56 protein-coding genes and 2 pseudogenes (2 of these 58 cut by a window edge) are annotated in these 57,671 nt (G+C 44.3%); 21 read left to right on the forward strand and 37 right to left on the reverse strand.

What is annotated here, in order from left to right; all coding sequences use genetic code 11:
* The 5 genes from ACXHJ2_RS20150 to ACXHJ2_RS20170 all read right to left on the reverse strand — a co-directional run.
* On the reverse strand, positions 1-656 hold the 5' portion of the coding sequence (locus ACXHJ2_RS20150; protein WP_165084644.1) for an MFS transporter. Its footprint begins 628 nt before the window's first position; 656 of the gene's 1,284 nt are visible here — the first part of the coding sequence; the start codon lies at positions 654-656; the stop codon falls past the left edge of the window.
* A gap of 76 nt (positions 657-732) precedes the next feature.
* The gene (locus ACXHJ2_RS20155) at positions 733-1,398 is read right to left on the reverse strand and encodes an ArsR/SmtB family transcription factor (protein ID WP_013369284.1); all 666 of its coding nucleotides are present in this window, start codon (positions 1,396-1,398) and stop codon (positions 733-735) included.
* A 150-nt stretch (positions 1,399-1,548) separates the two neighbouring features.
* The gene (locus tag ACXHJ2_RS20160) at positions 1,549-3,891 is read right to left on the reverse strand and encodes a glycoside hydrolase family 2 TIM barrel-domain containing protein (RefSeq protein WP_165084646.1); all 2,343 of its coding nucleotides are present in this window, start codon (positions 3,889-3,891) and stop codon (positions 1,549-1,551) included.
* Between the two features lie 78 nt (positions 3,892-3,969).
* Positions 3,970-4,764 (reverse strand): Nif3-like dinuclear metal center hexameric protein, encoded by a 795-nt coding sequence (locus tag ACXHJ2_RS20165; protein ID WP_165084648.1) that lies wholly within the window; start codon positions 4,762-4,764, stop codon positions 3,970-3,972.
* Positions 4,765-4,891: 127 nt separating this feature from the next.
* Positions 4,892-5,455 carry a 5' nucleotidase, NT5C type gene (locus tag ACXHJ2_RS20170; protein WP_025675578.1) on the reverse strand — a complete coding sequence of 188 codons (564 nt, stop codon included), beginning with the start codon at positions 5,453-5,455 and terminating at the stop codon, positions 4,892-4,894.
* A gap of 494 nt (positions 5,456-5,949) precedes the next feature.
* On the opposite strand from ACXHJ2_RS20170, the gene ACXHJ2_RS20175 reads away from it, so the two are divergent.
* Positions 5,950-6,933, forward strand: a complete 984-nt coding sequence (locus ACXHJ2_RS20175) for a glycoside hydrolase family 5 protein (protein WP_165084650.1) — start codon at positions 5,950-5,952, stop codon at positions 6,931-6,933.
* Between the two features lie 111 nt (positions 6,934-7,044).
* On the opposite strand, the gene ACXHJ2_RS20180 is transcribed toward ACXHJ2_RS20175, so the two are convergent.
* Both ACXHJ2_RS20180 and ACXHJ2_RS20185 read right to left on the reverse strand, forming a co-directional pair.
* The gene (locus ACXHJ2_RS20180; RefSeq protein ID WP_165084652.1) at positions 7,045-9,402 is read right to left on the reverse strand and encodes a beta-galactosidase; all 2,358 of its coding nucleotides are present in this window, start codon (positions 9,400-9,402) and stop codon (positions 7,045-7,047) included.
* A gap of 78 nt (positions 9,403-9,480) precedes the next feature.
* Positions 9,481-10,767, reverse strand: coding sequence for a cellulase-like family protein (locus ACXHJ2_RS20185; protein WP_165084654.1), 1,287 nt, complete (start codon positions 10,765-10,767; stop codon positions 9,481-9,483).
* Between the two features lie 250 nt (positions 10,768-11,017).
* On the opposite strand from ACXHJ2_RS20185, the gene ACXHJ2_RS20190 reads away from it, so the two are divergent.
* The 3 genes from ACXHJ2_RS20190 (at position 11,018) to ACXHJ2_RS20200 (ending at position 14,245) form a co-directional block, all read left to right on the forward strand.
* Positions 11,018-11,899 carry an AraC family transcriptional regulator gene (locus ACXHJ2_RS20190; protein WP_165084656.1) on the forward strand — a complete coding sequence of 294 codons (882 nt, stop codon included), beginning with the start codon at positions 11,018-11,020 and terminating at the stop codon, positions 11,897-11,899.
* An 84-nt stretch (positions 11,900-11,983) separates the two neighbouring features.
* The gene (locus ACXHJ2_RS20195; RefSeq protein WP_165084658.1) at positions 11,984-12,958 is read left to right on the forward strand and encodes a bile acid:sodium symporter family protein; all 975 of its coding nucleotides are present in this window, start codon (positions 11,984-11,986) and stop codon (positions 12,956-12,958) included.
* 124 nt (positions 12,959-13,082) lie between these two features.
* Positions 13,083-14,245, forward strand: a protein-coding gene (locus tag ACXHJ2_RS20200) for an IS3 family transposase (RefSeq protein ID WP_457874161.1) whose coding sequence is annotated in 2 segments (ribosomal slippage) — positions 13,083-13,347 and positions 13,347-14,245 — 1,164 coding nt in all. Because the reading frame shifts where the segments join, the coding sequence is not laid out codon by codon here.
* Between the two features lie 72 nt (positions 14,246-14,317).
* Here ACXHJ2_RS20200 and ACXHJ2_RS20205 read toward each other — a convergent pair.
* From ACXHJ2_RS20205 to ACXHJ2_RS20255, 11 genes are all read right to left on the reverse strand, one after another.
* Positions 14,318-14,746: a MarR family winged helix-turn-helix transcriptional regulator gene (locus ACXHJ2_RS20205; RefSeq protein WP_165084278.1), complete on the reverse strand. Its 429-nt coding sequence runs from the start codon at positions 14,744-14,746 to the stop codon at positions 14,318-14,320.
* 131 nt (positions 14,747-14,877) lie between these two features.
* Positions 14,878-15,612 carry an SDR family NAD(P)-dependent oxidoreductase gene (locus ACXHJ2_RS20210; RefSeq protein ID WP_165084270.1) on the reverse strand — a complete coding sequence of 245 codons (735 nt, stop codon included), beginning with the start codon at positions 15,610-15,612 and terminating at the stop codon, positions 14,878-14,880.
* A gap of 497 nt (positions 15,613-16,109) precedes the next feature.
* Complete coding sequence (locus ACXHJ2_RS20215) at positions 16,110-17,447, reverse strand: DUF418 domain-containing protein (protein WP_165084268.1); 1,338 nt, start codon at positions 17,445-17,447, stop codon at positions 16,110-16,112.
* Between the two features lie 209 nt (positions 17,448-17,656).
* Positions 17,657-20,467 carry a M14 family metallopeptidase gene (locus ACXHJ2_RS20220; protein WP_165084266.1) on the reverse strand — a complete coding sequence of 937 codons (2,811 nt, stop codon included), beginning with the start codon at positions 20,465-20,467 and terminating at the stop codon, positions 17,657-17,659.
* A gap of 110 nt (positions 20,468-20,577) precedes the next feature.
* Entirely contained in the window at positions 20,578-21,588 is a 1,011-nt protein-coding gene (locus ACXHJ2_RS20225) for an LCP family protein (RefSeq protein ID WP_165084264.1), read from the reverse strand.
* Between the two features lie 46 nt (positions 21,589-21,634).
* Entirely contained in the window at positions 21,635-22,333 is a 699-nt protein-coding gene (locus ACXHJ2_RS20230) for an SGNH/GDSL hydrolase family protein (RefSeq protein ID WP_165084262.1), read from the reverse strand.
* Between the two features lie 27 nt (positions 22,334-22,360).
* The gene (locus tag ACXHJ2_RS20235; RefSeq protein ID WP_165084260.1) at positions 22,361-24,169 is read right to left on the reverse strand and encodes an acyltransferase family protein; all 1,809 of its coding nucleotides are present in this window, start codon (positions 24,167-24,169) and stop codon (positions 22,361-22,363) included.
* Between the two features lie 183 nt (positions 24,170-24,352).
* Positions 24,353-25,498 carry a hypothetical protein gene (locus tag ACXHJ2_RS20240; RefSeq protein ID WP_165084258.1) on the reverse strand — a complete coding sequence of 382 codons (1,146 nt, stop codon included), beginning with the start codon at positions 25,496-25,498 and terminating at the stop codon, positions 24,353-24,355.
* 3 nt (positions 25,499-25,501) lie between these two features.
* Positions 25,502-26,962 carry a sensor histidine kinase gene (locus ACXHJ2_RS20245; RefSeq protein ID WP_165084257.1) on the reverse strand — a complete coding sequence of 487 codons (1,461 nt, stop codon included), beginning with the start codon at positions 26,960-26,962 and terminating at the stop codon, positions 25,502-25,504.
* Positions 26,963-26,964: 2 nt separating this feature from the next.
* Positions 26,965-27,663: a response regulator transcription factor gene (locus tag ACXHJ2_RS20250; protein WP_058830553.1), complete on the reverse strand. Its 699-nt coding sequence runs from the start codon at positions 27,661-27,663 to the stop codon at positions 26,965-26,967.
* Between the two features lie 220 nt (positions 27,664-27,883).
* Positions 27,884-28,303: a VOC family protein gene (locus ACXHJ2_RS20255; protein WP_058830554.1), complete on the reverse strand. Its 420-nt coding sequence runs from the start codon at positions 28,301-28,303 to the stop codon at positions 27,884-27,886.
* Between the two features lie 297 nt (positions 28,304-28,600).
* On the opposite strand from ACXHJ2_RS20255, the gene ACXHJ2_RS20260 reads away from it, so the two are divergent.
* Positions 28,601-29,203, forward strand: coding sequence for a lysozyme (locus ACXHJ2_RS20260; protein ID WP_058830555.1), 603 nt, complete (start codon positions 28,601-28,603; stop codon positions 29,201-29,203).
* Positions 29,204-29,370: 167 nt separating this feature from the next.
* Here ACXHJ2_RS20260 and ACXHJ2_RS20265 read toward each other — a convergent pair whose 3' ends face one another.
* Complete coding sequence (locus tag ACXHJ2_RS20265) at positions 29,371-29,970, reverse strand: hypothetical protein (RefSeq protein ID WP_058830556.1); 600 nt, start codon at positions 29,968-29,970, stop codon at positions 29,371-29,373.
* A gap of 523 nt (positions 29,971-30,493) precedes the next feature.
* Between ACXHJ2_RS20265 and ACXHJ2_RS20270 the strand changes: the two genes are divergently transcribed.
* Together ACXHJ2_RS20270 and ACXHJ2_RS20275 are read left to right on the forward strand one after the other, a co-directional pair.
* Complete coding sequence (locus tag ACXHJ2_RS20270; protein WP_165084255.1) at positions 30,494-30,661, forward strand: site-specific integrase; 168 nt, start codon at positions 30,494-30,496, stop codon at positions 30,659-30,661.
* A 166-nt stretch (positions 30,662-30,827) separates the two neighbouring features.
* The gene (locus ACXHJ2_RS20275) at positions 30,828-30,956 is read left to right on the forward strand and encodes a hypothetical protein (protein ID WP_274597503.1); all 129 of its coding nucleotides are present in this window, start codon (positions 30,828-30,830) and stop codon (positions 30,954-30,956) included.
* A gap of 92 nt (positions 30,957-31,048) precedes the next feature.
* On the opposite strand, the gene ACXHJ2_RS20280 is transcribed toward ACXHJ2_RS20275, so the two are convergent.
* From ACXHJ2_RS20280 to ACXHJ2_RS20295, 4 genes and pseudogenes are all read right to left on the reverse strand, one after another.
* On the reverse strand, positions 31,049-31,468 hold the full coding sequence (locus ACXHJ2_RS20280) for a MaoC family dehydratase (protein WP_165084253.1): 420 nt from the start codon (positions 31,466-31,468) through the stop codon (positions 31,049-31,051).
* 74 nt (positions 31,469-31,542) lie between these two features.
* On the reverse strand, positions 31,543-31,890 hold the full coding sequence (locus tag ACXHJ2_RS20285; RefSeq protein ID WP_129548661.1) for an MmcQ/YjbR family DNA-binding protein: 348 nt from the start codon (positions 31,888-31,890) through the stop codon (positions 31,543-31,545).
* Between the two features lie 47 nt (positions 31,891-31,937).
* Positions 31,938-33,266 (reverse strand): annotated as a pseudogene (locus ACXHJ2_RS20290) (replication-associated recombination protein A).
* A 123-nt stretch (positions 33,267-33,389) separates the two neighbouring features.
* Positions 33,390-34,283, reverse strand: a complete 894-nt coding sequence (locus ACXHJ2_RS20295; RefSeq protein ID WP_165084251.1) for an AraC family transcriptional regulator — start codon at positions 34,281-34,283, stop codon at positions 33,390-33,392.
* 138 nt (positions 34,284-34,421) lie between these two features.
* Between ACXHJ2_RS20295 and ACXHJ2_RS20300 the strand changes: the two genes are divergently transcribed.
* From ACXHJ2_RS20300 to ACXHJ2_RS20310, 3 genes and pseudogenes are all read left to right on the forward strand, one after another.
* Positions 34,422-34,862: a YybH family protein gene (locus tag ACXHJ2_RS20300; protein WP_165084249.1), complete on the forward strand. Its 441-nt coding sequence runs from the start codon at positions 34,422-34,424 to the stop codon at positions 34,860-34,862.
* 120 nt (positions 34,863-34,982) lie between these two features.
* Positions 34,983-35,834, forward strand: coding sequence for an SPL family radical SAM protein (locus tag ACXHJ2_RS20305; RefSeq protein ID WP_165084247.1), 852 nt, complete (start codon positions 34,983-34,985; stop codon positions 35,832-35,834).
* 111 nt (positions 35,835-35,945) lie between these two features.
* A pseudogene (locus tag ACXHJ2_RS20310) lies at positions 35,946-36,095 on the forward strand (Tn3 family transposase); the annotation flags it as partial.
* A gap of 223 nt (positions 36,096-36,318) precedes the next feature.
* Here the strand turns inward: ACXHJ2_RS20310 and ACXHJ2_RS20315 are convergent.
* From ACXHJ2_RS20315 to ACXHJ2_RS20335, 5 genes are read right to left on the reverse strand one after another with little or no spacing between them, the layout of a single operon-like run.
* Positions 36,319-37,638, reverse strand: coding sequence for an ABC transporter permease (locus ACXHJ2_RS20315; protein WP_165084245.1), 1,320 nt, complete (start codon positions 37,636-37,638; stop codon positions 36,319-36,321).
* Positions 37,631-38,533: an ABC transporter ATP-binding protein gene (locus ACXHJ2_RS20320; RefSeq protein WP_165084243.1), complete on the reverse strand. Its 903-nt coding sequence runs from the start codon at positions 38,531-38,533 to the stop codon at positions 37,631-37,633. Before ACXHJ2_RS20320 ends, ACXHJ2_RS20315 begins: the two co-directional genes overlap by 8 nt.
* The gene (locus tag ACXHJ2_RS20325) at positions 38,530-39,495 is read right to left on the reverse strand and encodes an ABC transporter ATP-binding protein (RefSeq protein WP_165084241.1); all 966 of its coding nucleotides are present in this window, start codon (positions 39,493-39,495) and stop codon (positions 38,530-38,532) included. The genes ACXHJ2_RS20320 and ACXHJ2_RS20325 overlap by 4 nt, the downstream gene beginning before the upstream one ends.
* Before the next feature lie 5 nt (positions 39,496-39,500).
* Complete coding sequence (locus tag ACXHJ2_RS20330; RefSeq protein WP_058710945.1) at positions 39,501-39,902, reverse strand: GntR family transcriptional regulator; 402 nt, start codon at positions 39,900-39,902, stop codon at positions 39,501-39,503.
* Positions 39,903-39,943: 41 nt separating this feature from the next.
* Entirely contained in the window at positions 39,944-40,663 is a 720-nt protein-coding gene (locus ACXHJ2_RS20335; protein WP_025675800.1) for a hypothetical protein, read from the reverse strand.
* A gap of 237 nt (positions 40,664-40,900) precedes the next feature.
* Between ACXHJ2_RS20335 and ACXHJ2_RS20340 the strand changes: the two genes are divergently transcribed.
* Positions 40,901-41,128, forward strand: a complete 228-nt coding sequence (locus ACXHJ2_RS20340; RefSeq protein WP_025675801.1) for a DUF1858 domain-containing protein — start codon at positions 40,901-40,903, stop codon at positions 41,126-41,128.
* Between the two features lie 14 nt (positions 41,129-41,142).
* On the forward strand, positions 41,143-42,402 hold the full coding sequence (locus tag ACXHJ2_RS20345) for a DUF438 domain-containing protein (RefSeq protein WP_058710947.1): 1,260 nt from the start codon (positions 41,143-41,145) through the stop codon (positions 42,400-42,402).
* Here the strand turns inward: ACXHJ2_RS20345 and ACXHJ2_RS20350 are convergent.
* From ACXHJ2_RS20350 to ACXHJ2_RS20360, 3 genes are all read right to left on the reverse strand, one after another.
* Positions 42,391-42,903 carry a GNAT family N-acetyltransferase gene (locus ACXHJ2_RS20350; RefSeq protein ID WP_165084276.1) on the reverse strand — a complete coding sequence of 171 codons (513 nt, stop codon included), beginning with the start codon at positions 42,901-42,903 and terminating at the stop codon, positions 42,391-42,393. The two genes, ACXHJ2_RS20345 and ACXHJ2_RS20350, sit on opposite strands and share 12 nt — an antisense overlap.
* A 183-nt stretch (positions 42,904-43,086) precedes the next feature.
* Complete coding sequence (map, locus tag ACXHJ2_RS20355; protein WP_013369239.1) at positions 43,087-43,869, reverse strand: type I methionyl aminopeptidase; 783 nt, start codon at positions 43,867-43,869, stop codon at positions 43,087-43,089.
* A 102-nt stretch (positions 43,870-43,971) separates the two neighbouring features.
* A complete protein-coding gene (locus ACXHJ2_RS20360) occupies positions 43,972-44,160 on the reverse strand; it encodes a hypothetical protein (protein ID WP_007428354.1) in 189 nt (62 codons plus the stop codon).
* A 364-nt stretch (positions 44,161-44,524) separates the two neighbouring features.
* Here ACXHJ2_RS20360 and ACXHJ2_RS20365 point away from each other — a divergent pair, with 364 nt between their 5' ends.
* The 5 genes from ACXHJ2_RS20365 (at position 44,525) to ACXHJ2_RS20385 (ending at position 48,695) form a co-directional block, all read left to right on the forward strand.
* Positions 44,525-45,562 (forward strand): serine hydrolase domain-containing protein, encoded by a 1,038-nt coding sequence (locus tag ACXHJ2_RS20365; RefSeq protein ID WP_058710949.1) that lies wholly within the window; start codon positions 44,525-44,527, stop codon positions 45,560-45,562.
* Between the two features lie 43 nt (positions 45,563-45,605).
* On the forward strand, positions 45,606-46,757 hold the full coding sequence (locus ACXHJ2_RS20370) for an MGDG synthase family glycosyltransferase (protein ID WP_165084239.1): 1,152 nt from the start codon (positions 45,606-45,608) through the stop codon (positions 46,755-46,757).
* Between the two features lie 30 nt (positions 46,758-46,787).
* The gene (locus ACXHJ2_RS20375; protein WP_019686045.1) at positions 46,788-47,069 is read left to right on the forward strand and encodes a hypothetical protein; all 282 of its coding nucleotides are present in this window, start codon (positions 46,788-46,790) and stop codon (positions 47,067-47,069) included.
* 459 nt (positions 47,070-47,528) lie between these two features.
* On the forward strand, positions 47,529-48,212 hold the full coding sequence (locus tag ACXHJ2_RS20380; protein ID WP_043886083.1) for an MOSC domain-containing protein: 684 nt from the start codon (positions 47,529-47,531) through the stop codon (positions 48,210-48,212).
* A gap of 144 nt (positions 48,213-48,356) precedes the next feature.
* The gene (locus ACXHJ2_RS20385; RefSeq protein WP_040102217.1) at positions 48,357-48,695 is read left to right on the forward strand and encodes a DUF4870 domain-containing protein; all 339 of its coding nucleotides are present in this window, start codon (positions 48,357-48,359) and stop codon (positions 48,693-48,695) included.
* Between the two features lie 84 nt (positions 48,696-48,779).
* Here ACXHJ2_RS20385 and ACXHJ2_RS20390 read toward each other — a convergent pair whose 3' ends face one another.
* Both ACXHJ2_RS20390 and ACXHJ2_RS20395 read right to left on the reverse strand, forming a co-directional pair.
* On the reverse strand, positions 48,780-49,709 hold the full coding sequence (locus ACXHJ2_RS20390) for a sigma-70 family RNA polymerase sigma factor (RefSeq protein ID WP_013369233.1): 930 nt from the start codon (positions 49,707-49,709) through the stop codon (positions 48,780-48,782).
* An 18-nt stretch (positions 49,710-49,727) separates the two neighbouring features.
* Positions 49,728-50,171, reverse strand: coding sequence for a carboxymuconolactone decarboxylase family protein (locus ACXHJ2_RS20395; RefSeq protein ID WP_014599438.1), 444 nt, complete (start codon positions 50,169-50,171; stop codon positions 49,728-49,730).
* A 151-nt stretch (positions 50,172-50,322) separates the two neighbouring features.
* On the opposite strand from ACXHJ2_RS20395, the gene mscL reads away from it, so the two are divergent.
* Positions 50,323-50,817: a large conductance mechanosensitive channel protein MscL gene (gene mscL / locus ACXHJ2_RS20400; RefSeq protein WP_013369231.1), complete on the forward strand. Its 495-nt coding sequence runs from the start codon at positions 50,323-50,325 to the stop codon at positions 50,815-50,817.
* Between the two features lie 84 nt (positions 50,818-50,901).
* Here the strand turns inward: mscL and ACXHJ2_RS20405 are convergent, their stop codons facing one another.
* Positions 50,902-51,603 carry a histidine phosphatase family protein gene (locus ACXHJ2_RS20405; RefSeq protein ID WP_013369230.1) on the reverse strand — a complete coding sequence of 234 codons (702 nt, stop codon included), beginning with the start codon at positions 51,601-51,603 and terminating at the stop codon, positions 50,902-50,904.
* A 72-nt stretch (positions 51,604-51,675) separates the two neighbouring features.
* Positions 51,676-51,969 (reverse strand): hypothetical protein, encoded by a 294-nt coding sequence (locus tag ACXHJ2_RS20410; protein ID WP_013308601.1) that lies wholly within the window; start codon positions 51,967-51,969, stop codon positions 51,676-51,678.
* Between the two features lie 172 nt (positions 51,970-52,141).
* Here ACXHJ2_RS20410 and ACXHJ2_RS20415 point away from each other — a divergent pair, with 172 nt between their 5' ends.
* Positions 52,142-52,774 carry an NUDIX hydrolase gene (locus tag ACXHJ2_RS20415; protein ID WP_025677106.1) on the forward strand — a complete coding sequence of 211 codons (633 nt, stop codon included), beginning with the start codon at positions 52,142-52,144 and terminating at the stop codon, positions 52,772-52,774.
* A gap of 8 nt (positions 52,775-52,782) precedes the next feature.
* On the opposite strand, the gene ACXHJ2_RS20420 is transcribed toward ACXHJ2_RS20415, so the two are convergent.
* Both ACXHJ2_RS20420 and ACXHJ2_RS20425 read right to left on the reverse strand, forming a co-directional pair.
* Positions 52,783-53,571, reverse strand: a complete 789-nt coding sequence (locus ACXHJ2_RS20420) for a TrmB family transcriptional regulator (protein WP_165084274.1) — start codon at positions 53,569-53,571, stop codon at positions 52,783-52,785.
* A gap of 65 nt (positions 53,572-53,636) precedes the next feature.
* Complete coding sequence (locus ACXHJ2_RS20425) at positions 53,637-54,482, reverse strand: zinc ribbon domain-containing protein (RefSeq protein ID WP_165084237.1); 846 nt, start codon at positions 54,480-54,482, stop codon at positions 53,637-53,639.
* Between the two features lie 312 nt (positions 54,483-54,794).
* Between ACXHJ2_RS20425 and ACXHJ2_RS20430 the strand changes: the two genes are divergently transcribed.
* Positions 54,795-57,230, forward strand: coding sequence for a UvrD-helicase domain-containing protein (locus tag ACXHJ2_RS20430; RefSeq protein ID WP_165084235.1), 2,436 nt, complete (start codon positions 54,795-54,797; stop codon positions 57,228-57,230).
* 288 nt (positions 57,231-57,518) lie between these two features.
* Positions 57,519-57,671 carry the start of an SDR family oxidoreductase gene (locus tag ACXHJ2_RS20435; RefSeq protein WP_165084233.1) on the forward strand. Its footprint extends 609 nt past the window's final position, so 153 of the gene's 762 nt are visible here — the first part of the coding sequence; it begins with the start codon at positions 57,519-57,521; its stop codon lies off the right edge, out of view.

The following is a 57,671-nucleotide window of genomic DNA, read 5'->3' on the forward strand; positions in this document are numbered from 1 at the left end:
AATAAAGGATCTGGATGAAGAAGTAGCAATAATATTATGCCTGCTAGTATATAGGCTACAGCCGCTAAAAGAAAAGGTCCAGCTAAACTGGGAACTCCAATGGATAATGCAAACTCTCCCGTAACGTTAACTAAGTTGGGACCGGCTACCGCTCCGATCGTTGTAAAGACCATAGCCATACTCGCAGCTGTTGCTCTCTGCTTTGAATTCGCGAGATCTGTACCGGCATAACGAGCCTGCAGGTTTGTAGCCGTTCCCGATCCATAAATAAGAAGGGAGACCAAAAGCAGGGTAATACTATTCATAAGAGCTGCAACAACGACACCGATCGCCCCAACTCCCCCTGCAATAAAACCGAGTCCCAACCCCATCCGTCGGCCAAATCTTTGGGAAAACCGACCAACGAGGAGCGCTGCAACAGCTGATCCAAGTGTAAATAGTGCTGTAGGAATCCCCGTGAACTTATCCGTACCCAGCATATCTTGCGCCAATAACGCACCCACGGTTACTCCGGCAGCCAGTCCGGCGCCTCCAAAAATTTGAGAGAAAATAACGGTGATAAGCGTACGACGATACAGTTTTCTTTGCTTATCTGAAGATTCCACATAGGAATTGATAAGCGCTTGCTTCTTCTGCGAAGCATTCGTCAAATTCATTAAGGCTAACATCCTCCCCTGATTCCCTTCAAAACAGTTATCTGTTTTTCATCAAAAAGTGACAAGCATTCAATCTTCATGAGCCTGTCACTTCGTTAAGAATAAAGTCGTTCCAATCGTGAACACTCTTATCCAAGTGTCTAGCTTCGAAACCATGAGCTTGCAACAATTCAATAGCTCTAACCGCCATTAAGCAATACGGGCCTCTGCAATAAGCCACAATCTTCGAGTCGGCTGGCAACAAGGATAACTGCTCCGCTAATTCTTCAATTGGAACGGAAACAGCTCCCGGTATATGGGCAGTTTCATATTCATCTCGCGGCCGTACATCAAGAAGTGTGACTTCCCCTTTTTCCATCCGCATTGCCAATTCTTCCATTGTGACTCCTTCAACATCTGAGAATTGACCCAAAAATTGCTCCTTAATGTGCTGAACTTCAATTAACTGCTTTTCAGACAGGTCATACAGTGAATTTAAAAAGTGCAAAACAGATGAATCAGAAAGTTCATAATACACAAAGTTCCCCTGCTTTTTGGATTGAACCAACTTAGCCTGATATAGAGTTTGTAAATGCTGAGAAACATTGGCAACGGACATCGAAGTCATTTTAGATAGAACTTCAACTGATTTGGGTCCTTGTATGAGAATATCAAGAATTTCCAACCTTTTCGGGCTGGACAAGCATTTTCCGATCCGTGCGTATTCGGTGAAAAGACCATCTTTGAAATCTCGTTCGTTCACTATCAAACACCCCATTAATTAAACTATTCAATTAACTTCTTTAATTAAGAAATTATAAATCTTCCTTTTTTTCATGTCAATTCTGAAATATATTCAGTTTTCACGCAAAAAAAGCCAGCTGCATGAGCTGGCAAAAATTCATTTTCCCCTTTAAACCACTTTCAGACTGACTTCTCCCTGTAATTCCCCATCCGCTGAGGCTTGAAGCAACAGCTCACCAGCCACATCCCCTGATTGTACAATCACAAGACACCTTCCTCTGTGTGTTCGTCTCCCTTTCCCCTTGTAGGGTTCATCACTGGTGAGATCTCCATTGTCTATTCCAAGGATACGACCATCACCATGCAGTTCAAAGCTCAAATCAACATCCTGGTTGGGTACAACAATCCCATGTTGATCTATAACGGTTACTTCCACATGAGATATTTCATGCCCATCAGCAGGGAGAATCGCCCGATCAGCCTCCAATTTTAGTGCATAAGGAAGCCCAGCGGTGGTCAGTTCATGCTCACAAACCTGCTGATTCCCATTACGGCCTATAGCCCGAATTTTTCCTGGTGTATAGGGAAGTTCCCATAGGATTAAATGATTAGGGTAATCGGTCAACTTTCTCTCACCGTATGATTCCTCGTTCACGATCAATTCTACGCTCTCACAATTGGTAAATGTAACCAACCGTATCAGTTTTCCTGCGTATTCAGGAAATGTCCAGTGATCTTCCATAGTCGGCGATTTCCAGTGCATTGTCCATGTGGGATTATATTCCGATTTCATATGATCGTTAAATACGGCTATGTGCACAACTGGCTGATCAGACCATAGACTTTGTTGGAGATAAGATACAGGTTTGCGGAACCCACATGTGTCGATCAGTCCGGAGGACCATCCTTTAGAGGGGTAGCTTGTTTCTCCCAAATAGTCTATTCCACTCCAAACAAATTGACCGATCACATAATCATGATTAGCGACATCAAACCAGGGATTCAGGGGTAAATAACCTTTAACCCGGTTATCTTTACCCCGATAGTATGGGAATGTCTCTGTTCCGAGGATAAGCGTATCCGGCATGGCTGCTCTATAGTGCTCATACCACTGTTCCTGATAGTTCAGCCCTAGCACATCCACTCGTTGTGCCAGCAGCTTGGTATGCTCCACCTTGGATTCAATCGGACCATCACGCAAGTTGATTGGTGTATTATGCGGCTCAAGCGCACAGGTAACAGGCCGGGTTGGGTCTTTTTTATGGCAAAAGGCAACGAGTTGCTCCAGCATGTTTAGCATGGACGGTTGACCTTGGTTCTCCACTTCATTACCAACACTCCACATCAAAACACTAGGATGATTCCTGTCTCTAACAAGCATGGCCTCCAGATCCTTTTCCCACCATTCATCATATAAATGCTCATAGGAGAGAGATTTCCATTTATCAAAAGCCTCATCAACCACCAAAAAACCCATCTGATCACATAAGTCTAATAGTTCGGGCGCCATAGGATTATGAGCAAAACGGATTGAGTTACAGCCCATTTCCTTCAGCTTCTCCAGCCTTCTCTTCATTGCTGTATCATGATAAGTAGCCCCCAGGCAGCCTAAATCATGGTGAATGCACACTCCCTTCAGCTTCAAGCTGCTTCCATTCAACAATAATCCTTTTTGAGAATCGAGGATCACTTTTCTTATACCAAAAGGGGTACGATAACGATCCACCTCAGTATTGTCGCAATAGATCGTCGTTTGGGCTTCATAGAGCACTGGATGGTCCGGTGACCATAATTCCGGCTCTAAAACTCGTGTTTTCTGCTCAATTTCCTCTGATTCTAAGCCTGCAAGGGTTACTCGGTTTTCAATTTTCTCTTTTAGTTGTCCCTGTGAATCCAATATTTCAGTCATAATCGTACACTCTACGGCATGCGCATAATGATTACTTACCTGGATTCTGGCACTCACCTTGGCTTCATCTGGTGAAATTTCAGGTGTGGTAATATAAGTGCCCCATTCGGTTATGTGAAGATAATCCGTATAAATCAGCCAGACATTACGATAAATACCTGCCCCTGAATACCATCTGTCAGGTGGAAGAAGCGTATTGTCCACTTTGACGGCAATTACGTTCTCCTCATCCCACCGAATATATGGAGTCAAATCATACTGAAAGCTAACATATCCATAGGGCCGCTTGCCCACAAAATGCCCATTGAGCCAAACCTCACTATTACTGTGAATGCCATCGAATTGTATGTATACGCGCTGTTTTGGAGAGGAGGGCTTCACATTAAAATGCTTTCTGTACCACCCGACGGACCACCTGGGCAAATAAGCTTGATTGCCGCCATACGGCATATGTGGATCAAACGATTTTTCAATACTCCAATCATGAGGGAGATGAAGGTCCCGCCAATGCTCATCCTTATAATCTGTCTTCTCAGCACCTGTGTAGTTGCCCTCTACGAATTTCCAATCTGTTCTGAACGGCATAATCACTCTGCTTCCCATTATCTTGCCTCCATTTCATAAAGTAGATGAACGGATATAAACAACAATGTGGGATGATCATCATAGGTATGGTCTCGCTTACAATATTTCAAACACGGGGCGATCCTCAACAAAGTAGACGGGGAGCGTTGGAAATTGGAGGGAAAGTGTATCAGCAAGATACTTCATACCAGGCGCTTCACTCTCAGCATGTCCCAGCATGATAAGTGCTTTATTTTGCCCTTGATAGACAGCGTCTTTCACATATTCCGGTGTTTCCCATTCGGGCCCTTCACCAGCAATGATCAGGTCTACATTTTCATGTAGAAGTAATGGTATGGCTAGTTCACCACCTCCCCTATATCCGACTAAGATTCCCACTCGTTCACACGACATGGATACCTCGCCAGCTACTCGTACATAACGAATATGAAGTTTGGCTTTCATATATTCAGCGATCTCCTTAACTTCCATAGCCGGAATAGCCAAAATGGCGGAAGAGGGCTGCTGTTTCACAACGTAAGGATGCCAATCAAGCGCCTGAAGAAGTCCAACCATCACTCCATCTGGCTGATAACGGTGTATGGTGTCATGAAAACGATAGATCCCTACGCCTGAGTCGGCGACCAGGCGAGATTTGTGCAAATAGACAGGATCATGTAGTAAACATTCCTGGATACCGTGATGGCTATAATACATACCTTCATGCGTAATAATAAAATTCGCGCCAAGCGAAATAGCTTGTTCTATTACATATTGTGATGCGCAGAAAGCGGTTACAATTCCTTGAATCTCAGTATCCCTAAGCTCTGGGTTAAGCAGATCTACGGTCGTATTGGGTATGTCTATTCCCTTTGTCAGATGAATCACCATCTGCCCCATAGTCATGATCATACATGTATCCCTCCCCATGAAAAATATGTATCAATTGTACCATTTTATTCTATCATGGGGCCTATTATTTCTAGCAAAATAGCCAGCTCCAAGGGAGCTAGCTGTTTTTGCGAATGCATTTATTTTTTTATTTCAGAACTCCCAAAATGGAGTCGATTCGTTCTTTTGCTCCTCGCCAAGATGCCATGACCGGGAATGCATATTGCTCTCTTGCTCTCAAATTCCATGGATGAGGAATACAAAGCACCTTCTTCCCGTCCTCCAGCGCAGGCACTAGATTATGGGGACCATCATCAATCAGGAGATCATAGTTAATCAGATTCTTTCGTTTACATGGGAAAAAGTTCTCCATCGGAATGAATGGCATATGCCTTTGAAGCCAATTCCATTTCTCCACGACGGTTTTTGGTTCTGCCGCTGTCACAATAATGACATCAAAAGCATTGCAAAGCTTCTCCATTTCTTCTACAACATACTCGTCATACAGCTCAAGTTCCTCAAACAAACCCGGTCGTCCATAAAATACATCATGTGTGCTTTTGGGATGACGTAGATGATCGGTGTTCCAATCTAACATGTCTTCATAATGAAGCGGATGAGTGGGAAATTCACTATTGTTATGGTATATAGCCCGTTTGACGAGATGACAGATCGTATCGTCCATATCGACTGCTATGATTGGTTTTCTCATCATCTGCCCCTATCTATTCTAGTAAAAGTATTACGAGAATATCATACAACAATTTAATACCGGGGTGAAGCTTGGCATGGGCTATACTATCGGTTCCTCAGATGACTCCTGATAGCTAACCAAACATATTGTTAGGTTAGTTTACATTCAACAAAGCAATCATGAAAATTATTTAGGTTTTATTTTAATATTTTTAGCTAACTTGCCAACGTAAAAAATCAAGAAAACACATCACAATAGAGAGAAAATCCATCATAAAACCTTTAAAAATCACACTTTAATAAGAATTCCATACAGATATACTCCAAAAACAAAAATAAATTAAAAAATCAATTTAATAACAAATTCACAAATGATAGAATAACGAAAAATAACTTCTTCAAAAATGAAAGCGCTTTATATCGTGTTTAGCTTACTGCTATTTACATACTTACATACCTACTCCACCTCTATATAGCAGGAAGTTGAATAATATATTTTAGGGAGGAATATAAGTGAACGCATTGTTAAGAAAAGCATTATTGTCTGGACTCGCTGGTCTGCTTATCATGATTGGTTTGGGGGGATTCTTCTCCAAGGCGCAAGCTGCTTCAGGATTTTATGTAAGCGGTACCAATCTGTATGACTCTACAGGCAAACCGTTCGTTATGAGAGGCGTCAATCACGCTCACACTTGGTACAAAAACGATCTTTATACTGCTATCCCAGCAATTGCTAAAACAGGTGCTAATACAGTCCGAATTGTCCTTTCTAACGGAAACCAGTACACCAAGGATGACATTAATTCCGTGAAAAATATTATCTCTCTCGTCTCCAACCATAAAATGATTGCTGTACTTGAAGTTCATGATGCTACAGGTAAAGACGACTATGCGTCTTTAGATGCAGCAGTGAATTACTGGATTAGTATAAAAGATGCTCTGATCGGCAAGGAAGATCGGGTTATCGTGAACATTGCGAACGAATGGTATGGCTCTTGGAATGGAGGCGGTTGGGCAGATGGGTATAAGCAAGCGATTCCCAAGCTAAGAAACGCAGGTATCAAAAATACGCTCATCGTCGATTGTGCAGGCTGGGGACAATATCCTCAATCTATCAATGACTTCGGTAAATCTGTATTTGCAGCTGATGCTTTGAAGAATACGGTATTCTCCATTCATATGTATGAGTTTGCTGGTAAAGATGTTCAAACGGTTCGAACCAATATTGATAACGTTCTGAATCAAGGGCTCCCTTTGATTATTGGTGAATTTGGCGGTTACCATCAGGGAGCAGACGTCGACGAGACTGAAATCATGAGATACGGCCAATCTAAAAGCGTAGGCTGGTTAGCCTGGTCCTGGTATGGCAATAGCTCCAACCTTAATTATCTTGATCTTGTGACAGGGCCTAACGGCAATCTGACCGATTGGGGTCGCACCGTGGTAGAGGGAGCGAACGGGATCAAAGAAACATCGAAAAAAGCCGGTATCTTCTAAAAAGACAATAAGAATATAAAAAGGCTCATGGTTGAACGACCATGAGCTATCTATTTTTAATACTTTGTACTAAAGTCTTCGCTGAGCGCTTCTGATCTTGCATTCCCTGATTTACAGGGTGATTTTAATTTCATACACAGGTACGATGCTGACCGTGCCAATATCCGCGATTCGTTCCTCCGCAGTCTCTTTCCAGCCAGCCATGGTCGTATTGCTGTTTAGAACCTTGCCCTTTCGAATTGGAGCAACGTATACGTACATCTCTCGCTCGATAAGCCGATGTTCAAATGATTTCAAACCTATTTCCCAGGTTGTGTGGTTACAGAAATTATCGTGAATCAGTTCACCGTCAATAAATGCATAACCAATGTCTCCCGTATAATCGATACGCAACAGAGCCTCTTTGATCCCATTGAGGGCATTTATTTCGAAATCAAGAACGAATTTATCATGGTTCACCCTTTTCAGATTAAATTGTATTTCTTTCTTAGGCACCCTTAACAGATACGTTGTAAATAATTCACTTTCTGTTGTTGCAGACAACTCTCCACCAGATATAGATGTGATTGAGTCATCAAAATCCGGGAATACACTCAGTGCTACAATCTCCTGATCTGTTGATTCCAGTCTTATCTCATCTTCGGATACAAGTAAATTGGCACTCGTCAAGATAACTCTGTCCCGACCTTGCAGGTTAACCTTCCAAAACTCCAAGCTTTGTTCATCAGTCATCGTGTAGATGGCGACTTTTAAGCCACTTTCAAATACCAGGCGGATAAGACTCTCTTCCTCTTCAGCAATCTGAATGATCGTATTCCCATCCAATTGTTCTATCGAACCTTTGTCGATTGTGGCACTGATGATATCTTTTGACTCCAATGCATACGTTCCTTTCATCCCGTCCGGTACAAAGAAAAAATAATATATTTCTCCTTCTTCTTCTATCCTTGTTATCAGCTGTGCTGTTGCATATTTGAGCTTTATTCCATCCAAATTGAGGTTAAATGGCAATATAGCGAAGCTATCACGTCCTAACGTTAGTTCACCTTGACTAGGGATTACAATCGTTTCCTCAGCCAGCTCGATGCTTACATTAAAATCGTACAGGTCATGATTTTCAACATGGTCCTGGAAATTATTTAGAAACAGGTAGCCCGACCCGGCACTGGAGCGCACCGCATATCGTAAGGTATCCACATCATAAGGTTCCATTCGGGACGTGTCCTCTGGCAGTATAGTCTTCGTCAGAGAGAATTGCTTTTGGAATGTTGAAAGAAAATAATGCTGCAGCTTTGTTCTTCGGTATGACTCCCTGATCTGACCAAATTCTCCGATCATGGCATTAAAATCATAGGATATTTTAGGTGTAGCCAGATCGTTTGTGAACGGGTTAACCTTACCTCGAGGATTGGAACCCCCATGATACATATAGTATCCGATCAGGTTACAGCCTTCTGCAACCTTCATGACAGTCATCGCTGGAACACTGCGATAGGGAAAGGCAAACCGGTATTTATAAAACTGAACCATACCCCCACCCATTTCGCAGCAAGCGTACGGATAGTCTTCCGGGGCGTATAGGGGCTCAAAATTGTAGCTTTTCGGAATCTTGTTATTATGCTTGTCTCGAAAAATGTATTCCGGTGTCGCAGGATGCTCATCCTTCCCCTCCAACCGTCCCTCTTCATAATAGATCCACGGCCAGTATGCATATCCGCCCCATAAGGGCAACATATCAGGAACAGGCGTTGTCGCTCCTCCCCATCCTGTGCATGTATAGATCGGAGTATCAATCCCCGCTTCCAGAGCTATTTCTTTAAGTTTTAACATATGCGAATTACCGTCACTCCCAGAGTTTAACCACATATCATTAATCCCTACAGTCAATCCCCACTGAGCAGAGGAATGATGATGCTCGTTTTCGATTTGGGTGCCGATGATCGGCCCACCCTCCTTATATAACAGCCCTTTAACCTGAATACCAATTTCGTTATACATTCTTCTTGTATAGAACAGATACCCCTCATCATTAGAACGAACCTCAAATGGGCGGCCGAATAGCCAATCCGGTATACCGCCGTTTCGGATTTCGCCATGATTGAAGGGGCCGATCCGGATAATAACATATAGCTGATGTTTGCCACACAACTCAATGAAATGGCGGAGGTTTTTATTCCTGCTCCAATTAAAAACACCTTCAACTTCTTCATGTAGATTCCAAAAAATATAAGTAGCAATGATATTGACGCCACCCATTTTTATTTTAATAATTTCGTCTTCCCAATAGCGTTCATCATAGCGTGTATAATGGAATTCACCACAAATCCCGAAAAAAGGCTCTCCATCCTTCTCCATAAAATAGTTGGTGAATCCGATTTGTTCTCCCTTTGGGTTGGTGCCGCCAAGTTTAAGATGTCCTTTCACAATCTGCTTGTGATCATCTTGGACCGTAATTCGATAGTTTCTCATGAAGTTCACTCCCCTCACTCATTCATATTGAATGACACCGGCTATCTCGGAGACAACAGGTTGTCTAAGATAGAAACTCTAATCTGAATTTAGGATAAATTGGTTCCACTTTCGCTGCCAAGCTATATCATTCCAGAATGGATGATGCGGAGCACAGTTGGAGCAGAGGGTCATTCCCCAGAACCCTAGTGCCATTCCTTTTCGCAATACATATTCGGCTATATATTTACCAACTGGACCTTCTTCAAATTGGGCATACAGCGGCGTATAGCCTACATAACCTTCTCCTATGACAATTGGAATACCGGAATGACGGGTCCATTCATGAATCTCTTCCAATCGGGAGTCGGCCTTCTGCAACATGGCCATTTTATGATCCCCGTACCGATCGTACAAAAATAAATCCCATTGATCCGGATCTACCCAGTCGTGCAAATAAATAAGCCTCATGCCAACGGGGTTGCCTTCCATCCGCCAATTCTGCTCTGGAGGCAGAATCCATTCTGCAAATGGAGGGGCTTCTTCCCTCAATAGGGATTTGACGAAGGGATTAGGGAACGGAGCCAGCTGATCATCAAGCCCTGCCGCTTCCATAAGCTCATTCAGCACCCCTTTAATATAAAGATGAAAATGGGCCACCTGCATATTGCGTGCCACGTAAGCTTTGGGGTAGGCTTCATTTAACGTATAGCTGGCTGTCATCATCATATCTGGATGGCATTGGCGAAGATATTCAATCGCTTCTTCTACATAAGGCTGCATTGCTTCAACAAGCGCTGGTATGTTCGTTTCCGCTATGCCCTCAGACGTTCCGACAGCGTTTAACTGCCCAAATTCCACTTCGTTATGCAACTCTGTATAGACAATCTGATCCCTATAGCCTTCTGCTGTAACAAAACGAATCAACTGATCCATTGATTTGGCTATGGCCATGAATCTTTCCTTAGGAGGGATCGCAGCTAATTCATCTCTAAGCTCAGTATGAGCCAGGAAGGTCGGACTCTGCTGATATTCCCAAGAGGATAATATAATGTAACAGTTATGTGCCTTTGCCTGTCTAAACAGCTCGAGCAAATGAGCATGCCCATCCAGCACTGCGCCGCCCCGACAGTTATACCAGCGCGTACGCTGGCCCACTTTCCCAAGACTCGCAAACTCCAAGGAGCCAGTACGTCTGCCATCCGCCGTAAACAACATGAAGGGCATGGCGCATATTCGGATCGTATTGTAGCCTCTTTCGACTGCTTCCTGAAAACGAGCTTCCAGATCGCTGTAGGGCTCCCCCTCCTGGGTCATGGTATACCAAGAGAAGTCCCACATCGTGATCGTCAATTTACGCGGTACATTTCTCATCAGATTACTCATGTGAACTCCCCTCCCAGCCCCAGTCCATAGGGTTCAATGCTCCTTAATCCCCAAGCCTTCCGCAGCCCTTCTATAGCCTGTTCAATCTGTCCAGTTCCCTTCATGCTCCATTCATCACTCCCTCATAGTCACTCTTATACAAAAGCTTACAAGTAAGCGATATTACATACAATTGACAATCCACTGTTTATGATGGACTATATACGTATTTCATCATTAGAGCCGCCTACGGCTGGGAGATAAATAATTTATGAATAAGAAAGCCGATGATTTTGAACGTAAAAAGGTATATGTCCTTCCTCCCTATATGCTGAGAAAATTAAAAATGAATCCGCTTACGAAAGATTTATATATTACGGATATAGGCTGCTTTAGCCATGCCCGTCATCATTTTCGTGAAAGAACAAATGGCTGCGACTCTCATATATTCATTTACTGTGCGAGTGGAAAGGGCTGGATACGAACCAAGGATAACCAAACCATTGTCCTGAAAGAGCGAAGCTTTGCGTACATTCCTAGGGACATGCCACATGCTTATGGGGCTGACGATGAAGATCCATGGACAATTTACTGGTTTCATCTTAAAGGGGATCAAATGGATGATTTTATGGCGTTGTTTGAGCCGTTTAAAATGTATATTTCGCTGGCTGCCAGTGATGAAATCAAACTGCTGGAGCTATTTCATCAGTGTTACGACCTTTTACTGAACAAATCATACTCCATGATACATTTAGTTCAAGTATCGCAAACCATCCGCTATCTGCTGAGTTTTGTTGTATCCGTTGCAGCTCGCAAGGAAGACAGCACGTACCAGAGCCATGTCGATAAGGCCATACGTTATATGGGCGAACAATTGGAATCTACCGTTTCGCTTGATGAGCTTAGCCAGCATGTTCAGGTATCCAAGCAGCATTTAAACCTAATATTCAAGCAATCAACCGGGTATTCCCCTGTCGATTACTATTTAAGAATGAAAATTCAAAGAGCCAGTCAGCTTTTGGATTTAACGAATGCTTCTATTAAAGAAATTAGCATACAACTCGGTTTTAGGGACCCTTATTACTTCTCCAGGCTATTCAAAAAAATAATGGGCTGCTCTCCTCTGGCGTACCGAAATAATTTAAAGGGCTGATCCATAGATGATCTTCCCCCTACACGGATCATTTACGGATCAAGGGGCAAGGTCTATACTTAAGTACAAAAAAGGAAGTTTTGTATGCTCCTAACGTTGAATCGTAGACTCAATTCAGCTATGCCGCTAATCACACCCATCAGCATTCTAATCGGCGTCCTGATCGGTACGCCGTTGTCCCAATATACTGAGCTTTCTCCCTGGCTATTTGCCTTCATGACCTTCGCGGGCAGCATCAGCATGGGATTCAAGGATTTTATCCATGTAATCAAGCATCCGGGTCCGCTGATCGCCTGTCTGTTTATTCTTCACCTAGCCATGCCGCTTCTCGCCATGCTGCTTGGGCATCTGGCTTTCAGTGACGATCCTTATACGATTACTGGACTGATTCTTGGTGCAGCTATCCCTACTGGCATTTCCAGCTTCGTCTGGGTTAATATCTACAAAGGCAATACAGCCCTTACATTGGCGATCATTCTAATCGATACAATTTTGGCCCCGTTCGCTGTGCCCGGCATTATGTCCCTGCTGATCGGAGCGAATGTCCAGCTCGACACCTGGGCAATGATGCAAAGCCTGTTCTGGATGATTGTCGTTCCTTCACTAGTTGGCATGGTGTTGAACGAATGGACCAAAGGAAAGATTAAGCAGGTGTGGGGACCTCGGCTGGGCCCGTTCTCCAAGCTCGCCATGGCTCTGGTCGTCATGATTAACGGATCTGTTATCGCACCTTATCTGGTCGATTTTAATCTCAAGCTTGTCGGAGTATGCCTCTCCATCATTATCCTTGCCTCCACTGGATATGCGATTGGTTATCTCATATCAGGGCTAATGCGGTGGAATAATGCAGACCGTACGGCGCTTGTCTTTAACGGCGGCATGCGCAATATTAGTGCGGGGGCCGTGCTTGCCATCACCTACTTCCCGGCTCCGGTAGCGCTGCCCGTTGTGCTCGGAATGATTTTCCAGCAGTCCACGGCATCTCTGGTCGGATTTTTGCTGAGTCGCCGCGACCGTGCCAACGCTAAGAATAAGCGCAGTCCGGTCTCTGCTTCTTAAAATCGAAGCGGTTCTAATTATCAATAAAAAAGCCGCCAATATGGTATTATCCCCTTCTAGTAGACAAGAGAGAAAAGACATCTGGTAAGATGGACTTAATCTTGTTGAACGGAGGGGATTTTTCATGGCTAAAAAGGGACAATCATTCCGGCAATACTCCTTAGATGTAAAGATGGAGGCAGTCCGGTTGGTGAACGAAGAACATATGAGTATTCGTGAAGTGACGAAACAATTGGACATTCGTAATAAATCCCAAGTGCAAAGCTGGGTGATGAAACATCGAGCGGGGGAGAACCTCCAGCCAACGACCACAAGGCAGGGACGACCCAAAACGAAATTTTCCAGTATGGAAGAGGAGATGGCGTATCTACGGGCGGAGATTGAATATTTAAAAAAGCAGTATCCAAATCTACACAAGGAGTGACGAGGAAAGAAGCGAGGTTTGAAATTATTGAGGGAATGCGAACACGATATTCGTTGAAATGGTTACTTGAATTAGCCCATGTTTCTCGGGCAGGATATTATAAATGGAGAAAGACTCAGCAAACAACCCAGCAGCGTAAGCAAGAAGAAGAGCTCCTGGAATCGCATATGTTGTCGATCCACCGGATCCATCCCTATTTTGGTTATCTGCGGATGACCGTTGCTTTACGTAGAGAAGGTATCTTGGTCAATCACAAAAAGGTGTACCGCCTAATGAAGAAATTAGGGATCCGTTCCGTCATTCGAAAGAAGCGGCGCTTTTTTGGCAAACAGGCATCTGTGGTAAATACCAACCGATTAGATCGACAATTTCAGGCAGATGCTCCTTTATCCAAGCTGGTTACCGATATTACATACATACGAGCTGGAGAGCGGTTTGTATATCTCTCTGTCATTCAAGATCTGTTTAACAATGAAATCGTGGCTTGGCGTCTTTCGGAACGAAATGACCTTGCTCTAGTTAGCGAGACGCTAGACGTTCTAAGTAAGAACGTGAACATGAAGGGTGTCATTCTCCATTCAGACCAGGGTTTTCAGTATACCTCCAAGCCGTTTAACCGCAAACTTAAGCGGCTTGGAATGCTTGGGAGCCATTCAAGGCGTGGAAATTGCCTAGACAATGCCTGTATAGAATCCTTTTTCTCCCATCTTAAAACAGAGAAGATTTATTTAACGAAACCCGGAACCCTAGCGGAGGTAGAACAACACGTACGGGAGTACATTTCTTTTTATAATGAAAATAGATTTCAGAAAAAATTAAACAACCGTTCCCCGATTGAATACCGAGAAACGGTTGCTGCTTAAAGATGTCTTTTTAGTTCTGTCTACTTGACAGGGGTATGACCAATATGGCGGCTTCTTTATGATTACCTGTAATCAATCCTCACTCATTACCTTATTTAGTTTTTCATAAACAGACAATAAGGACTCTCTTTCTTCTTCGGTTAGGTTTTCAAATAGTTTTCTTCTAAGCTTTCGTCCTTCTTCCTGCGCTTTATTTAGCATTTCGTCACCAGCATCAGTTATTTGCAGGTACACAATCCGCCGGTCCTCCTCATCCGCCACTCGGACAATCAACCCTTTTTTCACAAGCTTTCCAGATAGATGGGTTAATGTCGGAGGAGTTAGCCCCAATAATCTGGCCAGATCAGAAGGGCGATACTTCCCGTAATTATTTAGATACGAAAGAATAAGAATATGTGATATCCCTAGATTCTCATTAAACATTTTATTCCATCTAATTAATAGGTTGTTGGTAACTTGGTCCATAGCATGAATCAACGTAAATATATTTTGTTCTTTCATTAACACTCTTTAACCTGCTTTCTCAAATAAAAAAATAACCCCCTATATTGTATAGGGGGCTTGTATAAAAGTCATTCTTTACTGAAAGAAGGTCAGGCATATATCCTTTTCCAGTAAAGTAAATCCTAATTTTATTGGGCAGAAAAACCACCGTCAATAACAAGCTCCGATCCCGTAATGTATGAAGACTCGTCCGAAGCCAAAAACAAGGCAGCGTTAGCTACATCATCAGGTCGACCAAGCCGCTGCAACGGAGTCGCTTGAATTAAGTGGGTCAGCATTTCCCTGGATGTGCTGAGCGCTTCAGTCATTGGTGTCTCGATAATGCCCGGAAAAAGCGTATTTACACGGACTCCAACCCGGCCGAACGTTGTTGCCGCAGCCTTCGACAAAGCACGTACAGCACCTTTTGAAGCGGAATAATGATTAAATCCCTGTCCGATTTGAGCGGTGTAAGAAGAAATATTAATAATAGAGCCACTCTTTTGGGCAGCCATATACGGAGCTACATGCTTAATACCTGCAAACGGACCATATCCGTTAATCGTCATCAGTTTATGCCAGTCATCTTGGTCGATATCCTGATATCCTTTTTCAGAAGTTATTCCTGCATTGTTAACCAGAATGTCAATTTTACCGAATTTAATGTTCACTTCTGCGGAAAGAGCCTTCCAATCCTCGTCAGAAGAAACATCCAGTTTCATTCCGTACACATTCGTTTTCTTACTAGCCCGTTCTAGAGCTTGATCATTGATGTCTGCAGCAATAGCTACAGCTCCCTGCTCACTGAAGAGGTCGACCATCCGTTCTCCTATCCCTGATCCTCCGCCTGTGATAATAGCAACTTTACCTGCCAGTCTATTCATGTCGATATCTCCTTTTATCATTATCAATCTGCTCAAATCCTATATATTTAGAGACATTATTTATATATCTAAATATTAGATATATAAATAATGTTCCTTTTGTAGTCAACATACAACTGCTGCTTTATCCCAGCTGTATGGTTAGCAGAGGAATGCTGGGCTATGTAGAGTGGAGTAATATTATCTCTACTGGATAATAAAAAGCACCAGAGATTTCTCTGGTGCTCCTGCTTCTAAAGTATTTACCAACTCACGGCTCTTCGCTGTTCCTCAATGTTTTCTTAGGTACTCCGTCCAGTCCATATTCCTCATCATATCTGTGAGTAACTATTATAACTGATACAATCATCTTTACAATGATTTTAAATGCCCCCGGTAATATTGAATTAGTGGTAGATTTTCTCTCTCCATACTTTCCATTGGTGTATTAAAATCAAAAGGAACGAAGATAATGCCTTTCAACATATTGTTCTTTATCTGGTATGCTTTTGATCAGTCTACTTTGCTGTTTGTGAGACTGGCTGGGGAGGGCTGAACAATCGATCAAAGCGGCGCATCAATCCTTCAAGCGGACCAACAGGAAGCTTAGCAAACAACAATCCCAGCAACAGTGTTGCAACTGCGATCATTACATCGGCGAACGGGACTCCGTCCAGACTATGCCCAATCTTTGTCAGATCGAGAACCCATACTACTACAAATTGAATGGCATACATGGTCAGAGCCACACGCCCGACTCCTGCGAAAGGCATTAGTACAGCGGAAGCCTTTTTCGATACGAGGCACGCAACGCCCAATACCAGGAGTGAAATTCCTAATCCTATCATCGTCTGGAATGTCGAAGCGGTGTGTGGAGCCGTTCCCAAAAGGAGCTGCCACATCGGTGTCTCCGTATTAAGAGGCCAAATTGCGTACTCATCCGTCGGTTGTACAGGAACAACTCCTTGCACACTTATCAGCCATTGTTCAAAGTGAAGATTCCAATTCGGAAGTATAAAAGCGGCCAGTGCTTTACCAATAACAAGCATAACGATACCACTGCCTGCGAGTAAGAGAGCTGTGCGTAATCTGGTGAGATCAAAGCGGCCAATGGCCATACCGGCAACAAACGCAGGAGTCAAGGCGAGAGCAGACATCGGACCTCCCGCGATATCACTAAGAAGATAAGCTTTCGAGAAAATGCTTGATCCAAGAATCATTAGCGGTGGGGCTGTCACGAGCAAAACTGCTGCTGTTGTAACAATGGTGCGGGTCGAACGGCGAAATAACATTAGGGCCAACACAAACATAGCTGCATAGGCAGGCAGAATGATGCCATATGAAGTGTTCAGCATAATTAGCAAATACCCGATAATATCAACAAATACGGCGCGTGCCAGCATTCGCGCACGGAAAGCGGCCGTATCCGCTCCCCGTTCCATCATGCGCTGTGCCATAATGGAATAAGATATACCCCCGCACAATACGAATAATAGTGTCGTGTTTCCGGAAACAATCGCAGAAACGTTTGGGTTCGATCCGAAGTGCTGCAAATACATTCCCAGCACCGCCATTCCTCGTACTGCATCAAGTGCTACAAGACGCCCGGTGCCCCGCCTTCTTTTCGACTCTTCTACAGAGCTTCGAGAAGGAATATCGGTTTGTGTAACGTCGTAGGATGAATTGGATATACCTGCTGTATCTACTTCTTTTTCATCTAATTTATTAGCAACCGTCTTTTCATTTACTTGATTTTCATTCAATTGGCTATTTACGGAAAAGGCTCGTATTTTGATATTGGCCTCTTCCTCATATTTTCTGACAGATCTGCTTGTCAGTTTGATACTGCTTAGCAACTTGCATTCCTCCTTGAAAATCCTGGACTCGTATTTTTCATCAACCCGCATGTACAGGATGATGTTACGCTATAGTCCAATATATCCTGCAGATGTCGCTAAAGTTTGATCAAGTTGTAAACAAAATGTCACAGTAGGCGAAACCGTTTTATCGCGAAAATAGCCTTATTCACAGTTGATCACTGGAATAAGGCTGTTTGCAAAATTACTTAGGATTTGCTGGGAACAGCATTAAAAATGGAATTGGCCAGCAAACGGAATTGTTGCTGCGAATGAGCGCCATTGGTTAGATCGTTAGAGAAAACAGTAATATTCTTTTTGTTTTCCTTATAGGTGAAGGCCATAATCTTTCCTCTTGCAGCATCGTGACCTGGCCACCAGCCCGCTTTGAAGAAGTTTTCTTTATTACTAATGGTTGCAAGAATTTTTGCAGCTTTAGGTAGTTTCGTAATGTAAGAACCTGTAACGGTGTAGAAGTATTCTTCGTTATCGTAAGGGGCTGTAATCACATGATCCTGTTTGACATTCGCTAGGAAGACCCCTTCGTATCTTTCCCATGTCGGTCCAGCAAACGCAAATTGAGGAATCCAGTTTTTCACGTTACCCATCCCCATATTTCCATAAGCAATGTATGGTTTCCCTTTCTCGACAAGTTTATCGGAATCGAATGTATTCACCAACACATCGGCATGCTGCTGATCATCGGTCACTTTAAAACCGAGATTTTTGAGCACATAAGCCGATTCGCCGAGAGCGGCTACCGTAGAAGGTTTAAGAACTTTACCAACGGGTTTGTTATTGCCGAATGCCGTGACATCAAGATAGTATTTCGAGGCCAGCGGGTTCAGATCATCATAGACGACTGCAAAATCACCCGCTTCATACCCTGTTCCGCTTTTGGATAGCATCGTAACCACTTTGCCGGCTTTAAGCAATTCATTAACCGTTTTGATGGCATCGTTATTGGTGTTTCGGATTAACACATAGGCAGAATGATTCGGCATTGGTGTGGCCGGGATCGATACGGAAGTCACCGGAGAAGTTTTGCCCGCAAACACGCCGGCTTCTCTAATCACATCACGTTCAAATCCTCGCATGACGGGAAAGTCCTGCACAATCTCGCCAGCTACGGAAGCATAATCCGAGACGTTAATACCATCATATAAAACCATGTTTGCAATGCCGCGCTCAGCCTGGTGCATATTTATGATAAATGAACCCGCGGGGTAGGTCTTGCCAGCAGTACTTACAGCCTCTGTCGAGCGTTCAACCGTTACTCCATTGCGGATAAGATACTCAATCATCCGATAGGCTTCCAGCGGATTTTTTTGAAGACTTTTATCGGTCGGCAAAACGTAATACTCAGGAAAAAAATTCTCATTACCGTGACGGGGGCGACCAATGACTTGATTTTTTGCATTGACTAGATACCGATCTACGGCATGATCATCGATATTATTAACTCCACGTTCATATACTTTTAACTGATTCAAAAATAACTTTTCTTTCTTTTGCATAACATAATCGGTTGCTGCAGCGACACTATAATACAATGCTTTGGTCGACTCTTCATTCGATTCAGGTGTTTCCAGCGTATGTCCCATTGCACCATGGTGCATGGCGAAGACGGCTGTATACGCTGGAGTCGCATCGTCCCATCCCGAAGCAGTTCCCTTGGAAACATATTTAGGATTTTCAACCGTTTTCCGATGTTCTTCATAAGGAATATGGTAGTAATCATATCTCGTGTTTGCGATCCCTGCTTCACCCATGACTTTTGCCTGTTCTACCATGTTATCCATAAGCAGATCGTATTCAACATTCGGATCGTGAGGCGGTGTGGTAGGCTCAATCAGAAAATTCTTATCAAACCCATGCAGATCTAGGAAAGAAATGGGCGACCACTTGGCGATTTGCTCTGTGATACTGCGTGTTTCAGGCTGGGTTTGATATGAATTATCCCGATTCAAGTCAAAATATTCAGCATTAGAACGTTCGGTATGAACCCTTCCATCCGGGTTTTCCGTATACAGGAACAGAAAAAACACATGATCAAGCGCATCGTCCATGTTCAAATTTACCGTACTCAATTTTCCATTGGACGAGGTAGTCTTGTACGTAACACTTTTATCGAGGGCCATGGTCTTAAAATAATTGATAATCGCATCAAAGCCCGGCGCTTCATTTGGATGAATATTGTTGATCCAGATGGGCACTTGATAATCTCCGAATGCACCGGATTGGATATCGTCCTCCAGCTTTGCAGGATGATTCAGCATGGCAGGATGAGTTACATTCTGATATTTGTCAATCGTTGCTTGATCTTTGGCAACCACAGTCATATAAATATCGCGACCTTCAACGGATTTGCCGATCGACATCGTTTTAATGTATCTGTTGTTTTTTTGAGCTGCCTGTGCCGTAATCGCATCAATCTCCGGCTTCAGTTCATCATACGTACGGAAGCTGTCGTAGGGGACCAACTTAATGGGGGCCTGGGCAACGATTTTGCCGTTGACGGCAGCAGCTAGTTCATAGGTTCCCATCAACGAGGCGTACAGTGGACGCTGCAGACTCGGTTCGGCAAGATTATCCGTACCGTAAGTAAGATCGAAATTGATATTGGCAGTGGCTTCTCCGTTGTCTGCTTTGACCTGAGTAACAGTGATAAAGGGGGCGCCATTATAAGCGTGATCCTTGTACGATTTCCATTCCGATAATGGCTTGCCACCATATGTCCAGCTTATTTTCTTTATATCAGTACCCTTCAGAAGCTTAAATGTAGCTTTAATGGTTCTTTTCTTCGTCATGGATGCCACATGGTTATCCAATTTCAATGTTGGGGTATTTTTAACCTGCGTTGAAATTGCTTTTGTTGGTTGACTCTTATCGTTCAACAACATGCTTTTTGCACGTTGCGCAGCATCAGCCATAGCCATGTGCGGAGCAGTGATCTCCAGAAGCATGGCGGCGGATATAGTTAATGCCAAGCAGAACCTTACGATCTGTTTTGTACCCATTCTTTTTCCCCCTATAGATAACCGGAAGATCATGTTATGCTCTTCTTTATTTACCAAGAGCACTTACAGACTACTATCCGGCAAATTATGATTTTATTTATTGTTCAATCCTATTCAAATTCTGTTTTCTGCTTCTGCCCCGAAGAATTGTCTGTAATCGAATTTGAGGCGTCGGAATTTATGATACTTTGCACAAATTGCTTCAAATCCGTTCGACTTTTTACATCCAGAACAGCCGCTTTACCAACATAAGTTTCTTTTAATAGCTTCATTGGCGGTATTTGTTCATTTCCGTTTAATGTACTTTGATACCCTACTGAAGCCAAATTCCACATATCGGAGACTGACAAATTGGTATCGATATACGGACTGATTTCCTCTAGAATAGAAGGGAGCTTCATAATGGAAGTCGTTGTTTTCACCTTCTCGGCTAATGCCGTAATAAATTGGCGCTGTCTTTCTGTTCTAGAATAATCGGACATGGCATCATGACGAAAACGGACATATTGAAGCGCCGTTTTGCCGTTGAAATGCTGCTGTCCCTGCTTTAAATTAATATCGTACTCATGCAGATCGGCCTTGCTTTCATAGTACATATCCTTTTCGACATAAAAATCGAGTCCGCCTACAGAGTCCACGAGTTTAATAAACCCCTGGAAATCGGTATATACATAAAAATGAACAGGCACCCCCAGCAATTCGCTGACTGCTTTCATCGCCGTATCCGGCCCATGCGTAACAGCGGTGTTGATTCGGTTTTTGCCGTATCCGGGAATATCCGTATAGGTGTCACGCAAAATCGAAAACACATGGATATGCTTATCGGTAGGATTCAACGAAACGACCATCATGCTGTCGGATCTGGGTACCTCGCCCTTGGCGCTTCCACGGGCATCCACACCCATCAGCAAAATATTGACAGGCTCGGTTCCCTCCCATTCTGGAGTTTCCAGAGCTTCGGTATTATCGGTGCTTACATTAATGAACGGGGAGTTTGCCGGAGCCTTATTAAATCCTTCCAGCCCTTTGTAAATCGAAAAGAAATAATAAAAGATAAAGCTTACAGCAGCGACCACAAGTAACAATGTTACAAGCAATATCCTCTTTTTCCTCTGTGTCATATCATTCTTCCTTTCCAGATGATGAACGCGCCTGTCCCTTCTGTATTTAAGATTTTTGCAAGGCTGCTACGAGGAGTGAAGTGTAATATCGGCTACCATCTGGTTTTAAATGGACGCCATCTTTATAAAAGTATTCATCTTTGCCTACACTGGCTGAATACCAGTCCATCACGCTGACGTTGCTAAACTCATCGGCGACCTGTGCAATCGTGTCATTCACCGTGTTTTGCCATCCTTTCGGAACCCGGGTGGTGACCAAGATTACCTGTCTGGCTCCAGAAAGGGATTGCAGTACGTCGTGCAGTTGGTCTTTGCTAAACGGACCGTTGGTGCCGAGTTCGATAATGACCTGGTCTCCCAGTTTGCCTTGGGCGGCCAATTCATTAATGACTTTTACAGCTTGAGACATCTGCCGGCCAACCTTGCCGTCTACCGTCATATTCGGAAGCTGCTCTTTTAAATAAGGCTCAATTCCGACCGTAACCGAATCTCCAATCATCGTGACGCCCTCGCCGTTTAAGGACACGGAGGGTTGAGCTTGTTCTCCGCTGGTACTGGAAGCCCCAGGCTTTTGTGCAGCAGGCTGCATCGCATCAAGATTGTATAGAGGAGAATCCTTGCCGCGTGGTTCGTTATCATCTGAATTTTGCTTTGCGTGCATATGGAGACCTATGGCACCTATGACGATAAGGAGAATCATAAAACCCCATAATGCCCTCACTATCCCGACATTTTTTTTGTTCATACCTGGTTCATCCTTTCCTTTAACATGCTAGTAGGTTTTATCCTGTTTGATAGCATCAATCAAAAACGAGGCATAATACTGAGCTCCTTCCGGTTTCAGATGAACACCATCGCCATAAAACAGATCGTTGCGGTTTTCGCTGGCCGAATACCAGTCGATAAGCCGGACATTTTGGAATTCACCAGCAATTTCACGCAGATTGTCATTTACGGTATCCTGCCACCCTCTCGGTACTCTGGTCGTTATCAGATAAATTTGCCTGGAATCCTGCAGTGAAGCCAGCAAGGACTTCAGTTGACTCTGGTTAAACACGCCGTTGGTGCCGAGTTCAATAATAATTTTATGGCCAAGCTTGCCCTGTGCCCGCAGGTCATCAAGCACATCCCCGGCCTGCGACATTTGCCGACCCACCTTGCCGTCAATGGTCATACCGGGGAGCTGCTTTTCCAGAAACGGGGCAGCATCCAAAATGACGGAATCTCCGATCGCCGTGACCCCCTCTCCTTCTGCGGAATGGCCTGTACTTTCAGCAGAAGGATTTTCATCAGAATGGCCGAATTGCAGCTCTTCCGTCTGGACGGGTTCCTGGCTTACAGCTGCTGTCGCATCAGGTACAGGCTCGGGATCTGGTGAATCCGTCCTCCATAATGCCAGAATCAGAACGATGGCGATAACAATTACGACAAGGCCTGACTGGCTGCCAGCGCCTGACCTGCGGAGGGATTTTAGGCCGGTCCAAAAAGTCCCGCGGCGGATGGGCTCTTCGATGTATCTGTAGGAAAGACCCGCCATTATGAAACTGACCGTTACCTGCAGAGCAATGCGCATATAGCTGGCATCTTCGGTACTTACCGCGGGACTTGATAAAATAATGACCGGATAATGCCATATATACAGACTGTAAGATCGCTTACCGATCCAGCTTAGAGGCCGGCAGCCGAGCAATCGTTCCAATCGATTGGCCGGATGAACCAGTACAGCAATAACAACCGCAGTAATGAGTGATAAATAAAGAAAACCGCCGCGATATAGCGAATCATCAAACTGGTTGGTCTGACCGATCAGGATAAACAGCATTACAATGCCCAGCACGCCAGTCATATCCAGCATGATCCGGGCCGAAAAAGATACATTGCCGCTCAGTCTCCAGCTGGGCCAGATTACCGCCAGAGCCGCTCCGATCAAAATGGCAGACGCCCGTGTGTCCGTCCCGTAATACACCCTGCTCGGATCTGTTCCGGGTTCGTATATAACGGCCATTGCTATAGCGGATACGACAGCGCAACCCAGAATGTATAACATCAATCTGCCTCGTCGCGGTGCAAGGCACAGACCGATTAGCAGAACAAGCGGCCAGATGACGTAAAACTGTTCCTCAATGGAAAGCGACCAGAGGTGCCCGATTGGAGAAGGCGGGCCAAAGCTCTCAAAATATGAAACATGATGAAAAATGAGATACCAGTTGTTTACGTAAAAAAGCGAGGATACAAAATGGCCTTCTAATGCCTGCAGTCTGGAAAAATCGGTAATTAAAAGCCACAATGCCACTGCAGTCAGCATAAAGATCATCGCCGGCAGTAGTCTGCGCGTTCGTCTTATCCAGAACCGCACAATGGAAAAACCGTTGCGTGTCCTCCATTCATAAAGGATCTGATCCGTAATCAGATATCCTGACAGGACGAAGAAAATCTCCACCCCCAGCAGCCCACCCTCTGCCCATCTGAAATGAAGATGATAAGCAATAACAGCAAGCACGGAGATGGCCCTTAGCCCATCCAGACCGGTCATATAACGTTTTATGGGTTGATTCAGATGCAGATTCCGGTTTCCATTCACTATGGTCCATTCCTTGTCCTTATAGGTTAATGATCTTGCTTCATTTACTATAGAAAAAAGATGTCGCGAAAGTTTGATCAACATGTAAACAAATTGTCACAACGGTTGCAAAAAGAAAAACCTTATTCCGGCTGACAACCGAAATAAGGTTTTTGACATATACAAATAGGGCGAGCACCATCGCTATTTCAATTCAATGATCAATGACTCCTCGCTAGGAGAATCTGTTGGTGCAGTCTGCGAGGAATCCAACTGTTTTTGTCCTTGAAGCAGTACACTTTTATTGTTCGGATTCCAGTACATATGCGTCGGCACAATTCCGCGATACACCGGTTCGTTGTACAGTATATTTCTTCCTTGCACCTTGCCTACGTAAGTGACATTTTGATCATACACCGTGTATGCGATATTTTTCCTGTCAGGCGAGAATTCAAAATCAAACACTTTTTCCAGAATGACGGAGAGTTCGCCGTTTCGCTGATCATATTCGTACAATGAACTATCCGTTCCGAGAAACACAAACTGGTCGTTATTCATCCAGGCTACTGAATCTCCACCAATCTGACGTTCATATTGAAATTCAATATTCTTCCCGGAAACTTTCCCCATGGTTAGCACCTTTTTCAGACCTTCTTTTGTACGAAATAACTGCAGCAGTACGCTGCGGCCATCATTAGCAATGTTAACACTCAAAAGCGAGTCTTCTTTTATGATGCCTTTTAACTGATATTTTCCAGAAGTTTGAGACCCCATATCGTAGATATATAGGCTATCAGCTCCGTTATCAACCAGATTTTCTACCAGGTAGACGATATACGAACTGTTAGCCGACCAGGAAACATATTGTACATAAGACTCGTTCCTGGTGCTGATCCTGTCTATTTCCCTTTCCTTTCCATCCTGCAAGGAAATAAGCTTTAAGGTTGTCTCCAAGGAAGAAGGGGAAACTTCGCAAATATATTTCCCATCGGGAGAAAGTATCGTATTGGAAGTTACCTTGCCGATTCCGGATATGACCTTGCTCTGCTCATACGGATAAGTTAAACGTTCCAACGTACCTCGCTTCAGTATGGTCATGGCTCCGAACGATGCGATGACGGCATCTCCAGACGACCAGCCCAGCAGTTGACCACTATTTGCAAAACGCTCAGGAAGCCGATATATTTTTTGGACCTGAAACGGACGAGAGCTTTGATCGGCATTGGAAACTTCATTACTATCGGCGATGACAACGGTCTCTGTTTTTGGTTCTGAAACGCATGCTGACAGCAAAAATACTACGAGAGATACGACCACAAGCATTACAAAATGTTTATATTTATTGCCCATTATTTATTCTCCGTTCCGTGCGGTTTCCAGAGCATCAAATTCCACCGTAACGATGGTTTCATTTTGCTCGTTGGTAATCATGATGGAACCCGCAAATTCTTCAACGATGGATTTCACAATGCTAAGCCCCAATCCTACACTACCTTCTTCTGCGCTGTCGGAATGAGCCAGATAAAATGGCTGTAACAGGCGTGACAGATGTTCTGCCTCAATCGGATCGCTTGGATTTCTGAAGATCAGGCGGATCTTTTCTTCTGCCCGTACTGCTTTTACAGATACTGCCGAAAACGGCAAACTATATTTAATCGCATTATCTATCAAATTGATGAACATCTGTCTAATTCTGTCCCCATCAGCCAACATGAACAATTCCTCATTGATCTCATATTCAATGGTCTTTTTATAGCGCTGCGCTCGGATCATCATCGATTCACACACATCCTGCAGGATTAACCCAATATCCACCCGATCAAGCTCCTTGAGCATGATATTTTTGCGTGAGACTTCCAGCAGTTTTAGCACCATCGCATGCAGGCGCCTGCTCTCCTCGATAATATGATTCATTCCTTTGTCAAAAAAAGCACGGTCTTTCTCACCGTTCAGCCTGATCAACTCCGCATATCCCAGAATTGAGGTTAATGGCGTTTTCAGTTCGTGAGTAATATTGTCAAAAAAGCGCTTTTCCTGCTGGTGAAGCTGCTTCAAATGGTCCCGGTCCTTCTCAATAATATGGATCTGTCTACTGATTTGATCAATCATATCGTTATAATTCTCAGCTAATCGGCCAATTTCATCCTTGCGTTTAAAATGAAGACGGATATCCAGATTCCCGTTTTTCACCTCGGTGGATGCTTGCGTCAATCTGGTCAGCGGGATGGTAATATGCCTGGAAAGAATATAGGAAAACAGAAAGGCTGCCGCAAAAATCGCTAGGGCCATATAGAGGGTAATCTCCCGAATCTGTCCGGTTTGTTCGTAAAGTGAGCTGAAATCCTTGTAAAAACGCAGTATGCCCACCTTTGAACCGTCTATAACAACCGGGTAGGAGAAGAGGACTGTCGTCTTATTACGATCATAAGTAATGCTGTACGCTGTATTGCCACCAATCGCCTGCTGCAGATCGCTTTGCATTTGCTGCTGAAACGGGGAGTTGTCCGGGGCATACAGCAATTTGCCTTCCACCGTATACACGCCAATACTGCTGTTCGTGGTATGGTTCAGATCAGTTGCTATCTCCTTGGCAATTCCTCCAAAATACAGCTCATTGCTGCTGAAATGGTTAATCAGGAACGCTTGGCGCACATAAACATTGCTGTTATTTTTCAGTCCGACCAGTTCCGAGGTAACCAGGTTCTGATTGCTTGTTCGGATAAATTCCTTGACGGTCTGATTAAGCACGACAAAAGAAAGCGAAAAAATCAGAAAAAAACCGATCAGAAATTTGATGCTGATTTTGCGTATCATGCTTATTCACCCATTTTTTTAAATTTGTACCCGATTCCGAAGACGGTAGCAATGCATTCGGTGTCATCCAGCTTTTTGCGGAGTCTCTGGATATGCGTATCAACTGTACGTGTATCTCCAGCAAAATGATAACCCCATACCAAATCAAGCAGTTCGGAACGTGAAAAAGTTTTGCCCGGATGTTTAACCAGCATCATAAGCAGGTCAAATTCCTTGGGGGTCAGCTCAACGGGACGACCTTCTTTTTGGACAAGTCGTTCTTCTTCGATCACCTCAATGTTTTTAAACCGAATGACGGCTTTCGTTGTTTCCTCCCTGTCGGGGCTGCTCGCCTGCTCCACTCTGCGTAAAATGGTTCGAATGCGTGCAACAACTTCACGCAGATCAAAAGGCTTGGTAATATAATCATCGGCTCCGAATTCAAGACCGAGAATTTTATCGGTAATATCCGATTTAGCGGTAATCATGCAGATCGGTATGTTATAATTCGTAGTCACCTTTTTGCAAATGTCTAGGCCGCTCTGGTCAGGCAGCATCCAGTCCAGCAGCAGCAAATCGGGCTGAAACGACTGCAGTTCATGCATTCCCGCTGCTCCGCTGGCCGCTGTGCATGTCTGGAACCCCTCCATAGAAAGTCCGTACGATAGCAAGTCGGCAATCGGGGCATCATCTTCAATAATAAGAATCTTTGCTTTATTCATCGTAATCCTCATCTCTATTTTTAATACGACAGGTTTAGGACATCGCCCATTATATTAATCAATCAGGGAAAAACAATCAAATGTATATTGTAAATCCTCATACCCGCTATCAGCATATAGCCCCACCTTTTCTGTTATAAGAAGCCGTACCATGAGCGTTTTTCGATAAAAACTTAAGCAACCATAGTCGATAAACAAACTAAAGTTGCTTATAGGAAGTTCATCCCAGTTCATTTAACTTTTTCACTGCATTTGGAACGTTTTTCGAAACGATACCGATCTCACTCACCCCGATCAAATCCTTCATTGAAAATGGATAATCCTTTTGGTTTTTCATATTATGCCTAGCAATGAATTCTACGATATTTCCTGACAGGTCCTCAAAATAGTATGAATGAGAATTCCAGAAATCGAAAAACACTTCATCTTCGTGATCCTCTTCAATAAGACTGATTTGAGAAGATACCCTTTTTTTCGCTTCTGTAAATTTATTCTCTGGAATGTTGATGGCTATATGATAATAAGGCTTACCATACTGCACTAAGAATCGATCATCCGCCTTTTTGAAGACCACTTGCGTGTAGCCCATATAAACCGTAAATTCATTATCATCCTTATCATCCGCAATTAAATAATTCAATTTGGAGTAAAATACCTTCGTATCTTCGAATTCATTTATCCACAGAACAACTTGTTAAATTTCATTTTCATTCCTCCTATAGATTAACAGGAACTCTATGTCAAAATGATTGAGGTTATACAAACTTTTGATATTAGTGAATTGAAATAAAATTTAGAGAGTGGTTGTAAAAAAGAGACTCATTTCTCTTTATATATGTGAAGGCAATACGGCATTGCAGAAAACTTGGGAATGGTGCTCTGTCTATGATTCCTCCTTATTGTTCTTCTACTAATATTAATTTCAGGAGTGATTATTATGGCAAATTTTTCTTTAGGCACAGATGGAGCAAACCTTATCAAAAAACATGAGGGATTTTCCTTGAAATTTTATGGAGATCCTTATGGGTATCCAACAGTTGGATGGGGACATTTGATAACAAAGTCTAAAGTATATACTAAGAATACAACAGGTAATCCAAATGATTCTCTTCTCTCTCAAGTACAAGCTGATGCTCTATCAAAATCTTTAAATTTAGGTTATACTTCACCAATTTCTCAGTCTAAAGCAAATACTTTTTTTTCTAATGATACTGCAAGTGCTGTAGCGGCAGTAAATAACTTGGTACTTCCTAGCGGTCATAAATTTTCACAATCTCAGTTTGATGCACTTGTTTCGCTCACTTTTAATGCAGGTCCTGGGGTGCTAAAAACCAATGATGTAAAAGCTATGCTTGCCAATGCGCATATATATCCAACTTTTGTTGGTCCACTTTCACAAAGTCAAATTGATACTTGTTCAAAATTAGTCAGCAAAGCATTTTCATATGATAGAAATTTACAAAAAAGAAGAAATGAAGAAGCAACTTTATTTTGTAAAGAAAGGAAGTATACTCACAAATATCCAGTATATACACTATAGTTTAATCGTTATACGACATAAACAAGAAAGGTCAGCCTAAAGGCTGACCTTTCTTGTTTAAAAAATTATATTCACAGGCATTTTCAGAATCGCTTATAGGATATACTTACCTTCCTGGATATTTTCTATTTTATTAGCACAGAACTTATTACATAACCTTAATTCATTTAATCAGTAATTTTTTTAAGTTCAAAAATAGTTGCCTCTGATAACAAGATAAGCCTATCGTTATTAACAACAAAAAAACTTACACTTACAGGTATGCTAAGTTTTGTAGAAGGGTCACTTATATCTATTGCTTTTACTACATCATTTATATTTAAGTCTGGGATATCTATTTTATATAATCTATAAAAAGAGTCAGAGTTATGGCATGTCGCTGTAATCTCATATAATGGATTTTTTAATTCATATTGATAATTACTATAGTTTTTAAGTCCTTTTGATGAAAAAAAGTCTTTTTTGATTATAATTTCGTCTCCAATAAATTTTTGCCCTGTTGGATATTCAGAAGCATCATTATATGAATTTGCAAATCCTAAAAGCTTCTCAACTTTCCAAGTTCCATAGAAATATTTTTCAGTTTCACTATCCAGACTTATACGTTCTACAGTACAATATTCGGATGTGTTTTTTGGAATAATAGACTCTTCCGTTTCAGGTTTAGGCTCACTAGAAGTATTTGGATTTGATGTCGTGTCAACATTTCCACAAGCTGATGCTAGCATCAACATTATCATAATACAAGCCAATAATGTTTTTTTCATATCTCACACTCCTACTATAAAGTTATGTTTTCGCATGTTTACTCGCTTGCTAACTGAATTAATCCCCGTATGGATTAAAATCTCCTATTCCATCGTTTTTATATCACCATGTGCTAAAAGCTACTTCCATACAGCGAGTAATCCTTCACTGCTGTATAACAAATGGGGTGATACTTTTTCTTTATTTTCCGATGCCTTTATCAGTTTTGCCTCAGTATTTTGTTCCGGTTGAGTTGTTACTTGTTTACTGGGAGGCTCGCTCGCACCTCGCGTAACCATTGTAGGCTTATCTGACCCACATCCTGAAAGCAAAACTCATCTACCTAGCAGAAATTATATCAGAGCAATTGAAGCGATGAATGACATAAAATTAACATTATTTATGAATAAGGTTAACTTTATGTTATCTAAATCACAAACAACAATACGCCCAAATTGAACCTACCCAAGTCATTTTTTTGTTGGAAAATTTCAGGAAATCATCCTGTCGTTATACCTTCGGACACTGATTGTTAAGACGCTCATGTATACCGCAATCGGGGTAAGCGAACTCATCAATATTCGGCTGACGGACATTGATTTTCATTGCTGCCAAATTCGCATTAATAACGGAAAGGACTGCAAGGATCGCATTGTTCCATTTTCCCGCAGTCATTTAAAGAAGTACTGGCCATGTATGTTGACGCGATGAAGAAAAAACAGGCAATGTATCTATTGAGTCATCGTGGAAGAAGAAATATACGGATCGAGGTATTTGGAAAATTTTAGCCAAGTATTCGGAAGAAGCCGGTCTTACATAAAACCTTACGCCACATAAACTACGCCACTTCCTACTAACCTGGCTGAAAAAGAAGAGAATTGACGACGCACTCATACAACCGTACTCCGGCCATGAAAGCCGCAAGTCATTAGAAATGTATTCAAAGCTCGCCATTACCGAAACACAAAACAAGTACAACGAGGTTATCAAAAAATTCCCAATCTAACCCATACGCTTGCACTTGGTGACAGCGACGCTGGTATTATCCCAACACGTGAATGAGGGATATCCCGTCAATTTCATTTATTTAAAGATACGTTATTTTTTTATTATTACGTCCCCTTCAAAAATTTTTTGAGTCGTATGATTAAAAGTGGATAAATTCACAGTTACAATTCCTGTATTCTTTCGGTTATCTTCTAGATTAATGACTTCAACAACTACATGTAACTCATCATCAGGGTATACAGGTTTCATAAATCGGATATTATCCATAGCAGTACCAGCCACTACATCCTCACCGTATAAACCACACTCTACCCATAGTTTAAATGTTAGAGCTAATGTTTGGATTCCTGAAGCAATAATTCCTCCAAATATGCCTTCCTGAGTTTTCTTCTCATCCAAATGCATGTACTGAGGGTCAAATTCAGATGCGAATTCTATAATTTTTTCTTTGGTTACTTTTATAGAATCAGTCTCGAACCGCTGCCCTACAAAGAATTCATTAAACTTCATATTACACCTCTCGAAACGGATACTTTTACATAATGACTTCCGCAAAATTTAATTATCAATAAGAAATTTATTCTCTAGCTAGTATGTTTTTTGGAGCTTTTTGGCTTGGTCAATTCGAAGCTATGATGCACCATATCGTGAACTTCATCTTCTGGTAGATTACCATCTAATATTACTGTATTCCAATGTTCCTTGTTCATGTGATAACCGGGCTTTACCTCTTCAAACGCTTTTCGCAAAAAATCAGCATGATCAGGGTTGCATTTTAGGTTGACGCAAAGATGCTCATCATGATTGTATATCAAGGCGAAAATTTTTTTGTTCCCTTGATGTCTCATCGCAGTCCATCCGTCTCCAAAAGGGTGATCTTCATATGAACTTGGATATGATAAGCAATGCTCAATAATTTCTTCTATTGTCATGACGAATTACCTCGATTTCTATTGGATCTTCTATGCATTAAACGCAATTAGGTTTCTTTGTGGCTTGCATACCATGCTGAAATCTCTTCCATCCGTTGTTTAAATTTCATTTCAGATCCTTGTATAGTGGGGTGGTAATATTCCCGTCCGATGAGAGAATCTGGCATGGTCTGCATCATTGTTAATTTTTCTTGTGTATCATGGGCATATTTATAACCTTTCCCGTAATTCAGTTCTTTCATCAACTTAGTCGGAGCATTTCGTAAATGCAAGGGAACAGGTTCATTTACGGAATGCAGGGCGTCTTTTTTGGCAGCTCTATAGGCCAAATAAGCTGCGTTGGACTTCGGGGCCAAGGTGAGATAAATGACAGCTTGGGTTAGATGTACATCGCACTCTGGCATACCAATAAACTGACAAGCCTGGAAGACAGCTACCGATATCTCCAAAGCTCGGTTATCTGCTAAACCAATGTCTTCACTTGCAAATCTGACCAATCTTCGGGCAATAAATAATGGATCTTCTCCGGACTCCAACATGCGCGATAACCAGTAAATTGCAGCATTAACATCACTATTTCTCATCGCCTTATGCAAAGCAGATATGATGTTATAATGTTCCTCACCATTTTTGTCATATAATAATGACTTGCGATTTAACATTTGTACTAAATCATTTTTATTCACTACAATGGCTCCATCTGATTTTTTCCTGTGTAATACAGCCATTTCTAGTGTGTTTAAAGCTATTCTGGCATCTCCATCGCAATATTCAGCAATCGCTGATAGAACGCCTTCTTCGATCTCGATTGATTGATTATTAAACCCTTTTGGGTTCGCTAATGCTTTCTGTAATAGCTCTAAAATATCTGCATGATTGAGCGGATGAAGCACAAACACTTTACTACGAGAAAGCAAAGCTGAATTCACTTCAAACGATGGATTTTCGGTTGTTGCTCCAATCAATATAATGCTTCCTTTTTCCACATAAGGCAGAAAGGCATCCTGCTGTGCTTTGTTAAAACGATGAATTTCATCAATAAATAAAAGTGTTTTCTCACCTAATTGCCTGTTTCCTTCAGCTTCTTTCATGACACTACGAATATCTTTGATACCGCTAGTCACAGCGCTAAAATCAATAAATTTAGATTGGGTTTAATTGGCGATTATTTTAGCTAACGTTGTCTTTCCCACTCCTGGTGGCCCCCAAAAAATCATAGATGAAACTTGATCATTCTCAATCATTTCACGTAATACTTTTCCGGGTTCAAGCAAATGTTTTTGACCTACAAATTCTTCTAAATTTTGTGGACGTACCCGATTTGCTAAAGGCCGCCCCTGATCATACTCGTCATCAAATAAAGATCCTTGGATCATAAAATCACTTCCTTAAACAACGCATTTTAAAAGAGTTCATAAGATAACATTAATATATAACTACAATTAGTGTTTTATTCAATTATGAAATATAGTAGTAGACACTCGAGTAAGTTAATAATTTCAAAGATGCTGCTGTCGAAATTCTGCAGGCGTACAACCTGTTTCACGTTTGAAAAATTTACTAAAGTGGGTTGCTTCCTTGAAGTTAAGTTTTTCCGCAATGTCACTAATAGAATAGTCCGTATGCATTAACAGACGTTTTGCTTCAAGATTAATCCGGGCCGAAATGAAAGCCTTTGCACTTATTCCAACTGCTGCCATAGTTGCTCGAGTTAGAGTTTTTTCCGTGCAGTTTAGGCGAGTAGCGTATTCACTGACATGGCTCAACTTAGCGAAGTATTTTTCAACGAGTTTCTGGAAGTTTATAAAACGCAGCGATGTTTGAGAATCTATTGTTTCATTCATCCGTTTGCATTTATGAAGAATACTGAGCCAAGTTACAAATGCGTAGAGTTGGTAACGCAACAACATATGAATATCTTCTTCTGTCCCTTCAATCAACAAGTCTTCGATCATTTGTTCGATAGAAGCGATGCTACGACGCAACTCATTATGATTTAAATTTAGAATGCTTGGTAGCCTTCCAAAATCAAAAGCTAGTTTAAGCTCATTTAATGTTGATGTGTTAGGTATAAGAAACTCCGAACGAAACAAAATAATCCAACCATCCCAATTCTCATCATGTCCGAAATTATGAACTTGACCTGGGGATATGGCAAGAAAGGTTCCTGTGCTACAGGAAATCGGCTCAAAATCGACCCATTGTATACACTCACCTTGAGTAACACATATAAGCATATAGAATTCATATCTATAAGTTACACTCATCCTTTCTTTGGGTGTCCGTTGTTTAAGATCAGAGACTCGAAAAATTTCTACATCGTATGGATAAGGTAGTACAGGTTGATATTTAAGACGTTCTATATTTCTTTTCTGCTTTGATATGCGAACCACTACATAAACCTCCTATACTAAAAATGTAGAATGTCCGAAAAGTATCATTTATTTTCCCGGTTTTGCCTTTATCGTTTGTGTTGAATGACCTAAAATGATCATATCATTTCCAACATCTAAAAAAAAGGAGTAAAAAAAATGAGTGTAAATATCAAAGAAGTAGCTGAAACTGTATTGAATATAGAACGCGCCAATAATGAACGGTGGAATCAAGGAGACTGCTATGGATACCTGGATAGTTACAGTGATGATATTTCATACTTCGATCCTGTGACTGAAAAACTTATTGTAGGTAATTCAGCGGTGAGAGAACATATTTTGTCACGCTATAAAAATCCTAATATTATTCGGAGTGAATATCTCAATCCAGATGTCGCTGTCAGTGAAGCTGGTGATTTGGCTGTGTTGAGTTATAATTTACACAATTACGTAGCAGGAGAAGATGGACAAGAAAAACTTCAAAAATGTTGGAATACTACTGAAGTTTTTCGTTTAATTTATGGCGAATGGCGTACAGTACATTCCCATTGGTCTTTTGTCCGCCATCCTGGGATTATATTGGGTCTTGATGCGTTCTAAATACACACACCTTTTACTATAATTAATGAAAACTCCCTTTATCAGTTGAACTGGTGGAGGGAGTTTCTGTTCATTCGGAATTTCATTTACGTAAATATTTAAAATGAAGGGGTATCTAACATGCAGATTGATAATACGATGGCAAAAAAAATTTTGAGTGAAACCAAAGGAGCATCTACTGTTGGATTTACTCACTCTTTGAATCCTTTCAGTGGTTGTGCTTTTGGATGTAGTTATTGCTATGTTAGAGAAATGCCCATTCAAAAATATAAAGATATTCCTTGGGGAGAATGGATTGATATTAAACTTAATGCTGTTGAAAACTATAGTAAAGAAATTAATAGTCTTCGCCGAAGAAATAAACCTATCAATATATTCATGTCTACTGCTACAGATCCATACCAACCCATCGAGCGTAAGGTTGAGATCACAAGAAAAATATTAACGGAGATGATTGAATCTCCACCGGATTTCCTTCAAATCCAAACAAGAAGTCCTCTGGTGGTTAGAGACCTCGATATACTTTTAGAATTACAACAACGTTGTGAGTTATTAGTTTCTATGACTATTGAAACAGACCGAGAAGATGTAAAGCGACTTTTTGCACCTTTAGCTCCAGGGATCAACCTGCGCTTAAAGGCTCTTAGAAATGTCCATGCAGCAGGAATTGCTACACAGGCATCCATTTCTCCTCTTTTGCCTTTCACGCCAGATTTCCCCAAAAGATTACAGGGGATTGTTGATCGAATATATATTGATTCGCTGAACATTGGAGATGGTTTAAAGGGGAAGCGATCCGAGCAATTGGGTATGCCTTTGTTGTTTCAGCGAAATGGGTTTTCTAAATGGTATCAGCCTGATATTCATTTAAAAACGAACAACTATTTTAATAAATATTTTGACGAAAAGATTATATTCTTATCTTCTAGTAGAGAGTATCCTCTAAAGGGGAAAATATGTACAATTGATTAATCTACAAAAAAATGGGACAGTCATATTCTCTATTAGGAGATTCAATTGATGAAAACTCAATATGTTTTACATACACAAAGAGCAACTAAACAGGCTGCTCTTTTTTTATATGTAAATAATGTAAATAATAGAATTACCGTCCATATTGGAGTTTCGAACGGTTTGCTCCACCATGAAACGGACTTGGCCATCGAGGTGCATTATACGGATACAGCCGGTTACACCGATCAAGTCTTTGGTTTAACGCATTTGCTCGGATTTCCCCAACAGGAAAAGATTCAAAAGATTTTGACTTGTTATGCAATTTATATTCGCTCTGATTGAAACCTAAGCAGTCACCCTCTGAATTTAATAAAAAGCCCGATGAGCACGTATCATCGGGCTTTTTATTAAATACTTATTATGAAGAGATATTCTTGTTATCCGTCATTAATAATTAGTCTGTACACAACCTTCTTATATTCGGACACGTTTTCTTAATTTTTTAAATCTTATAAGCCTTCATTGCTTTTCTTAGCTCTTTGAATGAAGGTCGTTTCCCGTACATTAAGACACCCGTACGATAGATCTTTGCGGCCAACCAACCGAACAACAAAATGGAAACAACCAGAATGGCAAGTGACAGCCAGATTTCCAGCAAGCTCGCCCGTTCCAGACCAATCCGCAACAGCATAACGGTAGGAGAAAAGAATGGAATGTACCCAGCCACCTTAACGAAAATCGTATCAGGTGCGGCGATATTGAAGATACCGATATAAAAGGCTGCCAGTGACAGCACGGTAATTGGCATAATGGCCTGCCCCAACTCCTCGGTACGGCTAACAATGGAGCCCACCGCAGCGAACAGTACTGCATATAGAAAGTAGCCAAGGATGTAAAATATGAGACCATATCCTAGCACCGCGATATTCAGTTGCGACAGATCCAGCCCGGCAGAGCTAAGGATCACATTATTATGTGGCAGCATAAGATTGGCACACACAACGGCTGCAAAAACAGCAATTTGCAGCAGACCAACCAGGAAGATGCCGATAATTTTCCCAAACATTTGGGTCAACGGCGAAACACTTGTGATGAGAATCTCCATGATCCGTGAGCTTTTTTCCGATGTTACTTCTGCAGCAATCATATTCCCCGTCATCATGGAAGAGGTGAAGAATAATATCATCAATACATAGACCAAACCATAGTTAATCATGGAGGTTTCTTTTTCCTCTGTCCCTACAGCTCCCCCTGGTTCAGATGGACTGTCTACTTCTCTGCTATCTACTATTACAGGTGTACTGATTTCACGAATTTGATCACTGGTCAACGATTTATTGCCCATAATAGCCTTGACCTTTGCTTCCTGAAGTCCCGTTTGCACCAATGTGATTACAGCCGGAGATGGCTCTTTTTCTACAGAGACGTACTCCACTTTGGGAAATGTGTCTTCCTTGGCGGCTGGCTCCGTGAACTGCACATAACCTTGCAGCTTCCCATTTTTCAAGGCTTGCTGCATTGCTGGCGCTTGTACGCTGTCATAACGTACCCAGATGGCTGCCGGGTTGGACTGCTCCTTGGTAAACTGCTCCAGCTGATTCGCCACTTCTGTCTGGTTCCCGGCAATCAGCCCCAAGCGTTGATGCTCAGCTGCCGTTGTACCGGAACCTCCGGCCCCTTCTCCTTTAAACAAAGAAATCAAATATGGCAGATTCATGCCAACCGTAATAAGCAAAGCCAGTACCAGTGTCGTAATGATAAAAGATTTGGTCCTCGCCTTCTGACGAAACGTAAAACCGATCACCGTACCTAGTCTATTCATGGGAATCCCCCACCTCTCTTATGAAAATTTCGTTGAGCGTAGGTTCCTTGATCTCAAAATGCTCCACATCCGTTTGCCCCAACGCTGTTTGCAAAATTAACTTCGCCGCATCCGGCTGCTCAATATGCAGCATCCAGCCACGATCCATATTCTCTATGCTGCGTACGCCTGGCAGCTGTTCCAGCCCGCTCACTTCACCCGTAGTGATGAGACGAACTTTTTCACGTGGATAGCGGCCTTTAATCTCTTGCACACTTCCTTGCACCACAGTATTTGAGCGATGCAAAATCGTAATATGTCGGCACAGTTCCTCCACATGCTCCATACGGTGGGTTGAGAATAAAATCGCAGCCCCATCATCCCGTAATTCCTTCACCGTATCCTTAAGCAATTCGACGTTCACCGGGTCTAATCCACTGAAGGCCTCATCCAAAATGAGCAGCGTTGGGCGATGCACAACCGCGGCAATAAAACCCATTTTTTGCTGATTTCCCTTGGATAGCTCCTCAATCCGCTTGTCATAATATTCCGGCACTCCAAAGCGCTCCAGCCAGTAGCGTAGACTTTTGTCTGCCTCCTTGGCCGACATTCCGCGCAGCCTGCCCAAATAGTTAATTTGCTCGCTCACCTTCACCTTGGGGTACAACCCACGCTCTTCGGGCAAATAGCCCATTGTCCGCTGAAGCTCCTTGCTGTAGAGCTTGCCCTCATATTGGATGCTTCCCCCGTCAGGGTAAATCAGACCGAGCACCATGCGCATCGTTGTCGTTTTGCCTGCTCCATTGCCTCCCAGCAGTCCGTAAATCTCGCCGCCGTTCACATTCAGCGATATTCCATTTACCGCCGTATGGTTCCCATATTGCTTCACGACCTTTTCCAATTGCAGCATACTCATGATTGTTTTACCCCTTCCTTCTCCATAAATGTCTCTGCATTCGCAGATATTTGTCCTGCAGACCAATATACTAAAATATCATCCAGTTCCAGACGCCGCACACGGATGGGGCGAATCCCCGCTTGTTCCAATATAGCACTGGCCTCCCCGGCTGCCAGCGTTATAATTCGCTGTAAATTCCCATCACTCTCCGTCTCTACAACTCCCGGAAGCTCCGATGCCTCCTCTGGTGTACCTTCAAACCACATTTCCTTGCCATTTTCGAGCAGATGGTCTTTTTCCAGTTTGCCAAGCAGCCTGCCATCGTGCATCAAGACAATATAATCCGCCAAACGCTTGATCTCGTCCATGATATGGGTAGCAATAATGATCGTCGTTTTGCCGTTCTTCATACAATCCCGCAGTTCATCTAGCATGACTTTCCAAGCAAAAGGATCTAAACCTGATGAAGGCTCATCCAGCAGCAACACACGAGGGTGTGGCGCCAAGGCAGCAGCCAGTTCGAATTTCCGACGCTGTCCCTTGGACATACGCGATAATTTCGTATGTGATGGAACCTGAAAGCGGTCCATTAAACGCTGAAAACGTGTTTCATCCCAGCCGGGATACCACAATGCTCGAAAAGCCGCTGCTGCTTCTGCCGTTAATCGATCCTCCTCACGAACCGGCTGCTCCGGTATATACCCAACCCATTGTCGTGTATCTGCCGGCATGCCGTCGGGGTATGCTTGACCGAACCAGCGAATCTCACCGGAATCCGGATGAACAAGCTGAGTCAGCAAATGAATCAATGTGCTTTTCCCCGATCCGTTATGTCCAGCCAAAGCGACCACATATCCTGGTTCAACCGTTAAATTAATCGGCCCAATATTCCGGTTACCCCGGGTTTTATAGACCTGGCTCATCTCAATAATTGGTGCTTTCCTCTGTATTTGCGTAGGAACTTCCACATGATTGTTCACAGCTGTCACTCCTTCACCTGGACTTCATACCTTCTTTTCACCATTTCTTCAAAAAGCTCCAATAATTCCTGCTCTGTCATCTGTACAGCGATGCCTGTGGCAATCGCCGTTTCCAATGCCTCGGTCACCGCTTTAAGGCGGTAACCTGAGCGCATATCATCCTCGACCAGAGCGACAAAGGTGCCCGTTCCCTGCCGGGTACGTAGCAAGCCTTCGTTCTCCAAATCCTGATAGACCCGCCGGACGGTGATTACACTACAACGAAGCGTCCCCGCAAACTCACGAATGGAGGGAAGCAGCGTTCCCGCTGCAATTTGTCCGGTTACAATGAGTGAACGAAGCTGCTTTTCAATCTGCGCATACAGCGGTTCCGCGCTATTCTCATCAATTTGCACTGGAATATTCACCTGCTTTCCCCCCCTTTTTTGTTATTTTTGTACACATACTACTAAGTTAAGTTCCGTTTCATGAGTTTACGCTGTGTCACCCGATAGGACACTGACATAGCCAGAACTCCTGCTAACAATGCTCCCCACATCACCGGTGACAACAGCAACCATTCCTTACTGTAAGAAGCCGTTATCGATACCAGATTAGCCCCACATACTCGAGCTATAATCGTAACCATCCCGCACATTAGCATGATCACAATAGATAGCCAGAAGTACTCTTTTCCTCTTTTCAAAAATTCCAAGTGAATATAAATGGCTTGAATGAGCATTCCGTAGCCTATCCAGGTCAGAGCAAACGATACAAAGAAACCTGTGCTGGCATATACCCGAAGCGTACCTGACAACGTAAACAAAAGAGCAAAAAATATCACACTATTCGCAACAAACGCCAACACAGCCTGTTGAATTCGACTCATAATTACCGCTTTCATCGGTATAGGCAAGGTGCGGAAAAAGGCTAGCATGTGCGTATAAGAATCTTCCTGCAAATATTTGAACGCTCGACGGTTATAAATGAACCCCAAAAACGGAATCAACGTCAGCATGATGAAATCAGCTACTGGACTCAAGGCTGCATGCTCACCCCATTGCACACTTACTGCAAAACTCATGGTAAATCCCAAATACGCAATAAACAGCAACGTCCATAGTGCTGCATATGGATTCTTGCGAAAATCCTGACGGGTAATCATCCATGCTTGCTTCATGATCGTCATTTTCTTATCCTGATCCCTTCTGCACTGCCTTTGAATAACGACCTTATTCGCTCTTCATTTCGAAGGTGTTACGACAGTGTTCAGTGTTATTACTGTATATATCCTTATACACAGTATATAAACCAAGATTTACAGTTGTCAACCACCTGAACAATATTGTGCGTACAATCACAATAGCTCGTTTGGACCTATGCTACTCTGTAAATGAAAAACGTTCTCAATCGAGGGGATGAATAAATGGATAAAATACTGCATTGGGATGAGTCCATATTTAACCTTGTTAATCGTCATCCTGAAGTGAAGGACATTATGGTAGAACTAGGTTTTCACGATATTGCCAAGCCCGGTATGCTCCAAACCGCAGGACGTTTTATGACACTGTCCAAGGGAATTGCATTGAAGAAAATAGGTATGGAAACTGTGCAGCAGACGTTTATGCAACATGGTTTTACCATTCAAAAATAAAGGGGTTAACGATCATGAGCGAGCTAATTAACAACCGTGAACATACAGCACAGGAATTAACGGAGCGTCAGCGAACACTGAAGGAAATTATTAAAGAACTACATGCTGGGAAAAGCGTGGAGGAAGTCAAAGCTCGTTTTGCAGAGGCTGTTGGTGGAGTGAGCGTGGCAGAAATTTCAGCGATGGAGCATGCCTTAATGACTGAGGAAGGAATTCCGGTGTCGGAAGTCCAGCGCCTCTGTTCCGTTCATACGTCGATATTCAAGGGCTCTATTGAGGATATTCACCGTCCTGCAGGACCTGAGGAACAACCGGGACATCCTGTTCACACCTTTAAGCTGGAAAATCGTGAGATCGAACGGCTAGTCAACTTTAAGCTGGCATTGCATGCAGAGCAATTTCAAAAAGAAGACAGTCCCAAGGTTATTTACAAGCTGCTTGAGGATTTAAGTCTGCTAATGGATGTAGACAAACACTATAGCCGCAAAGAAAATCTAGTATTTCCTTATCTAGAACGTTATGGAATCTTTGGTCCAACCAAAGTAATGTGGGGAGTGGACGACGGCATTCGTGCCGCAATCAAGGATGCGAAGAAGTTGCTCACCGAATATAACGGAGATCGTGAGCAGATCGGGAAGGCGCTTGCCCATATCATGAGCGAAGTGAATGAAATGGTATTCAAGGAAGAAAATATTTTGCTGCCGATGGCACTCAGTAAGCTGACCGAGGATGAATGGCTAAAAATAGCCCGGGAAAGCGAGGAAATCGGTTTCTGCCTGACCGCTCCTGAGCGTGAATGGATACCTGAACGGGCAGAGGACCCTGTAGAAGCCCTTGAGCAAAAAGAAGACACTTCTGGCACTCCGCAAGGGTTCGTGCGATTTGAGACAGGGATTGTATCTGTACAACAATTGGAACTACTGTTGAATCATCTGCCTGTGGACCTGACCTTTATCGATGAAAATGATGTTGTTCGCTATTTCTCTCACGGTAAAGAACGGATCTTTGCCCGCACAAAGGCCGTCATTGGTCGTACCGTGCAAAATTGCCATCCGCCGCAAAGCGTGCATGTCGTTGAGAAACTGCTGGAGGATTTTAAGGCCGGCCGCAAGGATGTTGAGGATTTTTGGATTCCAATCAAGGACAAATTTGTCTACATCCGTTATTTTGCCGTTCGGGATAACGAAGGACGCTATCTGGGAACGCTGGAATTCACGCAAAATATCGCTCCTATTCGCGCCTTGGAAGGACAAAAACGTATTCTATCGGAATAGCAGCCAGCCGTAAGCCACCATGTTCAGGTTTTTGCCACCCATATTTATAATATGCTGTTCTACTATAGGCTTGGCCCCCAGTCTTTCATAAAAAGTACACGCTGGATTATCTGCCAGCACCCACACCATGACAGAGTGAATATCCATACTATTAAAATGTTGAAGCAAGCGTAGAAAAAGTCTCTTGCCGAGCCCTAAACTATGGTATTCACTCAAAACATAAATAGCCGTGATCTCTCCCCCATACGGGGGATATTCCCCTGACTTTTCCGGACCTCCACTCACAAATCCGATAATTTCTCCCTTTTCATTTTCAGCCACATATACGAGGTGACCGTCTTCAGTAGATAGATTCGCATTCCACAATTCTGTTCTTTGCTCATAGGAAAGACGTTCCAGAACCTCGGCAGGCATGATATCTTTGTATGTCGTTCTCCAGCAGTTTACGTGCACTTTGGCGATGTCTTCGGCATCTGATATCATCGCTTCCCTGATCATCATGTGGGTTCCACTCCTAGTTTCCAATATTATGCCTCCTATTATACCGATGATCCGAATCTCGATCTATGATCTATAACAAGAAGCTCATTGTTTAGTGAAGTGGATAGGCCATCCTAAAAAACTTACCAAGAGAGTCTTATGCACACGACCCGCACATTGGACTCCCTATGGCACAATACTCTTTTACGAGGTCAAAATATAAGGACCGTTCTTTGTAATCGCAATGGTGTGCTCATATTGAGCGCCCCAACTGCCGTCTGCTGTGCTGATGGTCCAACCATCATCCCCCCAGAGCACCGCGCCTTCGGGTCCGAGGGTAAATACCGGCTCAATGGTAATCACCATCCCTTCGCGCAGTGGCAATCCTGTTCTAGCACGACCGTAGTGGAGAACGTCCGGCGGTTCATGCATTTGGCGGCCGATCCCATGCCCGATCAGAGATTTGACGTTACCGTACCGCCGCCAGCCTGCCGCTTTTCCCACCGCATGCCCGATATCCCCTAATGTCCTGCCGGGGCGGGCAACGTCGATGCCTCGCATTAGCGCCTTATGGGTCTGCCGCAACAGCTTTGCTACCGGCCGGCTGATGTTACCCACTGCGTAGGTCCATCCCCGGTCAGCCAGCCACCCGTCCTTGTTGACCACAATGTCGATGGTCACAATATCCCCGTCATGAAGCACCCGCTCCGAGGGAAAGCCGTGACATACCACCTCATTGACCGAAGCGCAGGTAGCATAAGGGAACCCTTTATAGCCCTTTTGTTCAGGCGTAGCTCCACGCTTGCTTAGAAATTGCTCCACCCAAGCATCGATTTCAAGCGTTGTGATTCCCGGAAGAATACGACTTTCCAGCGTACGATGGCAATCTGCCAAAATACGTCCGGCCTCCCTCATGTAGCCGATTTCCTCCGGTGTTCGTATCGCTATTTCTATTGGAATCCGCCTCCTTTGAGCATACAAATTCACTAAACCTATCCCATTGTATGCAGGACGGACACAAAAAAACCGTCTCCTCTGTGGATAGACGGTTTATAAAAGTCGTGTTTCTAGTTGTTCGTAAGCGAACCCTTAAGATACTGAAGAATTTATGCGGCCGAGTTCGTTTTCCACCACCATGGTCAACTCTTCCTCATACCCTCCTGTTATCCGGTATTTTCGCACATATTCCTTTACAAATTTTTTGGGATCCTTAGGCCGGAAAATTCGAGTCATTTCCCGCAGACTTTCCTTAACTTCATTATGACCTTTCGTTGCCATGTAACTCCCTCCCAAAACGTTGAAAATAAGTGCTCCGTTGAAGAGAATGCCGAAAAGTATTGATGTCCTTATGCAGTGAAGTAGTATGTCTAGTGCAGCTTAGGTCGGGAATGCCTTATGCGAGGCATGTACCTGACACTATTATTAACCGATTTTCTTTTGGCTGAATCACTACCCCATTATACCATATTCAGATACAGCTTTCAGCTTTCCAGTAAATTTACATTGATTTTACCTATCTTTTACGCTTCATATCATTTGGAGTTCTCAATTAGCTGCTGCATAGAGGTATACCTTATTTATCGGCTTTTGGAGCGTATGTGTTTGGGGTAAAATAAATAAACATAACAAGGGGGGAAAAAGGATGAGCCGTTATGCTCCACTGTTCACTGCACCTGTTGCCCGTCTGTCTGCGCTGAACCTCGGAACTTGTGAAGAGGAAGACATCGATGCCTCCCTACTTGATCAGGCAGACCACGAAATCCGAGCCAAATTTCCGAAAATGCATAGCTTTCTGCTGCTTCGCCACGGCAAGCTGATCTGGGAACGCTATTACAACGGTCATGAAGCAAGCTCCCTGAACGATTTGCGTTCCGCAACCAAAAGCTTCACTTCCACGCTCGTCGGCATTGCTATGGCACGTGGGGATATGCCCGGACCAGAGACCGCTGTGCATAAGTTGTTGCCTGAGTATTTACCCAAGCGGAAGGAAACACTGCTAGAACGGATTACAATTCGTCATCTGTTGACTATGACGTCAGGCTTGTATTGGCAGACGGGCAAAAAGCTCGGTGAAGCCTTTATCCACCGTTTTCATCGCAGCAAAAGCTGGCCGTCCTTTGCCCTACGCTTACCTGTACAGGAGGATCAAATCGGCGTATTCCAATATCGCAGTGTGGATTCACATCTGTTGTCCGTTCTGCTCACCCGTTGCTGTGGGATTGACGCCTATACGTATGCTCTCCAGCATTTATTCGAACCGTTAGAGTTCGGGAGAAGTGGTTGGGCACAAGATCCAGAGGGCTACACCATGGGCCACATCGGACTGTATCTGACATCGCGAGACATGGCTAAATTCGGCGATTGCTGCCTTCATCAAGGCATCTGGAATGGCAGAGAATTGATTCCAGCCGATTGGCTGCATGAGGCGACGCAGCGACAGATTGAAGGCTATCCGGAATTCGGAGATTACGGATTCCAATGGTGGACTGGACGACTCCACGGCATTGATTATGCCTGTGCACACGGACATGGAGGACAGCAAATTTATCTGATACCTGAAGCGAATGCAGTCGTGGTATTTACAGCAGACAGTAAGGTGAGCCGTTGGAAAAACCCACGAACACTGCTAGAACGTTTCGTTTTGCCAGCCGTATCCTCCCTCAACTTAGAACGTTCCTAAAATGAGCTACATGTGCTTATTGAATATAGGGGGCTAAACAATCATGGAAGTCTCAGCACCGAAAATTCTAATATTATACGCCAGCTACGGGGAAGGCCATGTGCAGGCCGCCCGGGCAATCATGGATAGTCTGCGAAGACTCGGACACTGCGAGGTACAACTACTCGACCTGATGGCTGAATCACATCCATGGTTGAATGGGCTGACCAAATTTGTATATATGCAAAGCTTCAAAACCATTCCACAGCTTTACGGCTGGGTCTATAACATCACGCGCGGTATGCAGGCTAAATCGGCCTTTGGCCATGTGTTGCATTCATTCGGAATGCGTCAACTTGCTCTCACACTGAAAAAGGAGTTGCCGGATCTCGTAATCCATACGTTCCCACAGCTCGCTCTCCCGGCGTTACGCCGCAAAATGGGAATGAATTTGCCTATTGTCAACGTGGTTACAGACTTTGACCTGCATGGGCGCTGGCTGCATCCCGATATTGATCGCTACTATGTAGCCACTGAGGATCTTCAGCAGGAAGCCGCACAGCGAGGAATACCTATCGAACGTATTGCCGCGACTGGGATTCCGATTCACACTTCTTTTTATAACCTATCTGTCAACGAAGTCCCTGATCAGCAACAGGTAATCCCACCGTTACAAACTGAGACGACCACGTTGCTCATTATGGCAGGTGCATATGGTGTGTTATCCGGCATACTGGATATCTGTCGTCATTTAAGCCAGCTTCCGCAGCTACGACTGCTGATCGTCTGCGGACGCAACCAGCAGCTAAAAGCAGAATTGGATGCGCTGTATGCGGACCACCCCGACATCTACACCTACGGATTCGTGGACTACGTCCCGGCACTTATGCGAGCAAGCAATCTGGTGATTACAAAGCCTGGTGGTATCACACTCTCGGAAAGCATCGCATCGGGTTTACCTATCCTGGTGTTCAAACCCGTACCCGGGCAGGAACTAAATAATGCTCTGTATCTGCAGCAAAAAGGAGCTGCCCGCATTGCTCGCACAACAGAGGAACTGATTCAACATTGTATGGATCTGATCTCCACCCCCTCTCTTGCTAAGGAAATGAAGCAGGCGATTGAGTTACTTCGCAAACCTCATCCCGCAGACCAAATTGCCGAGGATATTTTACTGCAGCTTGTGGATAAAAGAACCTCTGTCCGGACAAATTAACGAAGAATAAGCCAGACGGAGGGGATACCAATGGAACACAAAGGAAAGGATTTACTCCCACTAACGGGTGAAAAGGTAGAAGTGGATGGTATTTATGTGGATGAGGATGGACATGAGCAACATTTGCACAGAGGCCAGCACTTTCCCGCTGATGTTGTTTTGGGTACTTCCGAGTGGAAAATGACCGAATATGCCTTTGATAACCATCACGAAGGACGTACCGATGAACGACTTATCCCCAAAGAGGATGACAAGAATAAAATGGGTAAAATCACGCACCCACGCCGCCATTTAAAAACTGGTGATCGATAATTACGGAAGTATATCCACAGTTACACCCAATATGTTGATAGTTTGTGGACAAACTGTGTGCAAAGTATGAATTATCGTAATATTATCTACAGATTGTGCACAATTTGTGTATAAATCATGTTATTTCTGTGGATAAAAATTAATATGCGGTGGATAAAGTGTATACAACATGTGCAAAACATGTGCATAACCGTTTAAAAGGCTGAACGAATTCTTTTCGTTCAGCCTTTTTCGTATTTTTATACACATTCTCTAATTCATTTTTTTACCGAGATCGGGTATGTTCGAACGAGAACATCGCTCCCGGAACGATGAGTTGCCCAAACAGGACTCTATCCCATTAACGGAGACTAATCAAAAATTCGCAAATAGCGCATAGAGGAGTGTAAAATGGAAACGGGGACGAACAGAGTCAAAAGAAGGAATTACCGAAATGTAAAAAGAGTAGGGGGGATCCGAATGGCATCTATTAAAATCCTTTCACTTAATGTCGGCATGCCCAAGCAGATCCAGTTTAATCAGAAGGACGTTTCTACGGGGATATTCAAGTCGGCCACAGATGAATATTTGTATTTATCTTATCTAAACTTCGAAGGGGATGGGCAGGGCGATCTAGTTCATCACGGGGGTAAAGAGAAAGCTGTATGCGTCTATCCCTACGAGCACTATCCGTTCTGGGAAAATGAATTGCGGAGACCGCTCGATTACGGCGCGTTCGGGGAAAATTTAACGATAAAGGGTTTGCTAGAATCCGACGTTTGCATTGGAGACGTCTTTAAGCTTGGCAAAGCTATCGTTCAAGTTAGCCAGCCGAGACAACCTTGCTACAAGTTGTCCATCAAGTACGGCGTACCGGACATGCCCTTGAAGGTACAGCAAACAGGCTACACAGGATTCTACTTCCGCGTTCTGGAAGAGGGAGTTGCCTCTAAAGCCGACGGACTATCCCTCCTTCATCGCCATCCGAAAGCAATTACGGTTTCATTTGCCAATCGAATTATGCATCAAGAGAAGGATCATATCGAAGGTATTAAACAAATTCTCGAAGTGGAAGAATTGTCCGTAAACTGGAGAAATACGTTTCTAAAACGTTTGGCGGGAACCGAAACGGATTCTCGGGAAAGACTATCAGGCAATTCGTAAGGTGGAAGTGGTTCAATGAGTTAGTATGTTTTGTGTAGAGTCAACTTTTTTACCGAGATCGGGCATATCCTTCAATCCTATCCTCATAGCTTGTATAGTACGGAGACTTAGCTTGAATCTTTTATAAAGGAGGATATGCCTGACATGTCAGTCTATAAGTCTTCCACAGGATTGGATGAAAATATAGCAGCTGTCCTGTGCTATTTGTTCGCCTTTATTGGCGCGCTGGCCTTTGTCATGCTGGAAAAGAAAAGCCGATTCGTATTATTTCACGCACTGCAATCCATACTTCTTTTTGTAGCCCTCATGATCGGACATGTGCTGGTCGGATTCATTCCGCTACTCGGTCCTTTCCTCGCTTCCCTGCTAACGCTGGCAAGCCTTGCCTTGTGGATTATCTTGTTAATTCGTGCGGGACAAGGAAAGTGGCTCAAGCTTCCCTGGATAGGCGATCTGGCTCTTCATCAAGCTCGGCAGTTATGAAAACAGCAAAAAACCTTGATCCTAAGCAAGGAATCAAGGTTTTTTATGTTTGGGCAGTTCATTTTTTTACGCTAGCTTCTTCTGTCATATATGGATGTGTCCCAGCTTATCTGGATTAACCATTAAATAAAAATTCTGAATATGCTCCCCGTCCGGTGTCAGTATGAGGCATAAGGTTTCTCTCACTTCACCGTCTTTCAGAAATGCCAGCTGAACCTCACCATTAATGACGGTGTAGACCACATCTCTTTCTCGTAAAACGGTTAATACCCGACGAGAGGTCAACAGGGCGAGAACGCCTTTGCGTACAACCATCGGCCTCATCACTGTATGCACATTACCTCCACCATCTGACACGAATATAGGTTGTTCAGCCAGTAGTTCCAGCATAGCAGTCACATCGTAGGCGAGAAAAGCGGTTGTAAAACGCTCCAGCAGTTTTACCCGGGAAGAGTTATTTATATTAGGACTGATTGGAGCTTCAGGAGCAGATTCTCCGGAAGATAAAATACGACGGGAACGACTGAACAACTGCCGACAGTTGCTCTCGGTCTTGCCCAGTAATTCTGCAATTTCTTTATAATCATATTGAAAAGCTTCTCTCAGCACAAAAACAGCTCGCTCTATCGGTTTTAGCTGCTCCAGCAGAACCAGAAATGCGTAAGATATCATATCTTTACGTTCCAACCAATCGGCAGGGAGGTCTGCGCTCTCACCCAGCGGCTCAGGCAGCCACTGTCCTACATATGTCTCTCTTTGCTTACGCGCAGAATTCAGTAGATTCAGACACCGATTCATCGTCATTTTGGCTACATAGGCTTTGGGGTTCTGTATGTCATTCAGGGGCTTATTCTCCAGCTCGACAAAGCAGTCTTGAACGACATCCTCGGCATCCGTAACCGTTCCAAGCATGCGATAAGCAATGGCAAAAGAATATTTGCGATATTTCTGATACAGCTCTTCCAGGCTTACATCCACCGATTCTTGTTCAATCCCTTGTTCTTTGCCAGTCAAAGTGTAGCCCCCTGTTCATTAAAGACTGCCTGGATACATCCCGGTCGCGATGGCAATCCGGTTCCAGCTGTTGATCACATTAATTGCGGTAATCAAATCTACATACTCTTCCTCTGTAAAATGTTCTCTGACCCGATTATACAAGTCTGTGGGTACCCCTTGCTCTGAAATATGAGTGACCGCTTCAGCTAATTCAAGCATAGCACGTTCTTTTTCCGAGAACAAAGGAACCTCCCGCCATAAAGCAAGCTGCAAAATATGGTCAGCATAATCCCCTAGTTTTAGTAAATCCTTTGCATGCATATCAAGACAATAGGAACAGCCATTGATTTGGGATACTCTAATTTTCAGCAGTTCGTACAATACTTTGTCTGTAAAACGACCGGAAATATATTTTTCCATCTCCATCATTGCCTTGAATGTACTAGGACTCACTGCTCTGTGGTTAAATCTTAAACTCACGATACATCGCCTCCATTATTGGTTTACATACAGAAGACAAATGAACATGTGATTTTGTGACAAAGTGCAATACATCAATTTGGAATTGCCCTCAATTGACATAGCATGTATTATAGATAAATGATTTTATGCAAAGAAGGTGTGCACTCACATGAGCGGAAAAGGTTTTATTAAAGAATTTAAAGAATTCGCTGTACGGGGTAACGTGATTGACCTCGCGGTCGGCGTTATCATTGGTGGAGCGTTTGGCAAGATTGTTACTTCTGTGGTAAACGATATTATTATGCCTCCGATTGGTAAACTTCTGGGCGGTATGAATTTTCCAGACTTATATGTAGCTTTACAAGCTGCCGACCCTCTAAATGCTGACGGTACACGCAAGACTTTGGCACAAGCCAAGGAAGCAGGGATTGCGGTCCTTGCCTATGGTCAGTTTATTAATGTCCTGCTAGATTTCCTCATCGTGGCCTTCTGTGTGTTCATGCTGGTCAAAGGGATTAACATGCTGAAGCGCAAAGAGGAAGAAAAACCTCCTCAGGAAAAAACAATCAAGGAATGTCCACATTGCCTGTCCGAAATCCCTATAGCTGCTACCCGCTGTGCACATTGCACTTCCAAGCTAGAGGGATTCGTTGAAGCACGCTGACTCGAACTACATTCCTATGAATACAACAAACGGCTTAAGACGGTGCATCGTCTTAAGCCGTTTTTAGCATGGCTCTAAAAATCATTAATTGAAGTTGGTGATAATACCCCGAGGTCTGACTGGCAAACCTTCTGCGTACAGATGGGAGACATCACCGAAGCCAATGCAACGGGGAACTGCCCATTCCTTGGAGCGTTCATCAAACAAGATGGTGGTTACGGAGCTAGGCGGCATCCAAAAACCGGACCAGACCAAAGCCAACGGTAGTTCCAACAGATGTGCAAGCCAGGTTAGCCCGAAGCCGCCATGACAAAATACGGCTACCCTGTCTTCCGTGTGCTTCAGAATTCGGTACCTGCCCTCCACCCGCTCAAAGCCTTGCCGCTTCAAAAATTCATCAGAATGAACTTTCAGTCGCTCGAAGGTTTCAGGACTTTGCGTCCCTTGATAATAGGAAATGTCCTTCCAAGAATCATGAGTCGGCAGAGGCGACCCGGAACGAATCACTTCACCAGGCAAATCCCAATGGGAAAGACGACCGTATGGAGTATCCTCCAGCTTTAGAGCCAGCTCCTGCGTCCAGTCCTCCACTTCATAAGTCATACCGAGAGAGTCGGCGGTGTACCGCATCGTATCCAAGGCCCGTCCCAAAGGAGAGACGTAAATACGGTCCAGTCCGTGACTGGACAGCCGTTTGGCCAATGCCTTGGCTTCCAAATGACCCTCTGGCGTGATGGTGTTGTTAGGATAATCGGGGTCTGCATGTCGGATAATATACAATCTCATTATTTGTTCTCCGTTCCTATGAATGGCGACAGGGTCGCTTTATCTCATTCCAACAGTGAGTTTTCCTAATTTTTAATGCTTATTCAGCAAGGTTTCCAAAATCGCGCGCAAATCCCTGTCTTCCTGATAAACTTCCTCACCCGTATCCAGCTCAATTACCCGGATATATGTATAGTTCGCTCTGGCATCGACGGGTTTAAAAATCAATTCCTCGGGATTGTCTGGACGCACATCATAGCCCATATTCTTGAACATATCTGTTATTTGATCAATCCCCGGCTTGCCTCCGCTTTCCAGCATAATCAGCCCACGCAGTTCCTTGGGCTCCTCTGGATGCATAACTCGGAAATGTACAATACATTCCATGTAAAATCGCTCCTTTCAATCATAAAGCTATGTTATGGCGCAAATCCCCATGTTCCCAGCATACCCCAAAAGCTACTCCGCATTCCACATCGTCCATCATATCGTCAGAACGGAAAACACGTTATACTGTAAAGTAGACTTTGATTTTCTGCATATGATAGGAGGAATCACGATGACTAGCGAGCTTCTGGATATCTACGACGATGAAGACACCCCCCTCGGCACAGCCTCCCGACAAGAAGCACATGCCAAGGGCTACTGGCATCATACCTTTCACTGCTGGCTGGCACGAGACACCTCGACAGGCCGCCGCTTGCTATTCCAACAGCGTCAGGATACAAAGGACACCTTTCCCGGATGCTACGATATTACAGCCGCCGGGCATTTGACTTCAGGCGAAGATATGTCCCAGGCGGCTCGCGAGCTGGAGGAAGAACTAGGCATTTATGTTCCCTTTACCTCCTTAACACCACTGATGACCGTTCGGTATGAAAGTAAAGGTACCGCACAGGGCACCTCTTTTTGGGATCGGGAGGTCAGCTCGGTGTTTGGACTGCTGTCCAACCAGCCCCTGGAAGCCTATTGTCTCCAGCAGGAAGAAGTAGCCGGACTGTACGAAGCAGACCTTGACCAAGCACTAGCCCTGTTTGAAGGCCATATTCCATTTATCGAAGCCCAAGGTATTACGTCGGGGCCGAACCCGGAAAAAACTCGCCGCCTGATTACACCGGATCAATTCGTGCCTCATCAAGCGGGCTATATTACATCTGTATGCCGGGCCCTGATGGAACTTCCCTCCCAGTAATCCTTATACTATTCTCCGGCTGACATATATTTGCCGATAATGCTTTCATACCGCCAGCCATATCGGGTCGACAGCTCGCTGCCCATATCATGCTCCAGCTCATACAGAATAAGATCCTGGGCAAAATGATCAAGCAGCAAACCTGTCATCACCGGATGCTCGGTAATAAGCGCCTGTGTCGGGCAATTCTCTCCCCGCATACCCAGCATGTTCCAACGCCGATCAATAACAAAGGAAAACTTACGCCCTGACGTTTCCTGTCCGTCTGTACCAGACGCACGCGGTAGCCACGGTCCCAACATACTTTCTCCGTTGTCGCAGGACCATAGCAGACGCACACCCCGACTCTCGGCTTTTTTCAACGCTTCCCGCAACAGTTCGGCTTCCTCGCGCCACAAATCCAGCACAATCTCATGCTGTGCCCGTTCCAGCTCGCGTGTCAGACTTTCCAGCACCTTCCGGTCACCTTCCACGTTGTAGAAGGTTGGCTTGGCTGGTTCTGTTCGTGGCATCTCCTTCTCCACCGCCAGCAGGGACTCCCGCATCTGCCCTTCGATCATTCGGGTCAGCTCACCCGGCGGCAGCATGCTGTAGCGTACAGGCTCTCCCGCACTCGCTCTGAGATATCCCTGCCCGGCCAAACGCTGCAAAGCTGCGTACACGTTGGAGCGCGATGCCCCCAAACGCTTAGCAACTTCATAGCCGGAAGCCGCATTTTGTCTCGAAAGCTCGACCATCACCTTGGCTTCCATCTCCGTAAAACCCAGATTCCGCAGATGTTGCAGCAAACGCTCCATATGTTCTGTTCCCCCTATGCTGCCCGGCGTTATGTCTGTGTCCTGCGGCAGCCTGTTCGGCTGCGTCAAATCTGTTCAGCTCCACAGCGCGGGCACCATTTGGAGCCTTTGGGTAATTCCGCTGTGCAGATTTGGCATTTTACATTTTCGCGTATTTGCGTTGACGCTGTTGCCGGCTTCTCTGCTCCCGAATTGTTGGCCTTCCAATATCGAATGCGCTCGTCCAGCTCCTCCTGACGCTCCCGTTCACGTTCCAGTTCTTCAAGACGATGGTGTTCTTTCTCCAGTTCTTCCTGACGACGGCGCTCCCACTCTTCATCGAATGCCGCTTTTTCTTCCGGAGTAAAATCAGACACCGTGTAATTGCGGTCTGATTCCGTTGGATCGTGCGTTTCATACCGCTCATCCTGTTCATGCCGATCGATGACTTCATCTTCTGCATACTCCATGTAGGCAGGCACAGCATCCTTCGCTGCCTCAGGCTTGCGCAGATCAAAAGAATAGGCGTCTGTTGGAACCTCTTCCCGCACGGCCGCTACTTGCTTGGAGGCAGCCTGCCCTCCATTTAACTTGCGTCCGCATTTGGGACAAAAGTTCGCATCCAGCGGCACAACTGCACCACAGGTACATAAATGGGCGTTTTTCAATTCTGCAATTCTACTGCGCAGCTCATCAATTTCATCCTGAAGCTCATCACAAGCAGTAGACAACTGTGTCATCTCGGTTTCAGCCACTGACATATCGGATGCCCGGTAGCCTTCGTAAAAGATTTGACCCATTCGTAAGAAATGAACATCCATTTCCTGCTGAATCGTTGTAATTTGCGAATTAATCTTACTAATCTCGACAGCATGCTGCGCCTTTTCTGTTGCGCGATTAGCGCCTTCCTTTATACGTTGAATCAGCTTCATCGTCATTTCCTCCCCATATCCAGCCGGATTTCACTGTACCGTCCGTATATCCCAAAGTTTTTTTCTGTTGGCAAGCCTCGAACTCCTGTATAATGGAATGCGGTCATATCGCCTGTTTGAGGCTATAGGCATTGGCGTCAACATATTAACGTTCTGACGCTCCTGCTCTAGATCCGCATGAATTCAGCATCATTTTTAGTCCATTCGCCTTGTTCTTATCATCAACTAAAGCTGACTAGAACTCTATCATACCAAAAACTACCCCCATTTGTGAAAATGGAAGATTTTAAGAACGAAAGGGGTTTCAGGATCATGAACCCAAATCCTGCATTTTACCCCCGACCCATCGGGGTTCCTTATTCAACGACGATCCCTCAGGCACGTCGAGCTTCTATGGATACCAGTATAACGCTGGTGCCCGACACCGACCAAGACGCGACTTTTTTCCGTGCTATAGAGAACGCGGGCATTCATCTGAACCGCCCGCAAATTCAGGCCGTACGCCACGGTAAAGGCCCGCTTCTGACCCTGGCAGGGGCTGGCTGCGGCAAAACCACGGTGCTGGCAGCCCGTGCAGGCTACCTTATGGCGATGCGCGATGTTCCTGCATCGTCCATCTTGCTGGTGACCTTTACCAGCAAGGCCGCTGCCGAAATGAAGCTACGCATCGCCGGATTACCCGGTGTGCGCCCTGCCGCTGCACGTGCAGTACAGGCGCGTACCTTCCACTCATTCGCTTTGGCGATGTTGCGTCATCGCGGCGTGCAAGACGAAGTGTTCGGTGAAACGCAGGCTCAGCATACCGTCATGAAAATGATGCTGCGCCAGCTTGGACTAAGCGAGGCTTTCCAGCCGGAAAGCCTGTTGTCCGCCCTCTCCGCCTGGAAGGCGGAGGGTCGTAGCGCAGACGAACTGCCGGAAACCATCCGCGAGGAAGCGGATGCCAAACGTGCCATGCTCGCCTATGAAGCGTGGAAACAGGAACGCAATAAGATGGATTTTGACGATATTCTGCTGCGTGCCTCCGTTCTCCTGCGTGACCCGGATGTGCTTCAGCCGCTTCAACGGCGTTTTTCCTATATCATGGTCGATGAATTCCAGGATACGAATGCCCTGCAATACGAAATGGTGCAACGATTGGCTGCGAGGCATCGCAATCTGATGGTCGTCGGAGATGATGACCAGACGATCTATACCTTTAACGGAGCCCGCCAGGAATCCATTCTGGAATTTGACAAGGTCTATAAAGATGCAAAGGTCATTACTCTTGATATTAATTATCGCAGTGATGCGCGCATTTTGGGGCTGGGTTCCAACATCGTCGCTAAAAATGTTCATCGACGTTCCAAACGTCTTGCGGCTGCCGGGCGTGAGGGCTTGCCGCCACAGTTTGCCACCCCATCTGGACCTGAGGAAGAGGCGGGACATATTGTTACTCATCTGCTCGGGCAGGTAGAAGAAGGTCGACTTCGCTACCGGGATATCGCTATTTTGCACCGGACAGCCAGCGGAAGCCGATCTATTTTTGAGCAATTGATTATGCGGGACGTCCCATTTATTCAGTACGGAGCGGGAGCCGTATTTTACGATCAATCTCTGATTCGTCCCTTAATGGACCACTTGCGTCTGTCGCTGAATCCCCGCCGAATGGAATCCATTCCAAGCACCCTTGGACCGCTGTATGTCTCCCGTGAGGCCGGAATGGAATGGATTATGCGTGAAGAGAAGCAGCAGGCTAAAAAATACCCGTTAATCCACCTCAGTCGCTGGGATCGACTGCGTGATTTTCAGCGTGAACAGGTGAAAGAACGCATTCGGTTGATTCGCAGTCTCACTACAATGAAACCTGCCTATGCCATTCAAGAAATGCGGCGCGTCTTTTATGATAAATATTTGGAAAGCGGAGATACGGGCGCATGGACACATTATAAGGAAACGATGCAAGAAAGTCTGGAGGAGCTTGAAACGGCAGCCAAGCGCTTTGACACGGTAGAGGCATTCGTCAACTTTGCGGACGAGCTTTCAGAGCGCCACCGCCAGATGGAATCTCTGCGCAGAGAGGAAGACAGCGATGCTGTTCGGCTCATGACGATCCACCGTGCCAAGGGACTGGAGTTCCCTTGCGTATATTGGATCGGAGCAAGTGAAGGCATCCTTCCGCATAGCTCGGCTCTACACAGCGAGCTGCCAGAGGATCGTCGGGCAGGCGCCGCCCCCGCAACGGCTGTGGATAACGATGCTGCGCTGGAGGAAGAGCGCCGCCTCGCTTACGTGGCCGTCACCCGGGCGAAGGAGCTACTGTACATCACCTCCCCCGCCTCCAATCACGGCAAGCCTGCCGCCGTGTCTCGCTTCTTGCTGGAAGCCTATGGGGTCACTCCCCCCGAGACTTCCAAGCCGGACACGCGTCGCAGCAGCTTTGGCCAACCGAAGGGTACTTCGGGTTATGGCAGCCGTGCCAGTGGTGGTTCGCCAGCGTCTGGCACGGCAACCCGCGTGAGCAGCAGACCGGGGTCAACCCCAGCCGCCACTACAGCACGGACGGCCTCGGCGGCGGCTAGGTCACAGACAGAGCCACGCGTCGATGTGCCTGTGTGGAAATGCACGGACGCCGCCTGCAAGGCGTGGATGCGGCGCGACACAGTAGGTGGACGCCGCACAACTACGGCTAGTGCAGGCACGCCACCGGTGTGTCCGCTTTGCTCCTCCCCGATGACGGAGGGAACGCGCAACATCCCGGCCAGATAAGTGCGAGGCGTGTATAGCCGCTATGGAGCTGTACTCCCACTGCATTCGTCATTTCCAGTCCGGCTTGTGCAGACCTGTAATGAATCCAAAAAAGCACTAATGTACATTTTCCCGGCACCCTGCAAAAATAAGTTTTAGACAGACTAAATCAAATAAAAAACGGTAGACTAGGATGTGAGAATAAAATCCTAATCTGCCGTTTTTATATATCATTTTATCTAAGTTAACCCTCATTTATTCTAGATAAATTTCGTTAAAAATTGAATCCTAAAAGGAGAGAACATTATAATGAAACTTTCAGGAAATACAATACTAATTACCGGTGGAAGTACTGGAATAGGATTAGCTTTTGCAGAACGATTTTTAAAAGCTGGAAATAAAGTCATTGTTTCTGGACGACGTAAACATGTACTTCAAAAAGCGAAAGAGAAATTGCCTAGC

The organism is Paenibacillus sp. ALE3, from assembly GCF_054113405.1.

Coding starts and splice junctions, on each gene's coding strand:
- ACXHJ2_RS20160 (WP_165084646.1), bottom strand. CDS start 3,891: ATGGGAAGCAGAGTGATTATGCCGTTCAGAACAGATTGGAAATTCGTA.
- ACXHJ2_RS20165 (WP_165084648.1), bottom strand. CDS start 4,764: ATGATCATGACTATGGGGCAGATGGTGATTCATCTGACAAAGGGAATA.
- ACXHJ2_RS20170 (WP_025675578.1), bottom strand. CDS start 5,455: ATGAGAAAACCAATCATAGCAGTCGATATGGACGATACGATCTGTCAT.
- ACXHJ2_RS20180 (WP_165084652.1), bottom strand. CDS start 9,402: ATGAGAAACTATCGAATTACGGTCCAAGATGATCACAAGCAGATTGTG.
- ACXHJ2_RS20185 (WP_165084654.1), bottom strand. CDS start 10,767: ATGAGTAATCTGATGAGAAATGTACCGCGTAAATTGACGATCACGATG.
- ACXHJ2_RS20190 (WP_165084656.1), top strand. CDS start 11,018: ATGAATAAGAAAGCCGATGATTTTGAACGTAAAAAGGTATATGTCCTT.
- ACXHJ2_RS20195 (WP_165084658.1), top strand. CDS start 11,984: ATGCTCCTAACGTTGAATCGTAGACTCAATTCAGCTATGCCGCTAATC.
- ACXHJ2_RS20205 (WP_165084278.1), bottom strand. CDS start 14,746: ATGAAAGAACAAAATATATTTACGTTGATTCATGCTATGGACCAAGTT.
- ACXHJ2_RS20210 (WP_165084270.1), bottom strand. CDS start 15,612: ATGAATAGACTGGCAGGTAAAGTTGCTATTATCACAGGCGGAGGATCA.
- ACXHJ2_RS20220 (WP_165084266.1), bottom strand. CDS start 20,467: ATGGGTACAAAACAGATCGTAAGGTTCTGCTTGGCATTAACTATATCC.
- ACXHJ2_RS20225 (WP_165084264.1), bottom strand. CDS start 21,588: ATGACACAGAGGAAAAAGAGGATATTGCTTGTAACATTGTTACTTGTG.
- ACXHJ2_RS20230 (WP_165084262.1), bottom strand. CDS start 22,333: ATGAACAAAAAAAATGTCGGGATAGTGAGGGCATTATGGGGTTTTATG.
- ACXHJ2_RS20240 (WP_165084258.1), bottom strand. CDS start 25,498: ATGGGCAATAAATATAAACATTTTGTAATGCTTGTGGTCGTATCTCTC.
- ACXHJ2_RS20245 (WP_165084257.1), bottom strand. CDS start 26,962: ATGATACGCAAAATCAGCATCAAATTTCTGATCGGTTTTTTTCTGATT.
- ACXHJ2_RS20250 (WP_058830553.1), bottom strand. CDS start 27,663: ATGAATAAAGCAAAGATTCTTATTATTGAAGATGATGCCCCGATTGCC.
- ACXHJ2_RS20260 (WP_058830555.1), top strand. CDS start 28,601: ATGGCAAATTTTTCTTTAGGCACAGATGGAGCAAACCTTATCAAAAAA.
- ACXHJ2_RS20265 (WP_058830556.1), bottom strand. CDS start 29,970: ATGAAAAAAACATTATTGGCTTGTATTATGATAATGTTGATGCTAGCA.
- ACXHJ2_RS20270 (WP_165084255.1), top strand. CDS start 30,494: ATGTATACCGCAATCGGGGTAAGCGAACTCATCAATATTCGGCTGACG.
- ACXHJ2_RS20280 (WP_165084253.1), bottom strand. CDS start 31,468: ATGAAGTTTAATGAATTCTTTGTAGGGCAGCGGTTCGAGACTGATTCT.
- ACXHJ2_RS20285 (WP_129548661.1), bottom strand. CDS start 31,890: ATGACAATAGAAGAAATTATTGAGCATTGCTTATCATATCCAAGTTCA.
- ACXHJ2_RS20300 (WP_165084249.1), top strand. CDS start 34,422: ATGAGTGTAAATATCAAAGAAGTAGCTGAAACTGTATTGAATATAGAA.
- ACXHJ2_RS20305 (WP_165084247.1), top strand. CDS start 34,983: ATGCAGATTGATAATACGATGGCAAAAAAAATTTTGAGTGAAACCAAA.
- ACXHJ2_RS20315 (WP_165084245.1), bottom strand. CDS start 37,638: ATGAATAGACTAGGTACGGTGATCGGTTTTACGTTTCGTCAGAAGGCG.
- ACXHJ2_RS20320 (WP_165084243.1), bottom strand. CDS start 38,533: ATGAGTATGCTGCAATTGGAAAAGGTCGTGAAGCAATATGGGAACCAT.
- ACXHJ2_RS20335 (WP_025675800.1), bottom strand. CDS start 40,663: ATGACGATCATGAAGCAAGCATGGATGATTACCCGTCAGGATTTTCGC.
- ACXHJ2_RS20340 (WP_025675801.1), top strand. CDS start 40,901: ATGGATAAAATACTGCATTGGGATGAGTCCATATTTAACCTTGTTAAT.
- ACXHJ2_RS20345 (WP_058710947.1), top strand. CDS start 41,143: ATGAGCGAGCTAATTAACAACCGTGAACATACAGCACAGGAATTAACG.
- ACXHJ2_RS20350 (WP_165084276.1), bottom strand. CDS start 42,903: ATGATGATCAGGGAAGCGATGATATCAGATGCCGAAGACATCGCCAAA.
- ACXHJ2_RS20360 (WP_007428354.1), bottom strand. CDS start 44,160: ATGGCAACGAAAGGTCATAATGAAGTTAAGGAAAGTCTGCGGGAAATG.
- ACXHJ2_RS20365 (WP_058710949.1), top strand. CDS start 44,525: ATGAGCCGTTATGCTCCACTGTTCACTGCACCTGTTGCCCGTCTGTCT.
- ACXHJ2_RS20370 (WP_165084239.1), top strand. CDS start 45,606: ATGGAAGTCTCAGCACCGAAAATTCTAATATTATACGCCAGCTACGGG.
- ACXHJ2_RS20375 (WP_019686045.1), top strand. CDS start 46,788: ATGGAACACAAAGGAAAGGATTTACTCCCACTAACGGGTGAAAAGGTA.
- ACXHJ2_RS20380 (WP_043886083.1), top strand. CDS start 47,529: ATGGCATCTATTAAAATCCTTTCACTTAATGTCGGCATGCCCAAGCAG.
- ACXHJ2_RS20385 (WP_040102217.1), top strand. CDS start 48,357: ATGTCAGTCTATAAGTCTTCCACAGGATTGGATGAAAATATAGCAGCT.
- mscL (WP_013369231.1), top strand. CDS start 50,323: ATGAGCGGAAAAGGTTTTATTAAAGAATTTAAAGAATTCGCTGTACGG.
- ACXHJ2_RS20405 (WP_013369230.1), bottom strand. CDS start 51,603: ATGAGATTGTATATTATCCGACATGCAGACCCCGATTATCCTAACAAC.
- ACXHJ2_RS20410 (WP_013308601.1), bottom strand. CDS start 51,969: ATGGAATGTATTGTACATTTCCGAGTTATGCATCCAGAGGAGCCCAAG.
- ACXHJ2_RS20415 (WP_025677106.1), top strand. CDS start 52,142: ATGACTAGCGAGCTTCTGGATATCTACGACGATGAAGACACCCCCCTC.
- ACXHJ2_RS20420 (WP_165084274.1), bottom strand. CDS start 53,571: ATGGAGCGTTTGCTGCAACATCTGCGGAATCTGGGTTTTACGGAGATG.
- ACXHJ2_RS20425 (WP_165084237.1), bottom strand. CDS start 54,482: ATGAAGCTGATTCAACGTATAAAGGAAGGCGCTAATCGCGCAACAGAA.
- ACXHJ2_RS20430 (WP_165084235.1), top strand. CDS start 54,795: ATGAACCCAAATCCTGCATTTTACCCCCGACCCATCGGGGTTCCTTAT.